This is a genomic window from Glaciimonas sp. GG7 (assembly GCF_052976905.1).
Genome location: NZ_JBRIIQ010000018.1, coordinates 1 through 57,095, shown reverse-complemented (window position 1 = coordinate 57,095; position 57,095 = coordinate 1). Strand labels below are relative to the sequence as shown.

At 52.4% G+C, this 57,095-nt stretch carries 54 protein-coding genes and 2 pseudogenes (1 of these 56 running past the window's edge); 42 read left to right on the top strand and 14 right to left on the bottom strand.

The window, feature by feature from the left end; all coding sequences use genetic code 11:
• A protein-coding gene (locus ACVBEF_RS06860; protein WP_447123186.1) for a sensor histidine kinase crosses the window boundary here: on the bottom strand, nt 1-1,964 show its 5' portion. It extends 37 nt beyond the left edge of the window; 1,964 of the gene's 2,001 nt are visible here — the first part of the coding sequence; its start codon is at nt 1,962-1,964; the stop codon falls past the left edge of the window.
• Nucleotides 1,965-2,197: 233 nt separating this feature from the next.
• On the opposite strand from ACVBEF_RS06860, the gene ACVBEF_RS06855 reads away from it, so the two are divergent.
• The 10 genes from ACVBEF_RS06855 to ACVBEF_RS06810 all read left to right on the top strand — a co-directional run bounded on the left by ACVBEF_RS06855 (nt 2,198) and on the right by ACVBEF_RS06810 (nt 13,547).
• Nucleotides 2,198-3,193 (top strand): TRAP transporter substrate-binding protein, encoded by a 996-nt coding sequence (locus ACVBEF_RS06855; protein ID WP_447123198.1) that lies wholly within the window; start codon nt 2,198-2,200, stop codon nt 3,191-3,193.
• Between the two features lie 595 nt (nt 3,194-3,788).
• The gene (locus ACVBEF_RS06850) at nt 3,789-4,310 is read left to right on the top strand and encodes a methylated-DNA--[protein]-cysteine S-methyltransferase (RefSeq protein WP_447123185.1); all 522 of its coding nucleotides are present in this window, start codon (nt 3,789-3,791) and stop codon (nt 4,308-4,310) included.
• Between the two features lie 164 nt (nt 4,311-4,474).
• The gene (locus ACVBEF_RS06845; protein WP_447123184.1) at nt 4,475-4,684 is read left to right on the top strand and encodes a hypothetical protein; all 210 of its coding nucleotides are present in this window, start codon (nt 4,475-4,477) and stop codon (nt 4,682-4,684) included.
• Between the two features lie 91 nt (nt 4,685-4,775).
• Nucleotides 4,776-5,306: an aminoacyl-tRNA deacylase gene (locus tag ACVBEF_RS06840; protein WP_447123183.1), complete on the top strand. Its 531-nt coding sequence runs from the start codon at nt 4,776-4,778 to the stop codon at nt 5,304-5,306.
• Nucleotides 5,303-5,929, top strand: coding sequence for a glycerol-3-phosphate 1-O-acyltransferase PlsY (gene plsY / locus ACVBEF_RS06835; RefSeq protein WP_447123182.1), 627 nt, complete (start codon nt 5,303-5,305; stop codon nt 5,927-5,929). The genes ACVBEF_RS06840 and plsY overlap by 4 nt, the downstream gene beginning before the upstream one ends.
• 369 nt (nt 5,930-6,298) lie before the next feature.
• Complete coding sequence (gene aceE / locus ACVBEF_RS06830) at nt 6,299-8,995, top strand: pyruvate dehydrogenase (acetyl-transferring), homodimeric type (protein WP_447123181.1); 2,697 nt, start codon at nt 6,299-6,301, stop codon at nt 8,993-8,995.
• 182 nt (nt 8,996-9,177) lie between these two features.
• Entirely contained in the window at nt 9,178-10,824 is a 1,647-nt protein-coding gene (gene aceF / locus ACVBEF_RS06825) for a dihydrolipoyllysine-residue acetyltransferase (protein ID WP_447123180.1), read from the top strand.
• Between the two features lie 149 nt (nt 10,825-10,973).
• Nucleotides 10,974-12,740 (top strand): dihydrolipoyl dehydrogenase, encoded by a 1,767-nt coding sequence (gene lpdA / locus ACVBEF_RS06820; protein WP_447123179.1) that lies wholly within the window; start codon nt 10,974-10,976, stop codon nt 12,738-12,740.
• Between the two features lie 103 nt (nt 12,741-12,843).
• Nucleotides 12,844-13,146 carry an antitoxin gene (locus tag ACVBEF_RS06815; RefSeq protein ID WP_447123178.1) on the top strand — a complete coding sequence of 101 codons (303 nt, stop codon included), beginning with the start codon at nt 12,844-12,846 and terminating at the stop codon, nt 13,144-13,146.
• Entirely contained in the window at nt 13,146-13,547 is a 402-nt protein-coding gene (locus ACVBEF_RS06810) for a type II toxin-antitoxin system VapC family toxin (RefSeq protein ID WP_447123177.1), read from the top strand. Before ACVBEF_RS06815 ends, ACVBEF_RS06810 begins: the two co-directional genes overlap by 1 nt.
• 44 nt (nt 13,548-13,591) lie before the next feature.
• Here the strand turns inward: ACVBEF_RS06810 and ACVBEF_RS06805 are convergent, their stop codons facing one another.
• The 3 genes from ACVBEF_RS06805 to ACVBEF_RS06795 all read right to left on the bottom strand — a co-directional run bounded on the left by ACVBEF_RS06805 (nt 13,592) and on the right by ACVBEF_RS06795 (nt 16,576).
• Nucleotides 13,592-14,092 carry a C40 family peptidase gene (locus tag ACVBEF_RS06805; protein ID WP_447123176.1) on the bottom strand — a complete coding sequence of 167 codons (501 nt, stop codon included), beginning with the start codon at nt 14,090-14,092 and terminating at the stop codon, nt 13,592-13,594.
• Nucleotides 14,093-14,109: 17 nt separating this feature from the next.
• Complete coding sequence (locus tag ACVBEF_RS06800; RefSeq protein WP_447123175.1) at nt 14,110-15,324, bottom strand: acetylornithine transaminase; 1,215 nt, start codon at nt 15,322-15,324, stop codon at nt 14,110-14,112.
• Between the two features lie 226 nt (nt 15,325-15,550).
• Nucleotides 15,551-16,576 (bottom strand): CDP-6-deoxy-delta-3,4-glucoseen reductase, encoded by a 1,026-nt coding sequence (locus ACVBEF_RS06795; protein ID WP_447123174.1) that lies wholly within the window; start codon nt 16,574-16,576, stop codon nt 15,551-15,553.
• Nucleotides 16,577-16,588: 12 nt separating this feature from the next.
• Between ACVBEF_RS06795 and ACVBEF_RS06790 the strand changes: the two genes are divergently transcribed.
• The 5 genes from ACVBEF_RS06790 (at nt 16,589) to ACVBEF_RS06770 (ending at nt 21,178) form a co-directional block, all read left to right on the top strand.
• Nucleotides 16,589-17,488, top strand: coding sequence for an SDR family oxidoreductase (locus ACVBEF_RS06790; protein WP_447123173.1), 900 nt, complete (start codon nt 16,589-16,591; stop codon nt 17,486-17,488).
• Between the two features lie 186 nt (nt 17,489-17,674).
• Nucleotides 17,675-18,448, top strand: a complete 774-nt coding sequence (locus ACVBEF_RS06785; RefSeq protein WP_447123172.1) for an ABC transporter ATP-binding protein — start codon at nt 17,675-17,677, stop codon at nt 18,446-18,448.
• 2 nt (nt 18,449-18,450) lie between these two features.
• A complete protein-coding gene (locus tag ACVBEF_RS06780; RefSeq protein ID WP_447123197.1) occupies nt 18,451-19,455 on the top strand; it encodes an ABC transporter substrate-binding protein in 1,005 nt (334 codons plus the stop codon).
• Nucleotides 19,456-19,573: 118 nt separating this feature from the next.
• On the top strand, nt 19,574-20,347 hold the full coding sequence (locus tag ACVBEF_RS06775; RefSeq protein ID WP_447123171.1) for an ABC transporter permease: 774 nt from the start codon (nt 19,574-19,576) through the stop codon (nt 20,345-20,347).
• Between the two features lie 15 nt (nt 20,348-20,362).
• A complete protein-coding gene (locus ACVBEF_RS06770; protein ID WP_447123196.1) occupies nt 20,363-21,178 on the top strand; it encodes an ABC transporter substrate-binding protein in 816 nt (271 codons plus the stop codon).
• A 5-nt stretch (nt 21,179-21,183) separates the two neighbouring features.
• Here the strand turns inward: ACVBEF_RS06770 and ACVBEF_RS06765 are convergent, their stop codons facing one another.
• Nucleotides 21,184-21,444, bottom strand: a complete 261-nt coding sequence (locus ACVBEF_RS06765; protein ID WP_447123170.1) for a hypothetical protein — start codon at nt 21,442-21,444, stop codon at nt 21,184-21,186.
• Here ACVBEF_RS06765 and ACVBEF_RS06760 point away from each other — a divergent pair.
• From ACVBEF_RS06760 to ACVBEF_RS06750, 3 genes are all read left to right on the top strand, one after another.
• Nucleotides 21,443-22,573, top strand: coding sequence for a branched-chain amino acid ABC transporter substrate-binding protein (locus tag ACVBEF_RS06760; RefSeq protein ID WP_447123169.1), 1,131 nt, complete (start codon nt 21,443-21,445; stop codon nt 22,571-22,573). The genes ACVBEF_RS06765 and ACVBEF_RS06760 overlap by 2 nt on opposite strands.
• Nucleotides 22,574-22,732: 159 nt before the next feature.
• Nucleotides 22,733-23,743, top strand: coding sequence for a trans-3-hydroxy-L-proline dehydratase (gene lhpH / locus ACVBEF_RS06755; protein WP_447123168.1), 1,011 nt, complete (start codon nt 22,733-22,735; stop codon nt 23,741-23,743).
• Between the two features lie 54 nt (nt 23,744-23,797).
• Nucleotides 23,798-24,721 carry a delta(1)-pyrroline-2-carboxylate reductase family protein gene (locus tag ACVBEF_RS06750; protein WP_447123167.1) on the top strand — a complete coding sequence of 308 codons (924 nt, stop codon included), beginning with the start codon at nt 23,798-23,800 and terminating at the stop codon, nt 24,719-24,721.
• A 290-nt stretch (nt 24,722-25,011) separates the two neighbouring features.
• Here the strand turns inward: ACVBEF_RS06750 and ACVBEF_RS06745 are convergent, their stop codons facing one another.
• Nucleotides 25,012-25,476, bottom strand: coding sequence for a rhodanese-like domain-containing protein (locus ACVBEF_RS06745; protein ID WP_447123166.1), 465 nt, complete (start codon nt 25,474-25,476; stop codon nt 25,012-25,014).
• Nucleotides 25,477-25,740: 264 nt separating this feature from the next.
• Here ACVBEF_RS06745 and ACVBEF_RS06740 point away from each other — a divergent pair, with 264 nt between their 5' ends.
• The 10 genes from ACVBEF_RS06740 (at nt 25,741) to ACVBEF_RS06695 (ending at nt 34,657) form a co-directional block, all read left to right on the top strand.
• A complete protein-coding gene (locus ACVBEF_RS06740; protein WP_447123165.1) occupies nt 25,741-26,604 on the top strand; it encodes a hypothetical protein in 864 nt (287 codons plus the stop codon).
• Nucleotides 26,601-27,443: a formylglycine-generating enzyme family protein gene (locus ACVBEF_RS06735; protein WP_447123164.1), complete on the top strand. Its 843-nt coding sequence runs from the start codon at nt 26,601-26,603 to the stop codon at nt 27,441-27,443. The genes ACVBEF_RS06740 and ACVBEF_RS06735 overlap by 4 nt, the downstream gene beginning before the upstream one ends.
• Nucleotides 27,444-27,860: 417 nt before the next feature.
• The gene (glnA, locus tag ACVBEF_RS06730; RefSeq protein WP_447123163.1) at nt 27,861-29,276 is read left to right on the top strand and encodes a type I glutamate--ammonia ligase; all 1,416 of its coding nucleotides are present in this window, start codon (nt 27,861-27,863) and stop codon (nt 29,274-29,276) included.
• A 130-nt stretch (nt 29,277-29,406) separates the two neighbouring features.
• Nucleotides 29,407-29,895, top strand: a complete 489-nt coding sequence (locus tag ACVBEF_RS06725; RefSeq protein WP_447123162.1) for a DUF4124 domain-containing protein — start codon at nt 29,407-29,409, stop codon at nt 29,893-29,895.
• A gap of 182 nt (nt 29,896-30,077) precedes the next feature.
• Nucleotides 30,078-31,160, top strand: coding sequence for a nitrogen regulation protein NR(II) (gene glnL / locus ACVBEF_RS06720; protein WP_447123161.1), 1,083 nt, complete (start codon nt 30,078-30,080; stop codon nt 31,158-31,160).
• 65 nt (nt 31,161-31,225) lie between these two features.
• A complete protein-coding gene (ntrC, locus tag ACVBEF_RS06715; RefSeq protein ID WP_447123160.1) occupies nt 31,226-32,734 on the top strand; it encodes a nitrogen regulation protein NR(I) in 1,509 nt (502 codons plus the stop codon).
• Nucleotides 32,735-32,803: 69 nt separating this feature from the next.
• Nucleotides 32,804-33,421, top strand: coding sequence for a glutathione S-transferase (locus tag ACVBEF_RS06710; protein WP_447123159.1), 618 nt, complete (start codon nt 32,804-32,806; stop codon nt 33,419-33,421).
• Nucleotides 33,418-33,771 (top strand): YkgJ family cysteine cluster protein, encoded by a 354-nt coding sequence (locus ACVBEF_RS06705; RefSeq protein ID WP_447123158.1) that lies wholly within the window; start codon nt 33,418-33,420, stop codon nt 33,769-33,771. Before ACVBEF_RS06710 ends, ACVBEF_RS06705 begins: the two co-directional genes overlap by 4 nt.
• A 140-nt stretch (nt 33,772-33,911) precedes the next feature.
• Nucleotides 33,912-34,271 carry a nucleotidyltransferase domain-containing protein gene (locus tag ACVBEF_RS06700; protein WP_447123157.1) on the top strand — a complete coding sequence of 120 codons (360 nt, stop codon included), beginning with the start codon at nt 33,912-33,914 and terminating at the stop codon, nt 34,269-34,271.
• Nucleotides 34,268-34,657 carry a HEPN domain-containing protein gene (locus tag ACVBEF_RS06695; protein WP_447123156.1) on the top strand — a complete coding sequence of 130 codons (390 nt, stop codon included), beginning with the start codon at nt 34,268-34,270 and terminating at the stop codon, nt 34,655-34,657. Before ACVBEF_RS06700 ends, ACVBEF_RS06695 begins: the two co-directional genes overlap by 4 nt.
• Nucleotides 34,658-34,686: 29 nt before the next feature.
• Here ACVBEF_RS06695 and prpR read toward each other — a convergent pair whose 3' ends face one another.
• Nucleotides 34,687-36,357, bottom strand: a complete 1,671-nt coding sequence (gene prpR, locus ACVBEF_RS06690) for a propionate catabolism operon regulatory protein PrpR (RefSeq protein WP_447123155.1) — start codon at nt 36,355-36,357, stop codon at nt 34,687-34,689.
• A gap of 267 nt (nt 36,358-36,624) precedes the next feature.
• On the opposite strand from prpR, the gene prpB reads away from it, so the two are divergent.
• The 11 genes from prpB to ACVBEF_RS06635 all read left to right on the top strand — a co-directional run bounded on the left by prpB (nt 36,625) and on the right by ACVBEF_RS06635 (nt 48,270).
• On the top strand, nt 36,625-37,515 hold the full coding sequence (gene prpB, locus ACVBEF_RS06685) for a methylisocitrate lyase (protein WP_447123154.1): 891 nt from the start codon (nt 36,625-36,627) through the stop codon (nt 37,513-37,515).
• Nucleotides 37,516-37,704: 189 nt separating this feature from the next.
• Entirely contained in the window at nt 37,705-38,874 is a 1,170-nt protein-coding gene (gene prpC, locus ACVBEF_RS06680) for a bifunctional 2-methylcitrate synthase/citrate synthase (RefSeq protein WP_447123153.1), read from the top strand.
• 79 nt (nt 38,875-38,953) lie between these two features.
• On the top strand, nt 38,954-39,382 hold the full coding sequence (locus tag ACVBEF_RS06675) for a hypothetical protein (RefSeq protein WP_447123152.1): 429 nt from the start codon (nt 38,954-38,956) through the stop codon (nt 39,380-39,382).
• A gap of 110 nt (nt 39,383-39,492) precedes the next feature.
• Nucleotides 39,493-40,944 carry a bifunctional 2-methylcitrate dehydratase/aconitate hydratase gene (locus tag ACVBEF_RS06670; RefSeq protein ID WP_447123151.1) on the top strand — a complete coding sequence of 484 codons (1,452 nt, stop codon included), beginning with the start codon at nt 39,493-39,495 and terminating at the stop codon, nt 40,942-40,944.
• Nucleotides 40,945-41,055: 111 nt separating this feature from the next.
• Nucleotides 41,056-43,038: a propionate--CoA ligase gene (locus ACVBEF_RS06665; protein WP_447123195.1), complete on the top strand. Its 1,983-nt coding sequence runs from the start codon at nt 41,056-41,058 to the stop codon at nt 43,036-43,038.
• An 83-nt stretch (nt 43,039-43,121) separates the two neighbouring features.
• Nucleotides 43,122-44,531, top strand: a complete 1,410-nt coding sequence (locus ACVBEF_RS06660) for an ATP-binding protein (protein WP_447123150.1) — start codon at nt 43,122-43,124, stop codon at nt 44,529-44,531.
• Between the two features lie 403 nt (nt 44,532-44,934).
• Entirely contained in the window at nt 44,935-45,564 is a 630-nt protein-coding gene (locus tag ACVBEF_RS06655; RefSeq protein ID WP_447123149.1) for an arsinothricin resistance N-acetyltransferase ArsN1 family B, read from the top strand.
• Nucleotides 45,561-46,496, top strand: a complete 936-nt coding sequence (locus ACVBEF_RS06650) for a pseudouridine synthase (protein WP_447123148.1) — start codon at nt 45,561-45,563, stop codon at nt 46,494-46,496. The genes ACVBEF_RS06655 and ACVBEF_RS06650 overlap by 4 nt, the downstream gene beginning before the upstream one ends.
• A gap of 10 nt (nt 46,497-46,506) precedes the next feature.
• Nucleotides 46,507-46,767, top strand: a complete 261-nt coding sequence (locus tag ACVBEF_RS06645) for a hypothetical protein (RefSeq protein WP_447123147.1) — start codon at nt 46,507-46,509, stop codon at nt 46,765-46,767.
• Nucleotides 46,768-46,801: 34 nt separating this feature from the next.
• Nucleotides 46,802-47,470, top strand: a complete 669-nt coding sequence (locus ACVBEF_RS06640; RefSeq protein WP_447123146.1) for an esterase/lipase family protein — start codon at nt 46,802-46,804, stop codon at nt 47,468-47,470.
• Entirely contained in the window at nt 47,467-48,270 is an 804-nt protein-coding gene (locus tag ACVBEF_RS06635; protein WP_447123145.1) for a 5'-methylthioadenosine/adenosylhomocysteine nucleosidase, read from the top strand. The genes ACVBEF_RS06640 and ACVBEF_RS06635 overlap by 4 nt, the downstream gene beginning before the upstream one ends.
• Before the next feature lie 89 nt (nt 48,271-48,359).
• On the opposite strand, the gene ACVBEF_RS06630 is transcribed toward ACVBEF_RS06635, so the two are convergent.
• The 7 genes and pseudogenes from ACVBEF_RS06630 to ACVBEF_RS06600 all read right to left on the bottom strand — a co-directional run bounded on the left by ACVBEF_RS06630 (nt 48,360) and on the right by ACVBEF_RS06600 (nt 53,207).
• A complete protein-coding gene (locus ACVBEF_RS06630) occupies nt 48,360-48,686 on the bottom strand; it encodes an NIPSNAP family protein (protein WP_447123144.1) in 327 nt (108 codons plus the stop codon).
• A 114-nt stretch (nt 48,687-48,800) separates the two neighbouring features.
• Nucleotides 48,801-48,896 (bottom strand): annotated as a pseudogene (locus ACVBEF_RS06625) (Csu type fimbrial protein); the annotation flags it as partial.
• 41 nt (nt 48,897-48,937) lie between these two features.
• Nucleotides 48,938-49,024, bottom strand: a pseudogene (locus ACVBEF_RS06620) (Csu type fimbrial protein); the annotation flags it as partial.
• A 191-nt stretch (nt 49,025-49,215) separates the two neighbouring features.
• Nucleotides 49,216-49,701, bottom strand: a complete 486-nt coding sequence (locus tag ACVBEF_RS06615) for a Csu type fimbrial protein (protein WP_447123143.1) — start codon at nt 49,699-49,701, stop codon at nt 49,216-49,218.
• Entirely contained in the window at nt 49,698-52,016 is a 2,319-nt protein-coding gene (locus tag ACVBEF_RS06610) for a fimbria/pilus outer membrane usher protein (RefSeq protein ID WP_447123142.1), read from the bottom strand. The genes ACVBEF_RS06615 and ACVBEF_RS06610 overlap by 4 nt, the downstream gene beginning before the upstream one ends.
• Nucleotides 51,973-52,662, bottom strand: coding sequence for a fimbrial biogenesis chaperone (locus ACVBEF_RS06605; RefSeq protein WP_447123141.1), 690 nt, complete (start codon nt 52,660-52,662; stop codon nt 51,973-51,975). Before ACVBEF_RS06605 ends, ACVBEF_RS06610 begins: the two co-directional genes overlap by 44 nt.
• 65 nt (nt 52,663-52,727) lie before the next feature.
• The gene (locus ACVBEF_RS06600; RefSeq protein ID WP_447123140.1) at nt 52,728-53,207 is read right to left on the bottom strand and encodes a Csu type fimbrial protein; all 480 of its coding nucleotides are present in this window, start codon (nt 53,205-53,207) and stop codon (nt 52,728-52,730) included.
• 648 nt (nt 53,208-53,855) lie between these two features.
• Here ACVBEF_RS06600 and xth point away from each other — a divergent pair.
• From xth to betB, 3 genes are all read left to right on the top strand, one after another.
• Nucleotides 53,856-54,623 (top strand): exodeoxyribonuclease III, encoded by a 768-nt coding sequence (gene xth / locus ACVBEF_RS06595; RefSeq protein ID WP_447123194.1) that lies wholly within the window; start codon nt 53,856-53,858, stop codon nt 54,621-54,623.
• Nucleotides 54,624-54,798: 175 nt separating this feature from the next.
• On the top strand, nt 54,799-55,380 hold the full coding sequence (gene betI, locus ACVBEF_RS06590) for a transcriptional regulator BetI (RefSeq protein WP_447123193.1): 582 nt from the start codon (nt 54,799-54,801) through the stop codon (nt 55,378-55,380).
• A 36-nt stretch (nt 55,381-55,416) separates the two neighbouring features.
• A complete protein-coding gene (gene betB, locus ACVBEF_RS06585; RefSeq protein WP_447123139.1) occupies nt 55,417-56,889 on the top strand; it encodes a betaine-aldehyde dehydrogenase in 1,473 nt (490 codons plus the stop codon).
• Nucleotides 56,890-57,095: the final 206 nt, after the last annotated feature.

Here is a 57,095-nt window from a genome sequence, read left to right as displayed (position 1 = left end):
AACTGAAAGATTGTACCGCCGCCTTCATTGTCGGTGTGGCTGAGTGTGCCGCCGTGGAATTCGATGGCGGTGCGGCAAATCTTGAGGCCCATGCCCATGCCATCGGCTTTGGTGGAGTAGAACGGTGAAAACAGGCGTTCGGCGACATCTGCCGGGATGCCGTGGCCCTGATCGATGACTGAGACTATGATGCGCGGCGATTCGGTATCGAGATCAGCTGAGGCGGCCGTGATGCGCAGAGTGCGGCGGGTCGGGATGTTGTCGGCCATGGCCTCGATGGCATTGCGGGTCAGGTTGAGCAGGACTTGTTCGAGCATCGTGCGGTCGGCGGATATCCACGGGAGGGCAGTGGCGATCTCGATCTGAACATTGACGTAGAACGCCTGCGCCTGCAGCTCGACTAGGGGCATGATGTTTTCGACCAGCGTGCTGACGGCCACGGGCTCGCGGGTTGGGTCACGTTTTTTGACGAACTCGTGCACGCTGCGAATGATTTGCCCGGCGCGTTGGGCTTGGGTATTGACTTTTCCGAGTGCCAGTTTGAGTTGTTGGGCGTTGATGCTGCCGTCTTGCAGCATGTTGATGGCACCGGTGGTGTAGCTGGAAATGGCGGCCAGCGGCTGGTTCAGTTCATGCGCTAAGGTGGAGGCAATTTCGCCCATGCTGGCTAAGCGGGCGCTGGATTGGAGTTTTTCCTGCTGCCTGCGGCTGAGCTCTTCGGCCCGGCGCGGCTCGGAAATGTCCAGTATTGATCCCATCCAGCCGGTTTGCTCACCGTTGGCGTCAACCAAGGCGGACTCGAACACCAATACCGGAAAGCGCTCGCCGTCAGCGCGCCGAAAAATGGTTTCGAATTGTGGCGTGGCCTCGCCTTCTAATACTTTGGTGAAGCGATCCTGAAACTCTTCCAACGCCTCGGGCGCCCAATAGGGCATGGGCGGTACGGTGCCAACCAGCTGCTCGGGATTGAACCCGACCATCCTGCAGAAAGCCGGATTGACATAGGTGACGCGACCTTCCAAATCGCGCGCGCGTAAGCCGGTAACGAGCGAGTTTTCCATCGCCGTGCGAAAGGCAACTTGCTGGCGCAGCGCATCTTCGGTTGCCAAACGGCGGTGAATATCGCGCCACAAAGCCAGCAGGCTCCATAGCAGGCCCAGCGATAAGGCGATGACGGAGCCGACCAGCAAATTGGGCAGGAATTGGGGGGCGCTTTTGGTGCTGTTGGTGCGCAATATCAGTGATAGCCCGGGCAAGTCGAGTGCGCGACGGTGGGTGTAGACGTCGCGCCCGGGACCGCCTGCTGCGCGTTTGGCGATGACGACTTCGTCGCTATCGGTGAGGGAGATTTCGTTATCTTGCGCAAACCACCATGGGACCAACTCATCGAGAATATTGCTCACGGTGTATGTGCCCACCAGGCTGCCTAGATATTGGTGCTCTGCAAACAGCGGTACGGCGTAATCGATGTAGATGGAATTGGCCGAATTAGCCAGTTTGTATGGCTGTGTGTATTGCGCTGTTTTAGCTACTTGCACCTGTTGTGCCGATCGTTTAGCCCGTTCTGCATAGTCTGGATTGATGCCAGGCAGGGCGTCGGTTGCGGCGACAATCTGATTGTCGGCATCGAGCCACACCACGCTGCGCAGTTCGCGACTATTTTTTAATAATGGCTTGAGACGATCAGGAAACTGGGGAGCGAGCAGACGATGGTTGGTAATCTCGGTGGCGATCAGACGCACGCTTTCCTCATCCCTGCTGAGTTGAAAGCTGATGGCTTGCTCGACCCAGAGCGTATCGGCGATTAATTGATTCTGGCGATCATTGGTTTCCATTTGCCGAGATTGCCATGGCAACCAAAACAGAATGGCTAAAAATAACAGCACCAATAAAATTGGAATCAGCCAGCGCCAGGTGCGCTGGGGTTTGGCTGCGGTCAATTTGGAAAACGTTGCGTCTGGCATATATAAGTGAGTGATGGCGCAATGCGGTTGCCCAGTGTAGCTGAGGTGCTGCGTTGAGACAGCGCGATTGCGGTTATCCACACTTGTGAGCTTGACCGGGCTTGGTCACACTGCCGCCAGACGTAGTCAATGCGCACGATTGATCATCAGGGGCAAGCATGAAGCGAATACAGCGAATAGGGATGTTGTCAGGGGCGATGGTGCTTTTGGTGCTGTCGATCCTCTCGGTGTGGATGCTATTTTCAAGGACCGCGCCAGTGGGTGAAAATACTCTCGCGCACATGCCGATTGTCATCAAATTTAGCCATGTAGTGGCAAACGACACGCCCAAAGGCAAAGCGGCGCAGCGCTTCAAAGAACTGGCGGAAAAAGCGACCAAAGGCCGCGTCAGAGTCGAGTTATATCCCAACAGCAGCTTATATAAAGACAAAGAAGAACTCGAGGCATTGCAGTTGGGAGCGGTACAAATGCTAGCTCCTTCTCTGGCAAAATTTGCGCCCTTGGGTGTAAAGGAGTTTGAAGTATTCGATTTGCCGTATATTTTTCCGAATCTGGCGGTGGTGCATCGGGTCACGCAGGGACCGATCGGGAAAGAACTATTTGGCAAGCTGGAGTCGAAAGGGATCACCGGCCTGGCGTATTGGGATAACGGGTTTAAGGTGATGTCAGCCAATAAGCCGTTGCACGTCCCGGCTGACTTCATTGGCTTGAGAATGCGCATCCAGTCATCAAAGGTACTGGATATGCAAATGCGTGCGCTAGGAGCTAATCCGCAAGTGCTGGCGTTTTCGGAGGCTTATCAGGCGCTACAAAGCGGCGTCGTAGATGGGACTGAAAATCCGCCTTCAAACTTGTATACACAGAGAATGTTCGAGGTACAGAAAGACATAACGGTTTCCAATCATGGCTATCTTGGTTACGCTGTGATCGTCAACAAGAAGTTTTGGGACGGCTTGCCGTGGGATATCCGTGCTGCGCTAACACAGGCGATGAAAGAGGCAACAGACTACGGAAATACCATCGCGCAGCAGGAAAACGATGCAGCCTTGTTGGCAATGAAAAAGACCGGAAAGACGACTATTTATTATTTAAATGATATTGAAAATATGGAATGGCGCAACGCTTTACTGCCGGTATGGGCGCAGGTGGAAGTGCGGATTGGAAAGAGTTTGATTGATGCGGTGCACCATGAGGCGGCGCTGGAGTCGGCAGACTTGGGTAATAAATGAGATGAAATGATCTGGTTTATTTGTTGCTACAAATATAATTATGTCAAATCAAAATTAAGCCTTGATTTAGGATAAAACTATCTGTGGTTTATAAATCGATTCATTAAAATTATTTGTAAATTTAAGTTAACACCTGTTAGAGTTCGTCACCTATTGAATATTGCGCTTAAGCCCCCAAAAGGGTGCGGGACGACAAGATAAAGTTTTGGATTTTTAATACGTTTTAAGTGGTTTGCAAAACAGAATAATGATCACTGGTTTGATCAGGTGTGACGAGATTTACAGGTGGTGGTGCATAAAAAACGGTATTGATACCGGGGATACTGAGGAGACAGTGCGTTTCAAATGAAGCTGTTTAAACGGCCGGGAACACACAGAGAAGTATTTGGGGCGCATCCTTAAAGATGCGCCTTTTTTATTTTCAGGGCTTACGCAAAATCGCCCCAGCGGCGTTATCCCTCCTAACCGTACTAGCGTACTGGCATCAAAGGTCTGCCTTGCCAGGACGGTTTTACGTAAGTCCTGAAATTTGATGTCGTTGCCCAAACTCCAAACTCCAAACCCGCTTCATCTGCATTGGTTGTCAGGCAAGTTTATGAAAAAAATTTCCGATCATCAACGCACAAGCACATCGATACCGACTACCTTTTCGGCCATCGTTACTGCACCATTTGGCGCTGTAGGTATTCGTACAGCGTCTGGCGTTGTCTTTGAATTGGTGTATTTGCCGGCATCCTTTGCGCAACAAGAGCCCACGGATGCTATGGCAGAGCGTGCCGTGCGGCAAATAAACGATTATTTTCAGACTCCCGATTGTTGTTTTGACTTGCCGCTGGCAGACGTTGGGACGTTGTTCCAGCGTAAAGTCTGGGCGCAGATTGCCGCTATTCCACGCGGTGATGTGTTGACGTATGGCGAGGTGGCGCGGCTGGTGCATTCAGCGCCGCGCGCGGTCGGACAGGCTTGCGGCGCTAATTCGTTTCCGTTGGTCATTCCCTGTCATCGTGTGACTGCTGCTGGGGGACTTGGGGGATTTTCGCATCATGATGCGGTTGATGGCTTTCATGTGGGCGTAAAGCGGTGGTTGTTGGCGCACGAAGGTGTGACTAATTTATAACGCGGATTGGCTTGCGCACTTGCTTAGTGCTGGATCAAAATACATCGGAAATATCTTATATTCAAGCCGAATCCATAGACTGAATCTACTTCATCACATTTGTTTCTACTGTATCCTGTAGTCCATCATTTCTATTAAAAGCATTTACACATCAGGGGGCCAAATTGGCAAAAACGAATTTTCAATACGAAAAGCGTCAAAAAGAGCTTGAAAAGAAAAAGAAAAAAGAAGAAAAGCTGAAACGCAAATCTGAAAAAGGTTCTGCCGAGGATGACGTAACAGAGGCTACAGAGGATGGCGCGGATGGCGAAACGTCAGGCGAGGCCGATGCAGCAGAAACACCGGTTGCGCCAACAACGCCAGAATCAACCTGATTGGCGTACTGATCCAATCTGAGGACGCGCTTAGTCCTTGAATATTTAAAACGATGGTCCGAATGCTGTTGGTTCGGGCCATTTTTTCGCTATGGCAAAAAAAGAACACATTTCAGAAACCCCGGCAACGCAGTTCTTGCGCCAGCACGGTCTGGTTTTTTCAGAGCATCCCTATGCGTATGAAGAGCATGGCGGTACCGCCGTATCGTCGCGCGCCTTGGGTGTTGAAGAATTTCAGGTAGTCAAAACGCTGGTGATGCAGGATGACATGGCGCGGCCTCTGATTGTGCTCATGCACGGAGACTGCAAAGTCTCTACCAAAAATCTGGCGCGGCAAATGGGATGCAAGTCAGTCGAACCTTGCAAGCCGGAGGTTGCCCAGCGTCATTCCGGTTACATGATCGGCGGCACCTCGCCATTTGGGACGCGCAAGGTGATGCCTATTTATATAGAGCAGAGTATTTTGCAATTGCCTCTGGTGTACATAAACGGCGGTCGTCGGGGCTTTCTGATTGGCATTGCGCCGCAGATGATCGTCGATGTGTTGCATGCACGAGCAGTCAATTGCGCTTTGAAAGATGAAGTCAGCTTCAACCGAATTCATAAGAAAGAAATTGCATGAACATAGTTTTATTTACCATTGCCGCATATTTAATCGGATCGGTTTCCTTCGCCGTAGTGGTAAGCCGGTTGTTCGGACTAGGCGATCCGCGTACCTACGGCTCAAAAAATCCGGGCGCAACTAACGTATTGCGCAGCGGAAATAAAGCGGCGGCGGTGCTGACCTTGCTGGGCGATGGTTTCAAGGGCTGGCTGGCGGTATGGTTGACGCAAAAGTTCGGACCGCAATACGGTTTGGAGGACGGTGGTATTGCTTTGGTTGCAATCGCGGTCTTTTTAGGACATTTGTGGCCAGTATTCTTTCGCTTTGTCGGCGGCAAAGGTGTCGCCACAATGTTCGGTGTCTTAATTGGGATTGAGCCGATATTGGGACTTGGCGCGCTGGCGACCTGGACGATTATTGCGTACGCGTTTCGTTATTCCTCGCTCGCTGCGTTGGTGACGTGTTTGTTTGCACCGTTCTTTTATGCGTTCATGAAAGGCCCGGACATTATTCTGCTCGCCATTGTCGTCATGAGCGCCTTGTTGATTTATCGGCATGCCAAAAATATTGGTAATTTGCTGGCCGGCAAGGAAAGCCGTCTCGGCGCGAAAAAAGATGGCGGCAAGCCTAAATCGCATTAATTTTTGTTGTTTTTTATATATAGGTATTTCTGTTCTGAAATGCCGCTGAAATGGGGCATTGCAACGGGATTGTTGCAATGCGTCACGACCCTCCTGCAAGCTTTTCACTCTCATGCAATGTAGTAAACAACATAGCGAACAGGCTAGTGCTTGCTTGTGAGCATCGTTATGTTGCTGTGCCGCATAATTTCATATTGTGAAAACTAATATCGCCATTTGAAAAACAAAAAAGTCTCTGTTAGAATTCGCGGCATCGCCTATATTGATCGTCCGTAGGTGTGTATTTTCCGAATTGATGTCCGTCCGTTTTGCTGCCCGATGTCAAAAAAATCGGTGTAAAACGCTTAAATAACTCAGGAGACTCCGCATATGTCAGCCCAGCTCGAACAGGTTTTGGCGCAAGCCACCAATGATCCAGATGTCATCGAAACGAAAGAATGGCTAGACGCGCTTGAAGCCGTCATCGAAACTGAAGGGCCTGAACGGGCGCATTATCTTATGGAGCGTATGACTGATCTGGCGCGCCGTCGCGGTGCACAGATTCCTTTCTCCAGCAACACGGCTTACGTCAATACCATACCCGCCCACATGGGCGAACCTTGCCCTGGAAATCTGGAAATCGAAGAGCGTCTGCGCTCGTGGATGCGTTGGAACGCGATGGCGATGGTGGTCAAGGCCAATCGTCTGGACGGCGACCTGGGTGGCCATTTGTCGAGCTTTGCCTCGCTGGCAAACATGCTGGGGATCGGCTTTAACCATTTTTGGCACGCGCCTTCTGAAGATCATGGCGGCGATCTGCTTTACATTCAGGGCCATTCCTCGCCCGGCGTCTACGCCCGTGCCTTCCTGGAAGGCCGTCTGACCGAAGAGCAAATGCTGCATTTCCGGCGCGAAGTCGATGGCAAGGGTTTGTCCTCGTATCCGCATCCAAAACTGATGCCGACTTTCTGGCAATTCCCGACCGTCTCGATGGGCCTGGGACCGCTGATGGCGATCTATCAGGCGCGCTTCCTCAAATACCTGCACGCACGCAGCATTGCTGATACCGCTAACCGCAAAGTCTGGGCATTCTGCGGCGATGGTGAGATGGACGAGCCAGAATCGATGGGTGCTATCGGTATGGCCGGTCGTGAAAAACTCGACAATCTGGTCATCGTTGTTAACTGTAACTTGCAACGTCTGGATGGCCCGGTACGCGGCAACGGTAAGATCATCCAGGAGCTGGAGTCGGACTTCCGCGGCGCTGGCTGGAATGTCGTCAAAGTCATCTGGGGCGCAGGTTGGGACGATCTGCTGGCACGCGACAAAGAAGGTATTTTGCAGCAAGTCATGATGGATACGGTCGATGGTGAATATCAGAACTACAAAGCCAAAGACGGTGCCTTCGTGCGCAAAAACTTCTTCGGTAAGCATCCAAAATTGCTGGAATTAGTCAGCAAAATGTCGGATGACGATATCTGGCATCTGACCCGTGGCGGTCACGATCCACACAAGATTTACGCAGCGTTTAAAGTCGCACAAGAACACAAAGGTCAGCCGACCGTCTTGCTGGTCAAGAGTATCAAAGGCTACGGTTTCGGCAAATCCGGCGAAGCGCGCAACACTGCGCACAACACCAAAAAACTCGACGACGAAGCGATCAAAGCTATGCGTGATCGTTTCCAGTTGCCGATTCCCGATGATCAGTTGGCAGCAGTACCGTTCTTCAAGCCAGCCGACGACACCCCGGAAATGATTTATCTGCACGAGCGCCGCAAAGCCCTCGGCGGTTTCCTGCCGCAACGCCGCATGAAAGCCGATGAAGAGTTGATCGTGCCGCCGCTGGAGTCGTTCAAAGCCGTGCTGGAACCCACCGCCGAAGGCCGTGAAATCTCCACGACCCAAGCCTACGTGCGCATCTTGACCACCTTGCTGCGCGACCCTAGTCTGGGTCAGCGCATCGTACCGATCATGGTCGATGAATCGCGCACTTTCGGGATGGAAGGCCTGTTCCGTCAAATCGGTATTTTCAGTCAAGTCGGTCAGCTCTACGAACCGGTCGATAAAGATCAGGTCATGTATTACCGCGAAGATAAAGCCGGTCAGATTTTGCAAGAAGGTATTAACGAAGCGGGCGGTATGAGTTCATGGATCGCTGCGGCGACGTCGTACTCGACCAATAACCGCGTCATGATTCCGTTCTATACCTACTACTCGATGTTCGGTTTCCAGCGTATTGGCGACCTGGCATGGGCGGCAGGCGATATGCGTGCACGCGGTTTCCTGATCGGTGGTACAGCAGGACGGACTACGTTGAACGGCGAAGGCTTGCAACACGAAGATGGTCACAGCCATGTGATTGCTTCGACGATTCCGAACTGCGTGCCTTACGATCCAACCTTCTCGCACGAAGTCGCAGTCATCATGCATGACGGTCTGCGTCGCATGGTCACCAATCAGGAAGACGTGTTTTATTACCTGACTTTGATGAATGAGAACTACAGCCACCCGGGCCTCAAGCCGGGTAGTGAAGAAGGCATCATCAAAGGTCTGTATCTGTTGCAAGAAGGCGGCAAAGAAAACAAACTGCGTGTACAACTAATGGGTTCGGGCACGATTCTGCGCGAAGTCATCGAAGGCGCGGCCTTGCTGGAACAAGACTGGGGTATCAATGCCGACGTCTGGTCAGCACCGTCGTTCACACTGCTGGCCCGCGATGGTCAGGACGTTGAGCGCTGGAACATGCTGCATCCGACTGATGCGCCGCGCGTGGCGCACATTACTGCGTGCCTGACTGACACCAGCGGCCCGATCATTGTTTCCACCGACTACATGCGTACCTACGCCGAGCAAGTACGTGCGTTTGTGCCGAATGGCCGGACTTACAAAGTATTGGGAACCGATGGTTTCGGTCGTTCCGATACGCGTGCCAAGTTGCGTGAGTTCTTTGAAGTGAACCGCTATTTTGTGGTGATCTCGGCGCTGAAAGCACTGGCAGACGAAGGCAAGATTAAGGCTACAGTGGTTGCGGAAGCGATTACCAAGTACGGCATTAATCCTGAAAAGCTTAATCCAGTCACACAATAAGCACTTCCCATGCGCCTTTGAGCTGCACGGTGGCAAGGTCTGATACTTTCTATAACCTTGACCACCGGGCTGTATTTTGAGGCGAGTCGGAAATACGGCAAAACTAAAAATCATCTTGCATGCAGCCCGCCGCTGTTTTTACATCGGCGAATGCGCTGCGAGAGAACAAATGGAGCTAAGCGATGAGTATGGTGGAAGTTAAAGTCCCGGATATTGGCGACGTTAAAGACGTTGAAGTCATTGAAGTTATGGTCAAAGTCGGCGATACGATCAAGATTGATCAATCGCTGGCAACGCTGGAAACCGACAAGGCCAGCATGGAGATTCCTTCGACGCAGGCCGGCGTCGTCAAAGAATTAAAAATCAAAGTCGGCGACAAAGTCAGTGAAGGCTCGCTGATTCTGATCGTCGAAGCAGCGGCTTCTGCTGCTGCACCGACTGCTGCGCCAGTTTCTCCGGCGGCTCCTGCCCCGGCAGCGCCAGTTGCACCAGTGGGGCCAGTGGCAGCACCCTTAGCACCAGCCGGTCTGGTCGAGGTAAAAGTACCCGATATCGGTGATGTCAAAGACGTTGAAGTCATTGAAGTGATGGTCAAGGTCGGCGATACGATCAAGGTCGATCAGTCACTGGCCACACTGGAAACCGACAAGGCCAGCATGGAAATTCCGTCGACCCAGGCCGGTGTCGTCAAAGAAATGAGAATCAAAGTCGGCGATAAAGTCAGCGAAGGCTCGCTGATTCTGATCGTCGAAGCTGTTGGCAACGCAGCGGCAGCAACGCCCTCAGCGCCAGTAGCTGCACCAGCGGCGATCGCAGCGACAACTACATCTGTGCCTGCTGCGGCTCCTGTACCTGCTCCAGTGGCTCCGGCGCCAGTCGTCAACACCAATGGCGCAGTCCCCCACGCATCGCCATCCGTCCGTAAATTCGCACGCGAACTCGGTGTTGACTTGGGTCGTACTGCTGGCACGGGACCAAAGGGACGCATTCTGCAAGAAGACGTACAAAACTACGTTAAAGGGATCGTCGCCGGTGCCATCGCTCAGCCAGCCGCAAGCACAGCAAGCAAGGGCAGTAGCGTTGGATTGGATCTATTGCCGTGGCCATCGCTAGACTTCGCCAAATTCGGGACAACCGAATTATTGCCGTTGTCCCGCATCAAAAAAATCAGCGGCCCGAATTTGCACCGCAACTGGGTCATGATTCCGCATGTCACACAGTTCGATGAAGCGGATGTCACTGACCTGGAAGAATTCCGCAAAGACGCGAATGCCGCCTACGCTAAATCCAAATCCAGCGTCAAACTGACCATGCTGGCGTTTGTGATCAAGGCCAGTATCGCAGCGCTGAAGAAATTCCCCGCGTTCAATGCATCGCTGGACGCTGCCGGTGAAAACCTGATTCTTAAGCAGTATTACAACATCGGTTTCGCCGCAGATACGCCGAACGGCTTGGTCGTCCCGGTCATCAAAAATGCCGATCAAAAAGGCATCGCACAGATCGCGCAAGAAATGGGCGATCTGTCGGCGCTGGCACGCGACGGAAAATTGAAGGGGCCGGATATGCAAGGCGCCAGCTTCACTATTTCTTCGCTGGGCGGGATCGGCGGTACAGCATTTACGCCGATTATCAATGCGCCTGAAGTGGCGATTCTGGGCTTGTCGAAAGCGGCGATCAAACCGGTCTGGGACGGCAAGCAATTTGTGCCGCGCCTGATGATGCCGATGTCGCTGTCTTACGATCACCGTGTGGTTGACGGTGCGATGGGCGCGCGTTTTAGCGTCTATCTGGGCGAAGTGCTGGCTGATATGCGTAAAACGTTGCTGTAATAATGGCTTTTGGCGGCTCTGAAAAGTGAAACGAATCGGACGATAAGAGATCCCTCTTTTCGTCCGATGTGCCACTAAGAATGCGTCAGCCGCCAAGCGACTACCAATACCACTCCCCGTGCGGGAAAATAAAAATGGAGCAGAACCCTATGAGTATGGTTGACACGGTCGAAGTCAAGGTCCCCGATATCGGCGACTTCAAGGAAGTTGAAATCATTGAATTGCTGGTTAAAGTGGGCGATACCGTTAAAGTCGATCAGTCGCTGATCACGGTGGAGTCTGACAAGGCCAGCATGGAAATCCCCTCCAGCCATGCCGGTGTGGTCAAAGAAATCAAAGTCAAAGTGGGCGAAAAAATCGCCGAAGGTTCGGTCATTCTGACAGTCGAAGCTGCTGGCGTGAGTGCTGCTCCTGCCGCTCCTGCTGCGCCTGTGTCGGCCCCTGCACCGGTGACGGCACCAGCCGCCGCCAGTTTCTCCGGCAGCGCCGATATCGAATGCGATACCGTGGTCCTGGGCGCAGGGCCGGGCGGTTACACCGCGGCTTTCCGTGCCGCTGATCTGGGACAAAAAGTCGTCCTGATCGAGCGCTATGCCGACCTCGGTGGCGTTTGTCTCAACGTCGGCTGCATCCCGTCGAAGGCTTTGCTGCACGCGGCTAAAGTCATTACCGAAGCCGAAGAAATGGCGCATTTCGGCGTCAAGATGTCGGCCCCTGAGATCGATATCAACGCCTTGCGCGGCTGGAAAGAAAGCATCATCAAAAAGCTGACCGGTGGCCTCACCGGTTTGTCTAAAGCCCGCAAAGTGCAAATCGTCACCGGCAAGGCCGAGTTTGGTTCGGCCAACACCATCGTTGTCCAAACAGCAGACGGCCCGAAAGTCGTTGGCTTTAAAAATGCGATTATTGCCGCCGGTTCATCGGTCGCCAAAATTCCAGGATTTCCCTACGACGATCCACGCCTGATTGACTCCACCGGCGCGTTGGAATTACGCCAGATTCCGAAAACTTTACTCGTCATCGGTGGCGGCATTATCGGTCTGGAAATGGCCTGTGTATATGACGCTCTGGGTTCCAAAGTAACGGTGGTGGAATTTGCCGATGGCCTGATTCCTGCCGCAGACCGTGACATCGTCAAGCCACTGCAAAAGCGTATCGAAAAACGTTACACCGCGATTTACCTGAAAACCAAAGTCACCAAGCTCGAAGCATTGCCAGAAGGCTTACGCGCAACATTTGAAGGTGCCGACGGCAATACCAATTTCCCCGCTGAGCCGCAATTATTCGACATGGTCCTGGTTGCTGTTGGCCGTCGTCCTAACGGTAAAGAAATCGCCGCTGAAAAAGCGGGCGTGATCGTCAATGATCGTGGTTTTATTCCGGCCGACAAACAGCAACGTACCAACGTCACCCATATCTTCGCCATTGGCGACGTCTGCGGCGATCCCATGCTGGCGCACAAGGCAACCAACGAAGCCAAAGTTGCTGCCGAAGTCATCGGTGGTCACAAGGTCGCGTTCGATGCGATGACGATTCCGTCAGTGGCCTACACTGACCCCGAAATCGCGTGGATGGGTTTGACCGAAACCGAAGCCAAGGCCAAAGGCATTCCGTACGAGAAAGCCAATTTCCCATGGGCAGCCAGTGGCCGTGCATTGGCAATGGGCCGCGACGATGGCATGACCAAGTTGTTGTGGGATCCAACCACTAAACGCATCATCGGTGCGGGTATCGTCGGCGTGAATGCCGGTGAATTATTGGCAGAAACCGTGTTGGCGATGGAAATGGGCGCGGATCTGGAAGACCTGGCGTTGACTATTCATGCGCATCCGACCTTGTCTGAGACGCCGATGTTTGCGGCTGAAATGGGTTTGGGGACGATTACGGATTTGTTTATTCCTGCGAAGAAGAAGTAATTATTTGCAGCAAGGCTGGCTTTGAACGGCGATGTTTTGACTGGTTCGACTTTGGTAAGAATTAAGTATATACTCGGGCATATACTTTAAGCCGGACTGGAGCATGATCATGATAGAAACACGTACTGCCAAATTGTTCAAGAACGGGGCCAGCCAAGCCGTTCGTCTTCCGATGGAATTTCGTTTCGAGGGTGATGAGGTCTATGTCACACGTGACGATGCAACCGGCGATGTGGTCTTATCGACACGCCCGGGTGCCAAAATCTGGAACGCGTTTTTTGAGTTATTGCACGACATTCCTGTACCAGCCAATTTCATGGCAGAGCGTCCTTTAAATGTATTGGCGCAAGAAAGAGGCATCTTTGATGAAGAGCTTCCTTTGTCCGGTATTGAAGGGAAGCCCTGATGCTACACATGCTCGATACCGACACAACAAGTTATCTTATCAAGGGAAAATCGGCGGCAATAGAAGCTCAACTTGCGGCACTGGTCCCGGCGATGGTGTGCATTTCAGTGATGACACGGGCTGAATTGTTATACGGATTAAAGCGATTACCCGACGAACATCGGTTGCACTTAGCGGTACGCCAGTTTCTTAAGATCGTCCGCGTGTTGCCCTGGGATGTCGAAGCGACTGATTGGTACGCTGAAATTCGTCATCAACTTGTTAGTACCGGGCAACCTATCGGCGAACTGGACATGATGATTGCGGCGCATTCATTGTCAGCGGGGGCGGTGCTGGTGACAAATAACCGTCGTCACTACGAGCGAATCGCAGCGCCGCTGGTTCTGGAAAACTGGGTGTAGTATTTTTGGATCAGGCCTTTTTGGGTCCGGTCCATTTTTACGCCCTAATCAAAATACCGCCGCACAGACTCAAACCGCTGTGCGTAATATTTAGCCTCAAGCCGGTCAATTCTGACCTTGCCATTGGTCGATGGCGCATTGATAAAACGCCCATCCCCGATATAAATCCCGACATGTGAAAACGCCCGGTTCATGGTGTTGAAAAACACCAGATCGCCAGGGCGTATTTGACTGACCGGTATTTCCCGACCTTGCCGGGCGATCATGGCGGCGCTGCCTATAACGTTTAATCCGGCAGCCTGTTTGAAAACATAGGTCACCATTCCGCTGCAATCCAAACCTGCCTCAGGATTTTTACCGCCGAAGCGGTAATCGGTATCGATTAGTCCGAGAGAATAAATGACGATTTCATTGCCAATATCGCTCGGTGCAACGCTGGAGTTGAGGTAAGCGTCAGCGCTCGGCGTTTGTCGGATATTGCTGCCGCCACCACACGCGGCAAGCAGCAACGCGCAGCAACAGAGCAACAGGGTCCGTATTTTCATCGGCTGGCCGAAAAGCATCACTGAGTAGCGTTCTTGCTAATCTGATCCAGCACTTCCGACAACATACTGATCATCTGATCAATTTCTGCGATGGTGACATTGAGCGCAGGCATGAAGCGCAGCAAATTAGGGCGCGGTGAGTTCAGCAGTAAACCGACCGGTCCCATATCGCGGGCGATATCGACGATTTGCGGGCCGATATCTTTGCCGAGTTTGAGTGCGCGTAGCAAGCCTTCGCCACGTTCGCCTTCCATGCCGTATTTTTCAGAGAGCTTGCACAATGCGGCGCTCAGATAGGTGCTTTTATCGTTTACCGATTGCATGAAGCCGGGCGCTAGCAATGTTTTCAGGACCGCAGTGCCCACGGCTGTCATCAACGGATTACCGTTGTAAGTGCCGCCTTGGTCGCCCGGTTCAAAGCAGGCAATTTCCTCACGCGCCAACAAGGCCGCCAGTGGCACGCCGCCGCCGATACCTTTGCCCAAGGTCATGATGTCTGGCTCAATGCCTGCAAGCTGATAGGCGAACAAAGCACCAGTACGGCCCATGCCAGCTTGTACTTCATCAACGATCAGCAGCAGGCCGTGTTTTTTGGTTAAAGCGCGCAGGCCTTGCATAAATTCACGGGTTGCCGGGATCACGCCACCTTCGCCTTGGACTGGTTCTAGCATGACGGCCACGGTGTTGTCGGTGATCAGACTTTCGACGCTGGCGAGATCATTGAAATCGGCTTTTGGAAAGCCCGGTACTTGCGGCGCGAAGATAGTATCCCAGCCCGGTTTGCCGCTGGCCGACATCGTTGCCAGCGTGCGGCCGTGGAAGCTGTGATCGAACGTGATGATTTCAAAGCGATTGTGGCCTGCTTTATTGGGATTTTTTTTGCCCCATTTACGCGCCAGTTTGATCGCGCCTTCGTTGGCTTCTGCGCCGCTATTGGCAAAAAATACGCGATCGAAACAGGAGTTGGCAGTCAACAACGAGGCCAACTCAATCGACGGCGCGTTGTAAAAGGCTGGCGATGGATTGAGGATTTTTTTCGATTGTGCAACTAGCGCATCCTGGATGCACTGCGGTGCGTGTCCCAGCGCGTTGACCGCCCAGCCTTGCAGGAAGTCCAGATAGCGTTTACCAGCATGATCGGTCATCCACATGCCACTGCCTTCAGTGAATACCAGCGGCGGGCGGTTGGTGATGTACATCAAATCGTTGGTGGCAAACTGGCTGAATTCCATGATGGGGCTCCGGGTAAACATTACTTTTAAATTAAGTCATGACAAAAAAAAACCACAGGCATGGCCTGTGGCTTCGTGATCAAAAAACGCTCACGCGCACGGGATACCGGGCTGGGGTAGCTGGCTTCGGCGTCGCAAGAGTTTATTGATAGTATTCATGAGGCTCATGGTAGGGCCTTTTATGAAACGCGTCAAAAAGTTTTTCAGCTCTGGCCGATATGACGCATTACTGCGACAAATCAGCTTCCGATGTGAACGCATCGGCATAAAACTCTTCAGCCGGCAATTTGCACAAGCCGATAAAGTCACGCTGGGCCGACTCCACCACGATAGGCGCGCCGCAGGCATAGACTTGATAGCCAGATAAATCAGCAAAATCGGTCATGACTGCCTGATGCACAAAGCCCGTGCGACCGGTCCATTGATCCTCTGCCTGCGCGTTTGATATCACTGGTGCGTAGGTAAAGTGGGGAAGGGTGCGTGCCCACTCTTCGCACAGCGCGTGCATGTAAAGATCCTGCGGTCGGCGACCGCCCCAATACAGCGTCATCGGGCGGGTCGATTCGTTATGAATCATTTGCTCGATGATGGCCTTGATGGGCGCAAAGCCGGTGCCGGAGGCGAGCAAAATCATCGGTTTTTCTGAGTCCTCGCGCAGGAAGAACGTCCCCAACGGCCCTTCAAAACGCAAAATATCGCGCTCTTTCAGAGTGCTAAATACCTGATCGGTAAACAAGCCGCCGGGCATGTGGCGAATATGCAGCGTGACGTGCGCGTTGTTGTGTGGCGCGTTCGCCATGCTGTAACTGCGGCGTTTGCCATCGCGCAGCATAAATTCGATATATTGCCCGGCCAGATACTGAAACGGCTCAGCGGCTGGCAATTGCAGCGACAGCACGACGACATCGTCGGCTACTTTTTCAATGCTGGCGACTCGGCTCGGCATTTTGCGAATCGGAAATTCGCCTGCGCCTGCGACTTCGCGCGCTTCGATGGTCACGTCGGAGTGCGGCGTGGCGCAGCAAAATAAGGAAAATCCCAGCGCTTCTTCGCTCACCGGCAGTGCTTTTTCCTGATGCGCGCTATGGGTGACGCTACCGGCAATGAGCTTGCCCTTGCAAGAACTACACGCACCATTTTTGCAACCGTAAGGCAAGCCCACCCCAGCGCGTATCGCTGCGCTTAAAATGGTTTCGCTCTCGTCGCAAGTGAATTGTCGACCACTAGGCTGAACCGTTACCTGAAAACTCATACAATCCTGACTATGAAAAAATTAATACAAAATACAACTATGTTTGGTAAGCCGCGCTTGCTGATATTGGGGTGCGGTGACGTTGGCATGCGTTTGTTGCCGCTATTGCAACGACGCTTCAGGGTGTTTGCCGTCACCAGTCAGGCTGCCCGTTTTGCCGAATTGCGTGCCGCTGGTGCGCATCCGATACTTGCCAATCTGGATCAACCGCATACCTTGGCGCGTTTGAGTCGGTTAGCGCGTATTGTTGTACATCTGGCACCGCCGCAATCGAGCGGTACTAAAGATCAACGCACCCGCAATCTGGCCGCTATTTTACCCGACCAAACGACGCTTGTTTATATCAGTACCAGCGGTGTGTACGGCGATTGCGATGGCCGCGTGATCGATGAGACGCAACCGGTCAATCCACATAATCCCCGTGCGTTACGTCGTGTTGATGCTGAGCAAGTTTTGCGGGCATGGGCTAAGCGGCGCTCCGGGCGTTTGTCGATTCTGCGCGTGCCGGGAATCTATGCGTCCAATCGCCTGCCCATCGAGCGCCTGCAAAAAGGTACACCGGCCTTGCGTTCTGAGGATGACGTCTATACCAACCATATTCATGCCGACGATCTGGCGCAGATTATTGTCGCGGCGATTTTTAAGGCCGCACCTTCCCGGGTGTATCACGCGGTGGATGATTCCGAGATGAAAATGGCTGCCTATTTCGATGCCGTGGCCGAGGCTTACGGCTTGCCGCTTGCCCCACGCTTGCCACGGGCAGAGCTGGCGCAGCAGGTTTCGCCGATGCTGTTATCCTTTATGTCGGAGTCGCGCCGCCTGCAAAATCAGCGCATCAAAGCGGAGCTGGGCGTGCGCTTGCGTTACCCGGATGTGCGTCAGGCGTTGGCGCAGATGGCTGCTGAGGCTTAATGCTTTGATTTCATCGATCAAAAAACATGCTTAAGACTTATCTGATGCGCGTTTCTCGCATAAGTATAAAACCTAAAAATTCTTGTGAGGTTAGCAAAATACCCATAAAGTGCGGTACGTAAAGCATTCTTGCCTGTCTGCCCGCCTTCGAATCCCATCAAGAAATCAAACCATCGCTGATCGCCAATGAAATTATCTTTTAATCACGTTCATAAACAGTATTCAGGTTTGCCTGTCGTTGATGATTTCAACTGCGAGATCGAAGATGGCGAACTGGTTGCCTTAGTCGGCCCCTCTGGCTGCGGAAAATCAACCTTGTTACATTTGGCAGCAGGCTTGGCCGAGTCCAGCAGCGGCAGCGTCCTGGCTGACGGCAAACAAATAACCGGCCCACATCCCGAGCGGATGCTGATGTTTCAGGAAAATGCCTTATATCCGTGGCTGACCTTGGAGGCCAATGTGGCCCTGGCGCTGGAATTACAAAAAATCAGCAAAACCGAAGCCCGTACCCAAGCGCGTGCATGGCTGGAGAAAGTCAATTTGCAAGGTTTTGAGGCGTATTACCCGCATCAGGTTTCCGGCGGCATGCGTCAACGTGCAGCGCTGGCGCGGGCCTTTATTACCAAGCCGCAAGCGCTGTTGCTCGATGAACCTTTCGGTGCGCTCGATGCATTAACCCGCATGACCTTACAAGATGCGCTGCGCCAGTTGATCCGTGCTGAGCGTCCTACCGTCTTGCTGGTCACGCACGATGTGGATGAGGCGCTGTTTCTGGCCGACCGGATTCTGGTGTTTAGTCCACGTCCGGCCAAGGTGCTGCGTGAATTCAATCTGACCCATCACGAAAAGACCCACGATCTGTCTGCGTTTTCGACAATTCGCCGGGAAATATTATGTTTGCTTGGCATTCATGCCGAGCAAGACGCACTAGCTAAAACCCTTGAAGGAGTAGGCGTATGAAGATGATGTTGAAAAAACTGTTACTGGTCCCAGCGTTATTGGTATTGACGATGGCGCTGACCACACAGGCCTCTGCTGCCGAAAAATTCAAGATCGGTTATCTGCGCGTAATGGACGATGCGCAAGCAATCGCTGCATTTGAAGGCGGACTGTACAAAAAGTATGGCCTTGATGTTGAGCTTGTTGAATTCAAATCCGGTACTGATCTGATCAAGGCAATCCTTGGCGGACAAATGGATACCGGCGTATTGGGCTTTACCAATGCGGTTGCTTGGGCCTCCAAAGGCGCAGACCTGAAAGTCGTCGCCGGTGCGCAGCACGGTTACCACGCCTTGGTCGTGCGCGACGACAGCGGCATCAAAGACGTGGCCGGTCTGAAAGGTAAGACGCTGGCCTCTCAGGCTGAGGGCAGTACTGCTGACACCGTCCTGAAGGGCGTCACCCTCAAAGGCGTGGGTCTGAAAGCGGACGATGTCAATATCGTCGGCGTCAGTCCGCAAGTAGCTGTGCAGTCGCTGGTTGGCAAGCGTGTGGATGCAGCATTTTTGTTCGAGCCGCAAGCCAGCATCGCCAAACTGGTCGCACCGGTCACGCAGATTTATGAAGTTGGCGCAGTCTGGCCATTCCCTTGCATGGTGGTCATTACCTCGGGCGCTACGCTAGCTAAGCGCCGCGATGCTGTCTGGAAATCGCTGGACGCGCAGGAAGAGGCGATTCAGTTGCTGACCAAAGACCCGGTTGCTGCATCGAAACTCATCTCCAGTTACTTTATTGCCGAGCCAACGCTCAAAACCTTGAAGCATGGTGACTTGGCGCGGGACGTCGTCATTACCGACGCGATTAAAACCCAAACCTTTAATGCGGCGTTGAAACCTAAAGAATTAGCCCGGATGCAGGAGTTGGCAAATATTTTGCAAGATCAGGGTTCACTCAAAACCCGCGATGGAAAACCGTTTGATGTGAATCAAATTGTTGATCTGGATTGGCAGAAAGCGCGCAAGCTGTAGCCGTGTCGCGATTTTTCCGTATTGTCTCCGAGGGAGTCCGATCGGCTCCTGATATTCATTCATCAAGGTGGCCGGCCAATTGCCGGCCATCGTACTTTTAAGCGGTTTTACATTCACTATGAGTGCTCCGATTCGTGTTGCCGGTTATCGTAAAAAGTTGGCGATGTTGCTGGCGATCGTCTTTATTCTGTTCGGTTGGCAGTGCGCCGCCTGGTCGCTGCCGGATTACTTGATGCCGGGGGTCGTTACCGTGCTGCATCGGTTGTGGGAAGAAATTCAAACGCCCGGTTTTCAAGCCGCGTTATCGGGCAGTCTGACTCGTTTGGGAGCCGGTTACGCCGCAGCGCTAGTGCTCGGGATTGGCTTTGGCCTCATTGGTGCGGTGCTGTTTTTCTTCCGTGAAGTATTGAAGTCCGCGATCATCATTTTGCAATCGATTCCGTCGATTGCCTGGGTCCCGTTATTCTTGATTTTGATGGGATTCGGTAATTTGCCGATTATCGTGGTGGTCGCCATCGCGGCCTTTTTTCCGGCGGCCTTAAGCGTGATGAATGCCACCGAAAGCGTGCAGCAAGTGCACGTCTCGGCAGCCCGGGTAATGGGCGCAAATCGTTGGGATATGCTTAAGCGCGTGTATCTGCCGGCGGTCATGCCGGAGTTGATTACCGGCGCGCAACTGGCGTTCGGCAACGCCTGGCGGGCCCTGATCTCGGCTGAAATGCTCATTGGATTCGGCAAGGGACTGGGACGCACGCTGGCCTATTCAGGTGAAACCGCCGACATGGTTGGCGTGATGACCAATATTCTGGTCATCGCCATGTTGGCCGCACTGATCGATCAATTTGTTCTTGAAAATCTCAAGCATCGGCTGTTGCGTTATCAGTACGTCTGACGCCATTCCTTGACCATGAAAATCCTGCTGCGTACTTTGCTGACGTTATTGAGCACATGCGTTCTGACGCAACCGGCCCATGCCAGCGACAGTGTTGCGCGCATCAAACCACGCAGTCAATTGGTCGTTGGTGTGGCCTACGTTGCCCCACTTTATCGTGCCGGGCAAAAGTACCGTACGCCTGAAAACGTCAATGAAGAGGCGACGCAAGCAATGGCGAAGCAACTTGATTTAAGCGTGTCGACTATCGTGGTGACGTCACAAAATCGTCTTTCATTACTCACATCAGGTAATGTCGATGCGTTGTTGATACGGGTGTCTGACCTTGCGCTTGCGCGCTTGCGGCGCACGTTCAAAGTGGAGCCGACCGGCTATCAGGACCAACCCAAATTAATCATGCGCAGCGACACCGATATCAAACAATGGTCGCAGCTCAAAGGTCGCAGCGTTTGTATATCCGAAGGCAGCTCTTATGTCGGCAGCCTGCATGCGCGTTACGGCGCGCGTGAGCAAGTCATGAAAGCACCCGCCGACACTCTATTGGCGCTGCGGGTCGGTAACTGCGACGCCACCGTGCACGACGCTGGCATGTTGGATCAGATGCTCAAGCTGCCTGAGTGGAAAAAGTTTTCTGCGAGCTTGCCGTTGGCAGGAACTATGACCCGTCTGGTATGGGTACTGCGCCCGGAGGACGACGCGTTGCATCGTGTTGTTGTGGATTTGATGGACGAGTGGCGTTTGAATGACTATTGGGCGATTGCGCGCAAGAGATGGGTCAATGATGTTGCTTTTGAGGTCTATCTGGATCAGAACGTCCCCGATTGTCATTAATACTCTTACAAAAATAGCCTATTTCTCAGGCGATTAATCACCAGCTTTTTTTGCTCGGTAGCGACATTTTTTCCTGTGGAAAACACTACAATCTCTCCTTTTTCACCATTGAATCTATGGGGAAGTTGTATTACAAAAAAATTAAATCTGGTGGCTACCCTGCTAGGATTGCGAACTGCAAATGGAACTATGAGAGCCGCACTCTCACCGGTTGCACGCCCATCATAAGAATTAATCATATAAATACAGACGAAAGGAAAAGCCATGTACGCACGGACTAAATTGTTGACGGTGTTATTAGCAGCCCTCCCGGCAATCGCTATGGCGCAGGAGACGCAAATAGTGCAGATCGGTTTCAGCGGTCCGCTGACAGGTCCCCAGGCACAAGCAGGTACGGATAATCAAGGCGGGTTGCAAATGGCAATCGACAAATTGAATACCGAAGGTTTGGTGATCGGCGGTAAAAAAATTCAGTTTAAAGTTCAGATGGAAGACGATCAGGCAGATCCACGCCAAGGCGTCAATGTTGCGCAAAAACTTGCCGATGCGCACGTCAAGGCCATCATCGGACCTTATAACTCCGGTGTGACTATCCCTGCATCAAAAGTCTATAACGACAGCGGTATCGTGATGGCAACGGTGGCCTCGAATCCGAAAATCACCCTGCAAGGCTTCAACAACGTCTTCCGCGTCGCAGCCAGCGATAGCCAGCTAGGCGGCAAGATGGCGTTGTATGCAGCAAAGGAACTCAAACTCAAGCAAGTCGCTATCATTGATGACCGTACAGCCTACGGCCAAGGTGTGGCAGAAGAGTTTAAAAAAGTTGCTTTGGCGAACGGTATGAAAGTCGTCAGTAATGATTTTACAAACGATAAAGCGACTGATTTCACCGCTATCCTGACCTCAATCAAATCGAAAAAACCTGATGCGATCTTCTATGGCGGCTATTCGCCACAAGGCGGTCCAATGATCCGTCAGATGAAGCAACTGGGTCTGAGTAACATCAAGTTTCTGGGCGGTGACGGTATTTGCGCACCACAAATGGGAGAACTTGGTGGTGACGCCATTACTGATCAGGTCTATTGCACCCAAGGCGGCGCGATGCTAGACAAACTCGCCAGCGGCAAGGTATTTGCGGATGAATATCAGAAGCGCTTCAATCGTCCTGCTCAAACCTATGCTGCATCGTTTTATGACGGCATGATGGTCGTGGCGCAGGCCATGAAAGAGGCTAATTCAGTTGAGCCGAAACAATACGTTGCCGCATTGTCGAAGATTAAATACAAAGGCGTCACCGGGATGTATGAATTTGATGCCAATCATGATCTGAAGCAATCGCCGGTGACCGTGTTCCACTTCAAGGATGGTTTGCCGATTGCGTTGACCAGCTATTAATCAACTATTAATTAGCTTTTATATGGCGGCACCGCAATGGTCGTTATAGCTGGCTAGTAATTAAAAATGTCGTCCCCGGATTTCGGGGACGACATTTTCATTTGTGATGTTGATGTGCGGATTCATTCAGTCTTACCGATTAATTAAGAGGACAGCATTATGTTGAACACGATACGGACCATCCACACAGTCGATGCGCACACCGGTGGCGAACCTTTGCGCATAGTGACGTCCGGCCTGCCGCCAGTGCCGGGAGAGACGATACTGGAACGACGCGCATGGCTAGAAAAAAACCGTGACGATGTCAGGCAATTTCTCATGAATGAACCACGCGGCCATGCCGATATGTATGGCGCCTATTTATTACCAGCGGTGACAAAGGAAGCTGACTTTGGGGTGGTATTTATACACAACGAAGGTTATAGCGATATGTGCGGACACGGCATCATTGCGTTGGGGAAAGTGCTGGTCGAGCTGCACCATGTTGAGCGCACAATCCCGTTGACCCGGATAGGCTTCGATACGCCAGCCGGTTTTATTGAAGCGCAAGTTGAGTGGGATGGCGTACGCGTAGGCAACGTTACTTTCCGCAATGTTCCAGCCTTTATTTATCAGCGTGATGTCGAAGTCGATACAACCAGTTTCGGAAAAATTACCGGTGATATCGTATTCGGCGGTGCTTTCTATTACTACATCAACGCCGATCAGGCCAACGTGCAAGTCAAGCCAGAGCAAGTGCGCACGCTGATTCAACTCGGCGCAGAAACGAAAGCAGCAGTAAAAGCCAAAGTCAAGATTCAGCATCCGACCGAGTCCGGTCTCAATACGCTGTACGGCACGATTATCGATGGCGCACCGAATCATCCGAGCGCTGATCAAGCTAACGTCTGTATTTTTGCCGACCGTGAAGTCGATCGTTCGCCAACCGGCACCGGCACCTCGGGCCGCGCTGCGCAATTATTTTTAAGAGGCCGCTTAGCGCTCAATACGCCGCTGGTCAATGAAAGCATCGTCGGCAGTTGCTTTAGCGTGCGCGTTATCGGCACCACCAAGGTCGGCGATGTTGATGCCGTATTGACCGAAGTGACCGGCAATGCCCATATCATGGGTTTCAATCAATGGGTATTGGAGGAGAGTGATCCGTTTCCATTAGGATTCTTTTTACGCTAATCCAGTCCCGCTATCTACGCTATACGTTATTTAAAGCTGAAAGGTCGAGTCAATATGCATATCCTCAATGCGCAACAAACCGAAGCCGCCTTACCGTATTGCGCCCTGGTCCCGGCCATCGCGCTTGCCGCACAGCAGTTGCGCGACGGCCACATTAACGCACCGGAGCGGATGGTGGTTGAGATCGATGCAGCCAGCGTGCTGTTATGCATGCCCGCTATCGGCGCTGAGTTAAGCGTAACCAAACTGATCACCGTTCACGCTAATAATGCCGGTCACCAACTCCCCGCCATTCAGGGCGAATTGATCGTGTTTGAAACCGGCACAGGTAGGCGTCTGGCGTTGCTCGACGGCCCGGTGGTGTCCGCGCGTCGCACGGCGGCAGTGACCTTGCTGGGCATACAAACGTTGCTGCCACGCAAGCCGACATCGGCGTTGCTGATCGGTACTGGCGTCCAGGCGGCGGCCCATGCCCAGGCGCTGGTGGACTATTTTGGCGTCAACACGTTTTGGATTGCTGCGCGTGATCTGGCTAAAACAAAGACATTTTGTGCGACGTTGCAGCAGCATTATCCGCACCTGACGATCCATCCGATTGCCGCTGACACACTCGAGACAGCCTTGCCAGCGACCGATGTTGTCATTGCTCTGACGACCTCGACAGCGGCCGTTATCCCGGCCCATATCAGTGCAGATACTCTGGCCATTGGCGTCGGGGCATTCAAGCCCGATATGGTTGAGTTTCCTGTCGAACTATTGCACACACGCACTATTGTTGTGGACTATCTGGCCGGTGCCAGGCTCGAAGCAGGGGATTTGTTGCAAGCGAAAGTGGATTGGTCAGCGGTGCGCGCGTTGCCCGAAGTATTGATGCAAGCATTGCCTCGCATGGAAACGTTGCCGGTATTTAAAACGGTCGGTCATGCCGCCTGGGATTTGGCCGCAGCACGCGTGGCGATTGCGTCATTGGGAGGCTAAAAGTTACTGCCATTGGGTTGTATGTGTGATGGGCGTCCACTGGTGCAAGGCGGGTAGCTAAAAGTGCAGGAAAATCTCCCGCAGAGTATAAAAAAATGCACCCCATGCCATCAGTCGATGACAAGCTTAAAGATCATTCATGTATATGCCAGTGCGATGCCAGTGTGATGCCGGTGCGACTGCAATAACAATACAGAAATGATCGTCAATAGCCACATCGCCCACTCAGACATCAGTGAGACGTCAGTGGGCGATGTTGTTTTACATGTTGCAGTACCACTTAAATACCGCTAAGCCCCCATCCACGGCAAACCAGCCTTGCACCATCCGCCGACAGTTTTGCGATGTCCGGCAGCATCTTTATCCCCTTCGAAGCCCTCCAAAATATTAAAGCAATTGGTATAGCCATGTTCCGTTGCCAGTGTCGCAGCGTAACGCGAACGCACGCCCGAACGACACAGGAAGAGCAGCGTCGTCCCTTTTTCTGCCACCTGGGCTAATTGGCTTAAAAAATCCGGGTTTTGCACGCCACCCGGATATTGCGTCCATTGGATGGCCGCATGCTGTTTGTCAGGGATGGCAACGCGACCGACCCAGTCGCGTTCAGCATTGGTGCGCACATCGACCAATAGCGCCCCCGGGCTTTCCTCCAGTAGTGCGTATGTTTCTGCGGCAGTGAGCGCCCCGGCATAGGTCAATTTTTCTTCTTGACCGCGTTTGCGGCCCATTTCCAGCAAGTTGGCGACGGTAGGCATGGTTTGTCTCCTTAAAAAATGATTTAAACGATGAAACTATTATTCATCAAAAAGAGCATCGCGGTTTTTCGCGCAGCGCATTTCCCTGCTTTTTCACGTAACGCAATCGCTACCGTAACCGTAACGACACTTACATCCGGACGCTAAGTTTCTTACATTGCTTATCACTTGTCGCGCAAAGCCATTCATCAATGGCCTTGCGAAGACAAATCGATCTGCCGCTACGGCAGGACAGGCAAGCTCCCACTTTATGAGAACTGCATCATGCGAAAAATACTTCTTTTGGCGCTCGTGATCCTCTTGAACACCAGTATCCTTCCGCCGGTTTTTGCCAGCGATTTTATTATGTATTCTCAGAATCTCTTGCGTTTTGGTCACGGCGATAAGACGGCTGACAAATGCAAGGAGTTAAACATCAAAATGGCGACCGTAGATATCACCGTGTTGCAAGAAGTCATGAAAGAAGTCATGGTCGCCGATAGCAGCGGCGCGCCACCATGCAGTGTCCTTCCGGGGAGCGTCGGCTGGGTGTCTATGGGGCCCTATGGCAAGAATGCTTATAAGGAGTATTACCTCACCCTGTACCGAACCACGCCGCGTGTCGGCGGCCCTACTGTGGCCTATGCCAATCACGCGATGCAAGCAACGCCGCCTGATGACTATATGCGCCCACCCGTTGCGCTACTGTTTAACATCACGCCGGACGGCTCCAGCATAGTCAAGCAGGTTCTGATCGGGAATTTCCATGCCGTATGGGGCAAGACGGTCAGTGGACGCCGTGCTGAAGTAGAAAATGTCGCCAGGTTTTATACCAACCTGAAAACCGCCACTTTCGGTAATACGCCTCCTCCGGACGCGGGCCATAACATCATTATCGGCGGTGACTGGAATATGTCAGCCAGTGACCCCGGTTTCGATCATCTGAAAGTAGCCGGCGCTGTCATCGAACCTAATCTGCTCAGTAGTCTGACCCGGGCAGGCGCATTGAGCCAGCCCTACGATCATTTTGTGCATACGCCCTCGGTCACTTTGGCGAACGCTCAGGTGTACCCGGCCACAGAATGGGTTGCCTGGCGCAATCATGTATCGGACCATTTGGGGATTACCGCTGAAGTTACTTTGCCATGAGCGCCAGGCCAGCGCACGCCGTGTTACTGCTTTTGTTATTGGCAATATCGGTCACCGGCTTTGCAGAAGTTAACCGCGAATTGTCATTATTTCGCGATACCTTCAATGACGGCCAACGTGTTGGCCCCGTCATGATCGCCTTGCCCGGCGGCGCTACATCCATCGGCGATATTCCGCATGAGGTGCATTTAACGCCGTTTGCTATCGCTAAAGATGCGGCCAGCAATAACGAGTTCGTCGCGTTTCTCAACGCGGTTGGAGATACAGACGCCAGCGGTATTGGATTCCTGGTGCCGCGCGCGCACGGCTGTGCCGACATTGAACGTCAACATCATCATTTTCAAGTCATTGCAGGCAAGGAACAGTTACCGGTAACCGGCATATCGTGGAGCGCAGCGCTGGCCTATGCAGCGTGGCTGAGCACGCAAACCGGCAAATATTACTTCTTGCCCACGGAAGCCCAGTGGGAATACGCTGCACGTGCTGGCAGCAACACCACCTGGCCATGGGGTAATGACTTCGACAGCACACTGGCACTGTGCAATGCATCAGGTGAGTTCGCAGCTCCTGGCCCGGTCGGCAGCTACCCGCCCAATGCTTACGGCCTCAACGATATGGTGGGTAATGTCTGGCAATGGACGGCAGATTGCTTCCCGCCGGATCTGCGTGCGCTGGGTGTAGAAAACCCGAGTGACTTTCATGCCGATTGCAAAACGCCGGGCATTCGCGGCGGTGCAGCGGGCAATCCCTTGTTGCAGTGTCGTCCGGGATTTCGCGTTAATTACTGGTGGCGCGGTTCACCGACGAACCTGGGGTTTCGGGTCGTTCGCCTTGAATAGGAATAGGTTCAGAGAAGACATCTATTTGTCAGGTTAGATGCGCACCAAAATGGATCAAATATGATTAATTGAAATTTTAATGCACTTATTAAGTGCATTAATTTTTTGTCGCCCCAACATGGGTCGATAACTGTGTCCCTATCATTGCCGAATACTATTTTTATTGTTGATATAGACAGTAAAACAAGCAAATACAGGGCCAGACAGACCCCGTGCATAAGGTTGTGTATAGCGCCGGATGGTGGCATAGATTCTGCTATCATCCTCGGTTGAATTCAGTTGTATCGTTTTCATGTTTATATCGGTGTTCGAATGTCTCGCTCTTGCTTGCCTGAGAGATCGACGGTGCACCGCAGCCCAATTTTTGCATCATATTTGACAACATTAGCAGTTACTTTCTGACACTAGGAGTTTTACATGGCAATGACGGCCGCAGAAGTCTTGAAGATGGTAAAAGACAACGAAGTGAAGTTCGTTGATTTTCGTTTTGCCGATACCAGAGGCAAGGAACAGCACGTAACGGTTCCTGTTTCCCATTTTGATATGGACAAGTTTGAGTCCGGTCATGCATTTGATGGTTCTTCAATCGCCGGCTGGAAAGGTATCGAAGCATCAGACATGATTCTGATCCCGGACCCAAACACCGCCAATATCGATCCGTTCATGGAAGAAACCACATTGTTTATGCAATGTGACGTGATCGAGCCGTCCGACGGCAAAGGTTACGACCGTGACCCACGCTCGATCGCCAAGCGCGCAGAAGCGTATCTGAAATCATCCGGCTTAGGCGACACCGCTTATTTCGGTCCGGAGCCAGAATTCTTCATTTTCGACAGCGTCCGTTGGGATGCCGATATGTCGGGCTCGTTCGTCAAGATCGGTTCCGAAGAAGCATCGTGGAGCACTGGTGCCAAGCTGCCAAATGGCAACACTGGTCATCGTCCAACGGTTAAAGGCGGTTATTTCCCAGTGCCACCGGTCGACAGCTTCCAAGACATGCGCTCGGAAATGTGTCTGATTCTGGAATCCCTCGGGATCCCGGTTGAAGTCCATCACCACGAAGTTGCCGGCGCTGGTCAAAACGAAATCGGTACCCGCTTCTCAACCTTGGTTGAGCGCGCTGACTGGACTCAAAACCTGAAATACGTGGTCTGGAATGTTGCCCACACTTACGGCAAAACGGCAACGTTCATGCCTAAGCCTATCGTTGGCGACAACGGCTCTGGTATGCACGTGCACCAATCGGTCTGGAAAGATGGCAAAAACCTGTTCGCAGGCGACGGCTATGCAGGTTTGTCGGAATTCGCCCTGTTCTACATCGGCGGCATCATCAAGCATGCAAAAGCGCTCAACGCGATTACTAATCCAGGTACTAACTCTTACAAGCGTTTGGTCCCAGGCTATGAAGCCCCGGTCAAGCTGGCTTATTCGGCCCGTAACCGTTCGGCTTCGATCCGTATCCCGCACGTGCCGAATCCAAAAGGTCGTCGCATTGAAACCCGTTTCCCAGATCCACTGGCGAATCCGTACCTGTGCTTCTCAGCATTGCTGATGGCTGGTTTGGATGGCGTTCAGAACAAGATCCATCCGGGCGAAGCAGCATCGAAAGATCTGTACCATTTGCCGCCAGAAGAAGACAAGTTGATCCCAACTGTCTGCGCATCACTGGAAGAAGCATTGGAAGCGCTGGACAACGATCGCGAGTTCCTGACCCGCGGTGGTGTATTTAGCGACAGCATGATCGACGCTTATCTGGAACTGAAAATGCAAGAAGTCACACGTTTCCGTATGGCGACGCATCCGGTTGAGTTTGATATGTACTACTCGCTGTAAATTACAGACTTTAATTTGCATTAAGGTAGTGTAAAAAGGACGGGAAAAGGATACTTTTCCCGTCCTTTTGTTTTCGTCGGTGCAGTGTTTGACATAAACTATCGGCTTCATTGAATTGTGAAGAGAACCTATGAAACACCTTATTTCAGGCATGCTCATTGTTGCAGCCTTCAGTGCCATCAGCGCCGCGCAAGCCGATAATATCTATCTTTGTATCAATTCGAATGGCACCAAAGAGTACACAAATACCGGTGACACCAAAGGCTGCAAAAAAGTTGATTTACCGCCATTGACGATCGCCGCCCCGGTTCGCCCGCCAGCTGCCGCTGCGGTCAATAAACCGGCAACAGCGACGCCTGCGGATTTTCCTAAAGTAGATGGCGGCACGCAAAAGGCACGCGATAACGATCGGCGCCAGATTTTGCAAGACGAACTCAAGACCGAGCAGCAGAAATTGTCTGGCTTGGAAAAAGACTACAACAACGGTGTTCCCGAACGTCAAGGTAATGAGCGTAACTATGCCAAATATCAAGAACGCGTTGCCGCCATGAAAGATGACCTGACGCGCACCCAAAGCAATATTGACGCTCTCAACAGAGAACTGTCCAATCTCAAGTAATTCAAGCAAACGCATGTAATGATGCTCAATGTTGTTACTTAGATAGTGGTATCAACTTTGCTTACCTAAAAGCCGCATTTGCGGCTTTTGTTTTTTTAACTACGATGGCCGAAAGCGCGCAGCCGCCTGCACCAAATTGCATCACCGTTGCCCCCATCGTTTTACGCTAAAGAGATTTTTCTATGCAAATCAAAGTGACTGTACCGACTGCGACCGACGGACTGGAGTTACTGGCCTCGGCAGTCTTGTTGTTAGATCGGGAAGGGCGCATCGTCTATGCCAATCCGGCGGCAGAAAATTTGTTGGAAAGCTCCATCAAAGCGCTCAGACAGCAAAAGCTGACCGAATTGTTTTTAAATGGCGCGCAGCTCGCCGCCGTGTTTGAGCGCGCACTCGCGCACCAGTTTGATGATTTGCGCCAGGATTTGATATTGGATCGTCTCGGGCGTGATCCTCTATGGGTCGATACCATTGCCACCGCGCTCGATAATCCTGCCACCCCCGTTCTCATCGAATTGCGCGAAAACGTTCAGCAACTCAAGCTCGAGCGAGAAGAGCGCTTGCTCGATCAGAGTCAGGTCAACAAGGAGTTGATCCGCAATCTCGCCCATGAAATTAAGAATCCCCTTGGTGGTATTCGCGGCGCGGCGCAGTTGCTCGAACTGGAATTGCCCGAGCGGCATTTGAAAGAATTGCGCGAATACACGCAAGTCATCATCAAAGAGGCCGATCGCCTGCAAACTCTGGTAGACCGTTTGCTAGCCCCGCATCGCTTGGCCCACATCGTCGATGACGTCGATATTCACGAAGTCTGCGAACGCGTGCGCAGTCTGATCGTGGCTGAGTTTCCGCACGGCCTGACTATCAAGCGCGATTACGATCTGTCGATACCGCAATTTCGCGGCGACAAAGAACAACTCATCCAGGCCATACTCAACATTGCCCACAATGCCGCACTAGCCTTGGCCGATCGCATCCACAGCGGCGACGCCGATCTGACTTTTCAGACCAGAATCGTGCGTCAGGTCACCTTGGCCAAGGTCCGTTATCGGCTGGCATTAGACTTGCATATCATCGACAACGGACCGGGCATCCCAGTCGACATTCAAGAACGTATTTTTTATCCGCTAGTATCAGGGCGTGATGGGGGCAGCGGTTTGGGGCTGACACTGGCACAAACCTTTGTACAACAACACATGGGGGTGATCGAATGCGAAAGTCGGCCGGGATATACCGATTTCAGGGTATTGATACCGCTGCCTTAATTGGCCGCAGCCTGCAGTGCTGTACCTCAGAATGTCAACTGCAAGATTAAAGCCGAGAATATTAAATGAAACCAATCTGGATTGTTGACGACGACGAATCGATACGATGGGTGCTTGAAAAAGCGCTGGCGCGTGAGAATCTGGTCACCAAGAGTTTTTCTAATGCACGCGATGCAATCGAAGCGTTGCAATCGAGCACCCCGCAAGTACTAGTCTCCGACATTCGCATGCCCGGCGCATCCGGATTAGAGTTGTTGCAAGTCATTAAAGCCAAGCATCCCGGCGTGCCGGTCATCATCATCACCGCATTCTCGGACCTTGATTCTGCTGTGGCCGCGTTTCAGGGTGGGGCCTTTGAGTATCTGGCCAAGCCCTTCGATCTGGAAAAAGCGGTCGAGCTGATTCGTCGTGCGTTGACCGAAAGCTTGCGTGAAATCAATATCGAACAAGCCAGCGCCGAAACTCCCGAAATACTGGGGCAAGCCCCGGCGATGCAAGATGTTTTTCGCGCCATCGGGCGGCTCTCGCAATCGCATGTCACCGTCCTCATCACCGGTGAATCTGGTACTGGCAAAGAACTTGTCGCCCGCGCTTTGCACAAGCACAGCCCACGCGCATCGCAACCTTTTATTGCCCTCAATACCGCGGCGATCCCCAAGGATTTGCTCGAATCCGAATTGTTCGGTCACGAGCGCGGAGCCTTCACCGGCGCACAAGCATCCCGTCGCGGTCGCTTCGAACAAGCCGAAGGCGGCACGCTGTTTCTCGATGAAATCGGCGACATGCCATTCGATTTACAAACGCGCTTGTTACGGGTGCTGTCGGACGGGCATTTCTACCGCGTCGGCGGCCATCAATCGCTCAAAGCCAACGTGCGCGTGATTGCCGCCACGCATCAGAATCTGGAAACCCGCGTCCGTGAAGGTCTGTTCCGCGAAGATTTATATCACCGTCTCAATGTGATCCGTCTACGCTTGCCTAGCCTGCGCGAGCGGCGTGAAGATATCTCGATTCTGACGCGCCATTTTCTCGGACAAAGCGCCAAGCAACTCGGCGTCGAAAGCAAACGCGTCTCCGAAGGGGCGATGCGGTTTATCAGCGCGCTCGATTTGCCCGGCAACGTGCGACAGCTAGAAAATCTCTGCAATTGGATCACCGTCATGGCCCCGGGCCAAACGGTCGAAATCAAAGATTTACCGCAAGAACTGATCGCCGCAAATGAAAAGCCGATCATTCTTGACGCAGCTGCCAACGCCATCTCATCAGTATCGATAGCGCCCGATCAGCATGCCGCATCCCATGCAAGCTCGGCGATTGAATCTGAGGCCATATCCTCACCTCCTGACCGCAGCTGGATTAACCTGCTGGAAGCCGAAGCGGCGAGCATGCTCGCCAATGGCGACACCGATGTCATGGATGTGTTGGGCCGTCAGTTTGAATCAGCGCTCATCAAAATCGCCCTGAAACATACGCATGGCCGTAAAAACGACGCTGCGATTCGATTGGGTATTGGCCGCAATACGATTACCCGCAAGATTCAGGAGTTGGGAATTGCAGGGGCCAAAGACGACTAAACCTGGGTTAAATCGCACCAAACTGGCTGGCATCAGTAAAATGACAAGCTCATTGAGACCGAGTAAATCATGCCAGCCCTCCCCACGCTCTACACCTTTCGCCGTTGTCCCTACGCCATCCGCGCGCGTCTCGCCGTGAAAATGAGCGGGGTTGCGGTCAACATGGTCGAGGTCAGCCTGCGCAATAAACCGCAGGCAATGCTGGATTGCTCAACCAAAGGCACGGTGCCGGTCTTGCAATTGCAAGACGGCACCGTGATTGCCGAAAGTCTCGACATCATGCAATGGGCGCTGGCGATCAACGATCCGCAGCAATGGCTGGACGGTCGCGCCGCTCTGTCGCCAGAGGCGGCTGCCTTGATTGCGCAAAACGACGGCCCTTTCAAACAGCATCTTGATCGCTATAAATATGCGGAGCGCTTTCCCGAGTTTCCGGCGCACTATTATCGCGAGCAGGGCGGCGTATTTCTGGCGGTCTTAAATGATCGTCTCGCATCGCAAGCGTTTTTGATGGGCGAGACGATCAGCTTTGCCGACATCGCCATAGTCCCGTTTATCCGACAATTTGCGCACGTCGACAAAGCATGGTTTTACGCCAGCCCCAGTCCTCACCCGCACGTCATACGCTGGCTCGATGGCTTGCTGGGATCGTCGCTGTTTCTTTCTGTAATGGAGAAAACGGCATGACAAAAAACAGCCAAAAAATCCGATTTTTCCGCTCCCGTATTCCCACCTTTGCATGCGTCCCCGGCTGCCACGATTGCTGCGGACCGGTTAAGGCTTCGTCCGAAGAAATGGCGGACTTACCCTTCAAAACGGAGGCCGCGCATGATACCGCGCTGGCCGATTTAACCTGTGTGCATCTTGGCGAAAACGGCTGTCAGGTCTACGATGATAGACCACTGATCTGCCGCCTCTTTGGTACTACGCCGCGCCTTGTTTGTCCCAATGGGATGCATCCTGATGAGATGATTGATGTGCGTATTGAGGCTAAGATCAATCAGTTTTTTCGTGAAGTTCGGCATGTATTGGTTTGATTTTTGCAAACATAATCAAGCCTTTTTCTTCTGTAATACATGTCAAGAGAGCTTTATCAGGTTTGCAGGAGTGGTTTACACTCAGCATCTATATGATTTTTGAATCTCAACCGCAGCTAGCCAATGCAAGGAAAATAATCGTGGGTACATCATTGCTAAAAAATGCTGAAATGGACCCCGATACGGCGCGCGTGGTGAATGTATTTGCGACCATGGTGGCGCGTCAATACCCAGTAACGGGCATCATTTTGTTTGGTAGCCGGGCGCGGCATCACTACCGCCCTGATAGTGATGCCGATGTTGCGGTTCTGTTGCGTGGTCAGCGCGGACAGTTCCTCGATACAGTGCTCTCAATGGCCGATATTGCTTACGACGTTTTATTGGAAACAGGTGTATTGATTGAAGCTCTGCCGGTATGGGAAGACGAGTGGGATCATCCGGAAAACTATAACAACCCCGTTTTACTACGCAATATTGCTCGTGAAGGGATACGACTTTGACGCCGCATGATCTAATCAATAAAGCACTACGTGCGATCACATCGGCGCAATTGTTACTCACCGATGGCGATGCGGAGGGTGCCTGTAATCGTGCTTATTACAGTATGTTTGATGCCGCCCGATTCGCTTTGCATGTGATTGGTGAGACAGACGAAACGACGGTAACAAAAACGCATAGTGGCCTTATTTCAGCCTTTAGCCTGCATTTGGTTAAAACAGGTCGATTACCAGTAGAGTTCGGAAAAGCATTGAATCAGGTACATAGGCTGCGTTTAATCGCCGATTACACTGGTGATGAAGTCACCGCCGAGAAAACTAAATGGGCAATCGAGCAGGCGGTAACGTTCATCGACGCGATTCAACAATTTGCACGCAACGTTGAATAACGGTTTTCTTCAGTATTGCTTCCATCCAATTACTTCAACTTACGCCACAAAGTAGTCCGGCTAATACCCAGATATTTTGCCGTCGCTTCACGATTTCCCGCAAAGCGTTCCAGTACTTTTTCGATCGATTCGGTCGGCGCTTCTGGTGGTAACGTCGCGCCCGGATTGCGGTAGTTTTCGGGTGCACCATGCTTGGTCGCACCCAGCTCCGGTGCCAGTCGCAGAATGAACGCGGGTGTCAGCGCTTGCAGCGGTTCGGCCGCCAGATACAACGCCAGCCGTTCTGTCAGATTGCGCAATTCACGTACATTCCCAGGCCATGCATACGCCGCCAACAGCGGTGCGCAGGCCACCAGTTCGGCGTGCAGATTCGGATGCGGCCCGACGCCCAGCGACGCTAATGCATGCTTTAAGCGCCATTCTGCCAGGGTGATCAGATCCTCGGGATGGTCGCGCAGAGGCGGCAGATTCAAGCGCAGCACGGTCAGGCGATAAAACAGATCGGCGCGAAAACGGCCTTCGCGCACGCGTTCGTCAAGGTCGCAATGGGTGGCGCTGATGATGCGCACATCAACGGCAATCGGACGCGTGCCACCCACGCGCACCACCTGGCGTTCTTCCAATACGCGTAGCAAGCGGGTTTGCAACGGCAACGGCATTTCGCCGATCTCATCTAAAAATAAAGTACCGCGATTGGCCGCTTCAAATAAGCCTGCCCGGCCACCCCGGCGTGAGCCGGTAAATGCGCCTTCTTCATGACCGAAGAGTTCCGATTCGAGCAGCGATTCGGCCAGTGCGCCGCAATTGACGGCGACGAAGGGGCGGTTGGTTTTGGCGGCGATTTTGCCGCCGTGTTCGTGCGGATGTTCGCGGTGGATCGCTTGCGCCGCCAACTCCTTGCCGGTGCCGGTTTCGCCGTGGATCAGCACGGTCGCTGGCGAGCGGGCATACAGCACGATGGTCTGGCGAATATCTTCCATGACCGCAGAGTTGCCGCGCAAATCGTTGATTCCGTGTCTGGTGCGCAAGGTGTCGGTGACCTGGTCGCCGCGTCCGCGTGAGGATTCGAGTTGCGTCATGTGCGCCATTTCCAGCGCATCGTCAAAGGCCTGCCGGATCGAGCTGGCGGAGTAGACGAAGATCCCCGCCAGACCGGCTTCTTCGGCCAGATCGGTAATCAGCCCGGCCCCCACGATGGCCTTCACACCTAAGGTTTTGAGTTCGCTGATCTGGGCGCGTGCGTCTTCGGCGGTGGCGTAAGTGCGTTGAGCGATATTGAGCCCGAACATGGTTTGAAATTCGCGCAATGCCGGCAGCGTTTCCTGATACGTAATGACGCCCAGATGCGGGGAGATTTTGCGTGCCCGCGCCAGGGCTTGCATGAAATCGAAACCGCTGGCTTTGGCGATAATGACGGGAACCGACAACCGGCTTTTGAGATACGCGCCGTTGGACCCGGCGGCAATCACGGCGTCGCACCGCTCGGTGGTGAGCCGTTCGCGGATGTGTTGCACCGCGTCTTCAAAGCCGAGATTGATAGGAATGATGTTGGCTTGATGATCGAACTCCAGCGTAATGTCGCGGAACAGATCGAACAGGCGCGAGACTGAGACGGTCCAGATGACGGGTTTGTCGTTGTTGTCGGGATTGCCGGATGGCTGACGGTACGGTTGACGATACGGCAGGGATGGTCGTGACATGGCGGCCTTGTTTCATTGAGTGTTGCAATTTGTTTCAATAAACGTTTCAGATCTCGATTGTAACCCTATTTGGAACATGGTCGCCTGATTTGAAAACAGAGAAAAATAGAGGATAGATAGTTTAAGTTATTGATTTTTAACAATAATATTAGTTTTTGTGGCTGCTTTGCTCTGTCTGGCACGGTGATTGCAATGGAATGCAAATCAAACGTAGACCGCACGTAGACCGATTAACTGAAACAGTTTCAACAAACACAAGGTAAATTCATGACCCACTATTCCGCAGGCGCAGCATTTCGCCAGGCCGTGCAAGACGAGTCGCCATTGCAAGTCATCGGTGCCATCAACGCCAATCATGCGCTGCTGGCTAAGCGCGCTGGATTTAAGGCAATTTATTTGTCCGGTGGCGGTGTCGCTGCTGGCTCGCTTGGTTTGCCTGATCTGGGTATTTCGAGTCTGGACGACGTGCTCACCGACGTGCGCCGGATTACCGATGTCTGCGACGTGCCGCTGCTGGTGGACGCCGATACCGGCTTCGGCGCATCAGCCTTCAATGTCGCGCGCACGGTCAAATCGTTGATTAAGTTCGGCGCGGCGGCGATGCATATCGAAGATCAGGTAGGTGCCAAGCGTTGCGGTCATCGTCCTAATAAAGAGATCGTCAGCAAACAAGAAATGGTCGATCGTATCCGCGCCGCTGTAGACGCCCGTACCGATGAGAATTTCGTGATCATGGCGCGTACCGATGCGCTGGCGGTCGAAGGTTTGGATGCAGCATTGGATCGCGCAATGGCCTACGTCGAAGCGGGCGCGGACATGGTGTTTCCTGAGGCGATTACGCAGTTGGAGATGTATAAAACCTTTGCCACTGCACTCAAAGTGCCGGTATTGGCCAATATTACCGAGTTTGGTGCGACGCCGTTGTTCACGGTTGAAGAGTTGAAGACCGTCGATGTCGGTCTGGTACTGTATCCGTTGTCGGCATTTCGGGCGATGAATAAAGCGGCTGAGAATGTCTACACGGCAGTGCGTCGCGATGGCACGCAACAGAATGTGGTGGAGACGATGCAGACCCGGGTTGAATTGTACGAACGGATTAATTATTACGATTTTGAACAAAAGCTCGATGCGTTATTTGCACAGCAAAAAGCGAAGTAATTGTGACGCATTTTATTGCCATAAAAATTTCATCAAGCCGTTCGGACTGAGTAGGCACGAAGTGCCGTATCGAAGAATCACCCACGCAGGTGTGTACTTCGATAGGCCCTTTGGGCTACTCAGTAAGAACGGGTTTCTTAAATTGATATGTCAACGCACCCTAGTACATCCACCATCAGGAGAAATTGCATGAGTGAGCAAAACACTGTCGATACAGCACCGACACCATTCAAACCCAAAAAATCGGTCGCCCTCTCAGGCGTTACCGCCGGCAACACCGCCTTGTGCACCGTCGGTAAAACCGGCAACGATTTGCACTATCGCGGCTATGACATTCTGGACATCGCCGATACCTGCCAATTTGAAGAAATCGCGCATTTGCTGATCCACGGCAAACTGCCAACCAGCGCCGAATTGAAGGCCTACAAAGCCAAGCTCAAATCCTTACGCGGTTTGCCAGCGGGTGTGAAAGCCGCTCTGGAAACACTGCCAGCATCATCGAACGCCATGGATGTCATGCGCACCGGCGCTTCGGTGCTGGGTTGCGTCTTGCCGGAAAAAGACGATCACAACACCCCGGGCGCGCGCGATATCGCGGACCGTTTGATGGCGTCGCTGGGATCGATGCTGCTGTATTGGTATCACTACAGCCAGAACGGCAAGCGCATTGATGTTGAAACCGATGACGAATCGATAGGCGCGCATTTTCTGCATTTGCTGCACGGTAAAAAACCATCGGCGCAGTGGGAACAAGCGATGCACACCTCGCTCATTTTGTACGCCGAACATGAATTTAACGCCTCCACGTTTGCGGCCCGCGTTATCGCCGGGACCGGTGCCGATATCCATTCTGCGATTGTCGGCGGCATCGGCGCATTGCGCGGGCCTAAGCATGGCGGTGCCAACGAAGTTGCGTTCGAAACACAAAAGCGTTACGACAATCCTGATGAAGCTGAGGCCGATATCAAGAAACGTGTAGAGAGCAAGGAAGTCGTGATCGGTTTCGGCCATCCGGTCTATACCATCTCCGACCCGCGTAACAAGGTGATCAAGGAAGTGGCGCGCAATTTGTCGCAAGCAGCCGGTACGACCAAGATGTTTGATATCGCCGAACGTCTTGAGACGGTGATGTGGGATATCAAAAAGATGTTCCCTAATCTGGATTGGTTCTCCGCCGTGTCGTATCACATGATGGATGTGCCAACCGCAATGTTCACGCCCTTGTTTGTAATTGCGCGCACCTCAGGCTGGGCTGCGCACGTGATCGAGCAACGCATCGATAACAAAATTATTCGTCCGTCGGCGAATTATGTGGGTCCGGAAGATTTAAAATTTGTACCAATTGGCGAGCGAAAATAAACGTCCTGACATTCTGAATAGAGGTGGACGTATCGGTAGCCAATTGCCGTCCGCCCTCATACTTTTTCAGGAGATGTATATGAACGCGCCAAAGATTGGAGTCAATCCGAGTATGCATTCAGCAGCCAGAATGATTACCGCCACCGCAGCGCTAGCGATGACCGCTTTGCTGGCGGCATGTGGATCATCGGTGCCGCTGTCTGAGACGCGGGAACCGGCAGAAGCAATGCCGACAGCCGCAGCACGGATTGCGCCAGCGACGCTGGTGACAGGCGCATTTAATTGCGCGCAGGGGAATAAAGTTGAGATTGTCTCCGATAGCAAAGACGATGTCAGCCTGACCTGGAGAGGCACTAAATACGCGATGTTGCCGGTCTCGACCACTACCGGTGCGGTACGTTTCGAAAATCAGGCCAGCGGTCTGGTCTGGATACAGATTCCCGCCAAGTCGATGTTGCTCAATACCCGGCAGGGGGCACAATTAGCAAATGAATGCAACGTGCGCTGAGCCTAAATAGTGATCATCAGTAAAAGTAATGTACTAATGCGTTTCGGTAACAAGTAAGTGTTAAATACTAGCAAAATACCAGCATCAATCATTCAACAACAAGGAAAACAATGTCTGCTCATATCTCCAACGTCCGCCCAAAATACGACAAGGTACTAGTCGATATCGTCGATTACGTCACCAAGTACAAAATTGTCTCGAAAGTTGCCTACGACACTGCGCGTAACTGTTTAATCGATACGCTGGGTTGTGGTTTGGAAGCGTTGGAATATCCAGCTTGCAAAAAATTGATGGGCCCCATCGTACCGGGCACGATCGTGCCCAACGGTGCCAAAGTACCGGGTACGCAATTTCAATTGGACCCAATTCAGGCTGCCTTCAATATCGGCATGATGATCCGCTGGCTCGATTTTAACGACACCTGGTTGGCTGCTGAATGGGGCCATCCGTCGGACAATCTGGGCGGCATTCTGGCGACTGCCGACTGGCTCTCACGCAATGCAGTGGCCGCTGGCAAAAAGCCGTTAACCATGAAAGACGTGTTGACCGGCATGATCAAGGCGCATGAAATTCAAGGCTGTATCGCGCTGGAAAATTCGTTCAATAAAGTCGGTCTGGATCACGTTGTTCTGGTCAAAGTTGCCTCGACCGCTGTTGTGTCCGAAATGCTGGGCTTAACCCGTGAAGAAACACTCAACGCCGTCTCACTGGCGTGGGTGGATGGTCAATCGTTGCGCACCTATCGTCATTCACCAAACACTGGCTCACGCAAGTCGTGGGCGGCGGGCGATGCTACTTCGCGTGCGGTGCGTCTGGCCTTGATGGCGAAGACCGGCGAGATGGGTTATCCATCGGTGCTAACCGCTAAAACCTGGGGTTTTTATGACGTCTTATTTAAAGGCCAGCCGTTTAAATTCCAACGTAAATACGAATCGTATGTGATGGAAAACGTACTCTTTAAGATCTCGTTCCCAGCCGAATTCCACTCGCAAACAGCGGTTGAAGCGGCGATGACATTGAACCAGCAATTAGCAAAAGCCGGTAAATCAGTGGACGACATCAAGAAGATTACGATCCGCACGCACGAAGCCTGCATCCGCATCATCGACAAAAAAGGCCCGCTCAACAATCCAGCCGATCGCGATCATTGCATCCAGTACATGGTTGCCGTACCGCTCATTCACGGTCGTCTGACCGCCGGTGATTATGAAGATCACATCGCCGCCGACAAACGCATCGACGTGCTGCGCGACAAGATTGTCTGTGTGGAAGATCCAGCCTTCACCAAGGATTATCACGATCCTAAGAAGCGTTCGATTGCCAATGCATTGACGGTCGAATTCAAAGACGGTAAGAAACTCAAAGAAGTCGTCGTTGAATATCCGGTCGGTCACGCACGTCGCCGCAAAGAAGGCATTCCATTACTGGAAGAGAAGTTCAAAATTAATCTGGCGCGTCAGTTCCCGGTCAAGCAACAGCAAAAAATTCTGGAAGTATCGCTGGATCAGAAAAAGCTTGAAGCAATGGCCGTCAATGAATACATGGATCTGTACGTCATTTAAATCTAGGTATTAACTGTATTAACCGGGGCGCTATAAAGTAATTTTTACCGTATAGCGCTCTTTTTGTATCCGTATCGATTTTTGCTGTCACTAAAATAAAAATAGCAGCATCTGTGCAATCGATTTTCTAATAAGGACAACGCTACAAGCGCTGCGTTCGCAAGTGCTTTCAGGCCTCGTCCACATACGCAAGGAGACAGCATGACTTACGCTAGCCTGTACCAACGTTCAATCAACGATCCAGACACTTTCTGGGCCGAGCAAGCCAGAAGAATCGATTGGCATCATCCCTTTAGCCAGGTGCTCGATTACAGCAATCCCCCTTTCACTAAATGGTTTGTCGGCGGCACGACGAATGTGTGCCACAACGCCGTCGATCGCTGGGTCGCTACCCGTGGCGAGCAATCGGCACTGATCGCCATTTCGACTGAAACCAATACTGAGCGCGTCTATACCTATGGCGAACTCCAGACCGAGGTCATCCGCACCGCAGCGATTCTGCAAGCGCTGGGCGTCGGCCTGGGCGACCGCGTGTTGATTTACATGCCGATGATCGCCGAAGCGATATTCACGATGCTGGCCTGCGCCCGGATAGGCGCGGTGCATTCTGTGGTATTCGGTGGCTTTGCCGCGCATAGTCTGGTGACGCGGATTGAGGATGTGAAGCCAGTCTTAATCGTCTCGGCAGACGCCGGGTCGCGGGGCGGCAAAGTGATGCCCTACAAAGGTTTGCTGGACGACGCCATCGCGCAGTCATCGCACAAACCGAACCACGTTTTAATGGTCAATCGCGGCTTGGCTGATATGCCGATGACCGCTGGCCGGGATCTCGATTACGCCGGGCAACGCGCACTGCATCTGGAGGCGCACGTGCCATGCGTCTGGTTGGAATCAAATGCGCTGTCGTATGTGCTTTATACCTCCGGTACCACCGGCAAACCCAAAGGCGTGCAGCGCGATGTGGGCGGTCATGCGGTCGCGTTGGCGACTTCGATGGATTATATTTTTTGCGGCAAAGCAGGCGGTACTTTTTTCTGTACTGCTGATATCGGTTGGGCAGTCGGTCATTCTTATCTGGTCTACGGACCGTTGATTGCCGGTATGACGACGATTCTGTACGAGGGATTGCCGATTGTTCCCGATGGTGGCGTCTGGTGGAGCATCGTCGAAAAATACAAAGTCACGCACATGTTCTCGGCCCCGACGGCGATTCGGGTCTTAAAAAAGCAGCCGCCGGAATTACTCAAAAAATACGATGTCTCGTCGCTGCAAGCCTTGTTTCTGGCCGGTGAACCGCTAGACGAAACGACTTCAAACTGGATTGCTGAGGGGCTCGGCGTGCCAGTTATCGACAATTACTGGCAAACCGAATCCGGCTGGCCGATGATGACGATTGCCAAAAATATCGAAGACAAACCTACTCGTCTGGGCAGCCCCGGCGTGCCGATGTACGGCTATAACATCCAACTGGTCAACGAAAGCACCGGCGCACTATGCGCCGCCAACGAGAAAGGCGTGCTGGTGGTCGAAGGGCCGTTGCCGCCCGGTTGTCTGCAAACTATTTATGGAGACGATGCGCGTTACATCAGCACATATTGGTCCGGGTCCGGGTCTGAACGTCGGCTCTATTCCACCTTTGACTGGGGCGTGCGCGATGAAGATGGCTATTATTTTATTTTGGGACGTACCGACGATGTCATCAACGTCGCCGGTCACAGGTTAGGCACGCGGGAAATTGAAGAGAGTATTTCCAGCCACTCCAATGTCTCCGAGGTGGCGGTGGTCGGCGTGGAGGATCAGTTGAAAGGGCAGGTTGCAGTGGCGTTTGTGATCCTCAAGGATGCCAGTGGATTGATCGATGACGCAGCTCGACACAAGATGGAAAAAGACATCATGGGCACAGTTGACAAGCAAATCGGCGCGGTCGGCCGGCCTGCGCGGGTGTATTTCGTGAGCTTGTTGCCGAAGACCCGCTCTGGAAAATTGCTGCGCCGTTTGATACAGGCAATTTGCGAAGGCCGCGATCCGGGTGACTTGACGACGATTGAAGACCCGGGCGCGTTGCAGCAGATTCGTGAGGCGCTAGCCCTCTAGGAGTGAGTCAGGGCTGGCGGCAATACTTACTATTTAGCCCCTGCCATGATCGAAGACATCAAAAAATCACTTTGTGCCACCGCATGATCGCTCTCGACCAACTCCAGCGCTGGCTCGATGGCGTGCCGGAAACCGAACATCTCGAATTCAAGGAAGCCAAGCAGCATTACGAGATAGTCAAGCTCTTCAAGTATTGCGTGGCGCTTGCGAACGAGGGTGGCGGTTATCTGGTGCTGGGGGTCAGCGACAAATTACCGCACCAGGTAGTTAATACCAAAGCGTTTTTGAACATTGGCGACACAAAATCCACAATGCTGAAAGCGCTGAATTTTCGTGTAGATATTCAAGAATTACAACATCCGGATGGCAGGGTGCTGGTGTTTCAGATCCCGTCGCGCCCGACAGGTCAGCTGTTGAATTTTGAGGGCGCGTATTTGATGCGAGTTGGCGAGCAGTTGTCGCCAATGACGCCTGATCAGCTACGGCGTATTTTTGATGAGGGTGCACCGGACTGGTTTTCCCTTGCAGCCAAAGTGGATGCCGGGCCGGATGATGTTGTGGCGTTACTGGATACGCAGGCGTTGTTTGATCTGATGGGCTTGCCTTATCCTACTAGCCGTGATGGCGTGCTGGAGCGCTTGGCTAGTGAGGGGTTGATTTATGCAAAAGATGGCGGCTGGATAATTACTAATCTTGCCGCCGTTTTGATTGCCAAGCGTCTTGATGCATTTTCCCCGGAGTTGGCGCGCAAGGCACCGCGAGTAGTTATTTACGAAGGCGTGAATAAACTAGAGACGCGTAATGAGAGGACCGGCCTGCAGGGTTATGCCATTGGATTTGAGGGTTTGCTCGGTTTTGTGCACTCATCGGCGTCAAAAAATCACTTCGTTGAACAGGTCGTGCGCGAAGAAGTAAAGATGTTTCCCCGGCAGGCGCTGCGAGAGTTAATTGCTAACGCACTGGTACATCAGGATTTCAGCATTACTGGGGCTTCGGTGATGATCGAAATGTATTCAGACCGGGTTGAAATATCGAATCCTGGAATACCTACCATCAAGATAGATCGATTTATTGATGAATTTCGTTCGCGTAACGAACGGCTGGCAGACTTTATGCGACGACTAGGGATTTGCGAAGAAAAAGGCAGTGGCATCGATAAGGTAGTGCAAGCAGCAGAAAGATATCTGTTGCCTGCACCGGATTTTCGGGTGGGAGAAACGCGTACCGCTGCTATTTTATTTGCGCATAAGGATTTTTCCGATATGAGCAAGACAGACCGTATTCGGGCCTGTTATCAACATTGCTGTTTGTTGTATGTGAGCAACCAGAGCATGTCGAATCAGACCCTGCGTGAACGATTTAAGGTCACAGAATCAAAGGCTGCTTCGGTTTCTCTTGTCATTAGCGCTACCAGAGAGGCCGGGTTCATCAAACAGGACGATTCGGATTCGAATTCAACTCGCTATGCGCGCTACGTTCCGTATTGGGCTTGAGTGCTTTAATACAAATCTAAAATATGATTCAATAATTAAAAATAGCCTTTTAAATCAAGCAATTAAGTGCTTTAACGCTAAACGGTGAATATTTGGTTATAGCCATTTTGACTATTTTTCAAGAGTCAGATAATCAGTCTTGCCTTAATAATCGAATAAAAATAATTTTCTATTCGACACAAAACTCACTATGGTTCTGGCTCGCCGGTCACAGGCGAGGAGCCTGTCGGACTTAGGGGAGTCGGCTGCAAAATGACCTGAGTAATCCATATTTCACCGACTTCTTGACTAATAGTCAGCTATTATTCGATCAATTTGAAGATACAGTATCGTCTTTTCTTCATAAATCCTGTGTCGACTGGTTAAATTTTGCTGCGTTGACCAGCGGACCATAGCTTGGTGCATGATTGATTGCATAGCGCTTGATTCGTTGGGCAACAATAGCGCACTATTATTGCGCCATCTTGCTGGTTCGATCCCTGATGCAGCCAGATCGCCAGTTGATATATCTCTTTCATTGACTACCATGTTCCATATCATCCGCACAGCAACGCCTGGCGATGCCGCAGCTATCTGCCGCATCTACAACCCCTACGTATTGCACAGCAATATCAGCTTTGAGACCGAGATCGTTACGCCCTCAGACATGGCGCAGCGGATCACGGATATCACGGCGACGTTTCCATGGCTGGTATGCGTTAAAGACTGCGCTGAAGGCGAGCAGATTCACGGCTATGCTTACGCCACCAAATGGCGGGCGCGGGCGGCGTATGCGCATGCGGTGGAGAGTTCGGTGTATTTGTCTGATGCTGCCGCTGGCAAAGGATTGGGGATGATGTTGTATCGCGCCTTGTTGGCAGAATTGCGTAAGTCGTCGGTGCATACCGTCATTGGCGGGATCGCGTTGCCGAACCCGGCAAGCGTGGCGTTGCATGAAAAAATGGGGTTTGAAAAGGTCGGCGTTTTTCGTGAGGTCGGCAGAAAATCGGCAACCTGGCTCGATGTTGGTTACTGGCAATTGGTGCTGCGATGACGAATGCTGGATTGATGCCTTTCGTTGTCAGCGATAACGCTGGACATCCGCCGCCGCCATTACCCGTCGTTGATGGCGTCGCCCCCAGTTATGTCTGGCTGCCGGTTGGGGATTGGCCGGATATGCTGACATTTTTGGTGCAGCGTTTTCCTGCGATTGCCAGTGCTGTCTGGATGGCGCGCATGGATAAGGGTGAGGTGATGGACGATCGCGGCGTGCGGCTGACGGCGACTGCGTCGTATCGGCATGGATGTCGTCTTTATTATTATCGTGAGTTAGAAGCCGAAACCCCGATCCCGTTTGAAGAAGTGATTCTGTATCAGGATGCGCGTTTGCTGGTGGTCGATAAGCCGCATTTTTTGCCCGTCATTCCGGCGGGCCGGTTTTTGCATGAGACTTTGCTGGTGCGACTGAAAAAGAAAACCGGTCTGGCTGAGCTCACGCCAATACACCGACTCGATCGCGAAACCGCCGGGGTGATGATTTTTTCTTGCGATGTGGCTAGCCGTGGGGCGTATCAATCGCTATTTCAGCAGCGTTTGGTGGATAAGGTGTATGAGGCGCTGGCCCCGACTATGCCGCAGTTGCATTTTCCGTTGGTGCATCGGAGCCGGATGGTGGAGGGCACGCCTTTTTTTCGGATGCAGGAGGTCGACGGTGAGGCTAATTCCGAGACGCAGATTGATCTCATCGAACAGCGCGGGGAAAATAGTCTGTATCGATTGCATCCGCTGACCGGCAAGAAACATCAGTTGCGCGTGCACATGGCCGCGCTGGGGATGCCGATTGTTAACGATATTTTTTACCCGAATAACCAGCCGTGCAAAGGCGATGACTATTCGTCGCCGCTGAAATTACTGGCGAAATCGATTGCGTTTCAAGATCCGATTACCAGCCAGCGCGTGCGCTTTCAGAGTCTTCGCACTATCTAAGGAGCAATCAATGCGATCAACCCGTGCCACTTACGCCGTCGAGCGTCTCAATGCACGTAGTCCCGAACACCGCTATTCGATGATTCGAACGGCAAGCGAATATTTTATTCTTGCGCAAAACGCAGGCGAAGCCGATCCCATTCGGGTCAGCGAGCCGTTGGAGCTCGATGCCTTTGTCAAGTTCGTTAATGCGTATGGACCGCAAACCCCTAAGCGGATCAGTAAGCTGGATGTTGCGTTTGAAAAACAATTGCAGAAACGTGATAGATAAGCTTTACACATAAGCGGAGTAAATAAGCGCCATCATGAACACCGATGCTGTCACCACAAATGACGCCAATCCAACCGACCAACCCATCTGCGCCATTCTGATTCACGGCATGGGGCGCACGCCGTTGTCGATGTTGATTCTTGCCGGGCGTTTGCGTGCCGCAGGTTTGCGCCCGACAGTGTTTGGTTATTCAGCAGCCTTCGAGCGCTGGCATCCGTGTGTGGCGCGTCTGCATCAATTTATCGCTCGTAACAGCAAAGGACAGCGCATTATTTTGATCGGTCATTCGCTGGGTTGCGTGTTGATTCGGGCGGTGTTGCCAGGACTGGCGCAGCAGCCGGAAGCCTGTTTTTTTCTGGCTCCGCCGATGCAGGCTAGTCGGATAGCGCGCACCTTTTCGCGTTGGCGTTTGTTTCAGTTGATGACGGGAGAGATGGGCCAGCTTTTGACGCAGCGCGAGTGGATCGCGCAGTTGCCCATGCCCACCGTCCCCACGACCATTTATGCCGGAAGCGCTGGCCCGCGTGGGCGCTGGTCGCCCTTTGGCGATGAACTCAATGATGGCATTCTGACCGTTGCGGAAACCCAATTAGGCAGCATTCCTTTGATTGTCGTGCCGTCGATACACACCACGATCATGAACTCGCGCCGCATCAGTGACGATATTGTTGCGACGGTCAACAGAAAACAGGAAAGAAAATGACGATTGGAATAGTAGCGGCGATGCACGATGAAGTCGCCGCATTGATTCGCGCCATGACCGAAGAGAGTGGTAATCACGTCCAACGTATCGGTATGCGCGATTATCACGTCGGCACCTTTGATGGGCAACAGTGCGTGGTCGTGCTTGCCAGAATCGGCAAGGTCGCAGCGGCGGCGACGACGGTGACATTGATTCGGGAGTTTGGTGTTACCGAAATTGTGTTTACCGGTCTTGCCGGTGGCATCGGGGCGCAGGTGAAGGTCGGCGATATCGTTGTCGGCGATTGTTTGGTGCAACACGATCTGGACGCGCGTCCGTTGTTTGCGCAGCACGAGGTGCCGCTATTGGGGATGTCTGCATTTGACGCACATAGTGCACTTGGCATCGAGCTTACAGCTGCTGCTGCAGTCTTTCTCCGAGAAGATTTGCAGCATGCTGTGTTGCCCGAAGTGCGTAAGAGTTTTGGTATAGCGCAGCCAGCGTTGCATGTCGGGATGATTGTCAGTGGTGATCAATTTGTCGCCGATAGCATCAAGGCTGACTGTATTTTATCGGCCTTGCCGCATGCTTTGGCTGTGGAGATGGAGGGGGCTGCTGTGGCGCAAATATGTTTTGAGTATGGCGTGCCTTACGCCGTCTTGCGGACTATTTCGGATCGCGCCGATGCCAGTGCACATACTGATTTCGGCGCATTTTTGGCGGGTGTGGCGAGTCACTATTCGACTGGAATTTTGCGCCGTTTTTTTGCTGCGCGCGGTTTGAAAAATACGCTTGATGTAGTTGTTGACGGTGATCGTTAGCGGTCAAAAAAATGGATCAACGTCGTTGTTGATCCATTGTCGATCCATCATTGTGCTGATACCGCTTTGAATAAAATGTGTTTCCAGGTTCAACGCATGGCGGAGTAAGACGTCGGTGTCAGAAACTGATTCTCAATTCTTTCTACGATGATCGCCGACGCTTCGGTTGCTGCGCGTTTAGCCAGCCACTCAGGATCACTCGCAAACGCGTTCCATTTTGTTTCGCGCTCCGCCAAACTTTCCCACGCCAACATGTAAGTCAGCGTCTGGTTACTCGCCCCGACCAACGTAGTCCAAAACCCGACTTGCCGTATCCCGTATTTCTCCCAGAACTGAAGTGTGATCGTCGCAAAGCGATCATTGAGTGCGGGCAGTCGTCCTGGTGCGCAGTAGTAGGTTCGCATTTCATAGATCATTCATATTCTCCAATGGGTTGTAGATGGTGGGTTAAAACGAAGGCCGATAAAACGCAAGCACCGATCATAGCGCAGCGGCCCAATTGATGCAGGCCGCACTGAGCTCAGTAAGTCTCAGTAAGTGACAGTGACGATGACCGTATCGGTACACGTCCCGGCGGCTTGATTCTGATCTCCCGGGATGCGGCCAAAGATAGTGAAGGGGGTTGTCCCCGAAGTGAGACCAAGCGTGTAGGCATGGTGACCGTGGAGGTGCCTGCGCTACCGTCGCCCCAGATCTGAAGGCGAGTGGGATCGAGATACATGTTGTAGCGAAGAAAATTGGTGCCGGATAGCAATTTGCAGTTGGCGTAACTGCCGCCTCCGGTTCACAAGATGATGGTGTAAATGACGAGTAGTCCGACCCCGTTACAGGTGACGCCCGCCTTGCCGTACGGCGTACTGGCATCAAAAGTCTGCCTTGCCGGAACGATTTTGCGTAAGTCCTGATGACGTCTTTTGATTCACGATCAAAGCAGATCGCCAGTATTCAGTAAGTAACGGTGACGATAACGGAGTCGGTATAGGTACCGGCTGGTTTGCTCTGGCTGCCGGGTATGCGGCCATAGACGGTGTAATTGTTGGTCACCGGACCAAAGCCAATCAGATAGCTGTTACCTAAGGCGTAGGTGCCTGCGTTGCCATTGCCCCAGACTTGCAGGCGGGTGGCATCGACATACATGTTGTAGTTGAGGAAGTTGGCGCCGGATTTTAGTGTGCGGTTGGCGTAGCTGCCGCTACCGGTCCCCAGAGTAACGGTGTAACTGACAAATAGTCCGACGCCATTACAGGTGATGCGCACTGTGCCGGTACTGTCGCTATTGGCGCTGCCGGGCGAAGCATAAGACCCAAATGCGATCCCTGCGCCGACGAGGGAGGCCGTACAACTAGCCAGTAGCGCGTGCGCACTCAGCGGGAGCATCAGTGCGCCTGTCGATACGCTAATCAATAGCAGAGACTTGAATCGATATTTCATTTGCTCTCCTCGCTACAAACAAATGGCCCTAATACCGGGAATGCCTCCGTCTGTGTTTCAGCAATCTTCATGCGGCAATGGTAGTTGTCACTGTCAACGACGATGGTGGCCGGATAGGCGATGTCGGGTATGAAAACCTGTCCGTTTAATGCGACCTCAGCGGTACTATTTTCATTAACATGCACCAGCGTGCCTGTGGCGAGCGGTGTGCCATTTTTATCCGTCAGGGTCAAGGTCGCGCTTTGATGATGTTGTGCGCTGAATGTCAAAAGACTGGCCGATCTGGGACCGGGGACGATCGATTTATGTGCCAGATCCAAGGTCATGGATAGTGGAATACCGGCATCGTCGAGGCGCACATCGTTGACCTCGTAAGGGATCAGGCGGGAAATAAAGCCGACCCCATTTTGATCCGTCTGACCGACCTTGATATTGTTGGCATAAATATCGATGGCTTGCTTGACCGGTACTTCAACGATGGCAAAACTTTGGTCCAACCAGCGCGTAGCACGGACATGGCCGTCGAGCATGGCGATGCCGCCGCGTGCCTCCAGTTGCACGTTACTGAGCCCATTGGCACGATTGGCATTGAGCATGTATTCGCCATTGGGGGTGATGTAATTAGTGCCAATATCTTCACTACTATTGTCGTAGACACCCTTGCGTGCGCGGAAGCCCCAACCGCCTTCTGACGACGCGGACTGCTGATATTCGCTACTCAGAGATTTGCTGCCTTTTTGACCGCTGAGCGCCACCTGAAGCATGCTCTGATGTCCCAGTGGAATGACCCAGACCACATTGGCCGAAAGCGTGCGATCTTGCGTGAGCGACTTGAGAAAACCGACGCTGATACTGCCACTGTTGTGCAGATTGAAGTTAATACCGGCATTGACGGCGCGAACATTATCCGTGCCCCGATTGGCCTGGCTGAGGTAACCGATAGAGAAATTGTAGTGGTCGTTTGGCGACACACTGGCCTGAGCCTGAATCTGTTGCGCCGGGGCTTGTATGTTATCGCCCATACCAAGCTGCCAGAAGCGCGCACCAGCAGTCTGGGCGCGTGCTGACAACGCATAATCTTTGCCTTGATGGTCGAATTGCAAATATTGCAGGGTGCCGTTGCCGCCTGCGTGATTACTGGCGGCCAGGCCCGCGCTAAGCAGGCCGATATTGCCGAGCGCAACAGCGCTGCCGACCCCAAGCGATTGCCCATCTAGCGTGAGTTCGCCATGCGTTTCAAGTGTCAGGTCATTGCGCATACCGTAGCGGATGGTGCCAGAGCTGAAGGCCTGACCGTAGCGACTATTCTGGTTGCCGAAATTGTTGCGTAGTACGCCGAGTTCGTAGGACACGTTCTGCGTGCCTTCCTTTAATAGCAGCGCGCTAGCCAGATAATTTTGGGTGTAAACCTGCTGGCGACCAAGCACGTCATGGACCACCATCCTCACATTGCCTTCACCTGCATTGACCGGCACATTGTTAATCGAAAACGGGCCGGTATCGACCGCCTGGCGAAGTTTCAAGATGTTATCTACGTAGATATCGACGGTTGATGGCGCAGCTGCCGTACCGCTGAAAGTGGGTAGGGGAATCGACTCAAAACCGGGGCTTGCTGAAAAGTTTGTCTTCCATTGCACGCCCCCGAAGTACACCTGACGCGAAAATGCACTGGCACCGGAAATACTATCGCCGATGACCATCGTTGCTTGTCGTTCCGGAAAATCGCGGCTGTATTGGCTGTCTAACCTGAATGTGGTGCGTTCGCCGTTCACACCCGTGCTAATGAAGCGACTGGTATAGGTACCGCCGGCGCTGAATATACCCAGCTCAACAAGGCCGGAAAGATTGTCCTGGCTTTGGCCCTGGACTTTGGCGTAATTGATATCGTAGTTTAAAAAAGCACCGGTTTCCGATGCCTGCGCGACCAGGCGCTGATGATCGGCGGCATTGAACGCCGAGCTGATGAAGGCAGTTGGCGCGGCCGCAATCTTGAGCGTTTGGGTTGCCGTGTCGATCTCGGCATGTAGACCGGATACCGCATCGAGCGGGTAATAATTTTCGTGATTGTGATCGATGGCTGGTACGTCAGGCAGACGCAATCTGGCATCGGTCAATAACTGTGACGGGACAATGATGCCGTGCGCGGTTGAATCCAGAATAAGCGTTGTATCGGTTATTTTTTTGTCGTTGACGGTAACGGCCAACAATATCTCTTGTTCCGCCGTAGTCGTGTCGGCCGCCGCCCCAATCGGGGGCTGGCATACGATCAGGCTAGCGACCAGGTAGTTGGTCAGCCTCCAACGTGAGGTATTCATCCGTCTCTGCCTCGTCTGTCTGAATGTGGAGCTTGACCTTGCCTGCATGGAGTTTTCCACTATCCAACGACCATTCCTTGTGTTGGCCAGATAAAACGTACGAAGGCGTAATCTTTATGCCGTCATTAGTGTTTGGGTTGTCGGTGTTGTTGATCTGGATCTGGAGAATTTTGCTATGGACGTTGCTGTCATTATTGTCGTCTAGCACCAAGCCGTTTTTGCCTTGCTTTAACTCCCATGAAATTTTTCCCTGCAGCGTCTTTGGTGCCACAAATATCGGAATGCTGATGTGCAGGACAGTCTTTAAGCCATTTGCTTTTGGATCGTTATCAGGGACTTCGTCCACTAATAGCCGATACGTTTTTTCAGTATCGGCCCGATCTGGATGGCGTATACCGAAGCGCATAAATTGGACTTTCCCGGGTTCTAACGAAAAAATCGGCGGGTTCAATAACAAGGCATCCGTTGGTATTAACACTTCCTCATGACCATCGGTTTTCCATTCAACCGGGCTCACTTGTATGCGTATCGGATCATCGCCTGTATTACTGATTTGCAGCACTCCTGATGGACGTTCTGCGCTCAGGTTGAAGCCGATCGGATTGGCGTTAAACGACGATCCCATACTATTGTTTTGTAAGCCCATGCAAAGTCCTATGGCAAGCACAACTTGCCATTTTTTAAGATTGCCCGCCATAGTTCGATGCACTATTAAAACGTCAGAGTGACGGCGACGTTATCCGTATAAGTTCCAGCTTTGTCTTCCTGACCGAATGGAATTTGGGCATAAACATTAATTGACGTGGAGACTCCCAGAGAGACGATGGGAAGAGGTGCGGTGGCCTGAGTGTTACCCCAATTTATAGTGTGGGGCAGGTCTTGATAAAGGCCATAGTTAAGATAGGTCGTTCCGTTAGCCAGGCGACGTATGGGGGCTGCATCAACCGAACCGGTAGCTGGATTGGTACCTTGTCCAAGTGTGACGACGGGAGATGAACCGATGGTACAAAGGTAGGTGACGGTACCGGTGGCCGACTGACTAACTGTGGCATTGACCAGGACCGGATCATAGCTAGTATTGATACCGTTGGCGCTAACGGTACAGTTGTTGGTAATGTTGACCGTATTGGTCATCGTCGCGCTACTGGTCCCGGCAAAGGCGCCGCTGTAGCAAGCGACTGAAGCCACCATAAACATGGCCTTGAGTGTGGTTTTTTTCATGATGAATACTCCCTGATTGGCATTTTTAATATATGAATTTCAGCCTCTGGCTGAGCATTCACCGTAAATATATTTCTTGGTTTTTATGGATTGTTACCTGGGTTTTTCTAAGAAATATCTGACTTTCATAATAATTAATACGTTGAATAAACGTCAATGCTGATTTGGTCTTTAGAATGAGAACTCAAGGTCAGAAGTGAATGAAGTATCGTCAACTCCTGGCAATTGAAATGTAATTATTTTTTGCGATAAAACTGCATTTTGACGCGACCAATTCAACCCAATGGAAGGCAGTTTTTCGAACGATTGCGCGGCATGATTGTATTGAGCGTTGTTTCTGAGCGCATCCTGTCAGAGTTGCCGAGATATCTCGGTTAACTATTTATTGCGGTGGTCATGTGGGATGGGCTGCATGGTGATGTTATGACAACAATTTGGTAGTGTTGGTGGTGGCGCAGCGCAGCAACGACATGTGGAGCCTAAACTGCCTTAGCGCGTGTGCACATGTGCAAGGTTTGGTTACATTAATGCGGTAACATCAACGCCTCTGAAAATAAACGTCATACCGCTGTACGATTGCCGCTATACGATTGCATTAAATAAGGCTTTAAAAAAATGATAAAACTAGCAACCTGGAATGTGAATTCCCTCAAGGTACGATTGCCACAAGTATTGCAATGGCTGACAGATAATCCAGTCGACATTCTGGCCGTTCAGGAAACCAAAATGACGGACGATAAATTTCCCCGGGCAGAGATAGAAGCCGCCGGTTATCACGTCGTCTTTAGCGGCCAGAAAACCTATAACGGCGTCGCCATTGTGTCGCGTCATCCGATCACCGACGTCATCAAAAATATTCCGATATTCGAAGACGAACAGCAACGCTTGCTCACCGCCACCATCGCTGGCATACGCATCGTCTGCGCTTATATTCCGAATGGACAGTCGCCGGAGTCCGATAAATATCAATACAAGTTGAAATGGCTTGACGCCTTGCATGATTTTCTCGATAGCGAGCGCAAACAGCATCCGCATCTGGCCTTGATGGGTGATTACAATATCGCACCCGAAGATCGCGATGTCTACGATCCAGCCGCGTGGGTAGGCGAGAATCTGGTTTCGCCACCAGAGCGTGCAGCTTTTGTCCGCTTGCAAAATCTGGAGTTGACGGACGCGTTTCGCTTGTTTGATCAAGCCGAAAAACTCTTTAGTTGGTGGGATTACCGCCGCATGGGATTCCGCCTCAACCGTGGCATGCGCATCGATCATATTTTATTGTCGCCGCCATTGGTCGCACGATGCACCGCTTGCGTGATAGACAAAGTCCCGCGCAAGTGGGAGCAACCTTCGGATCATGCGCCAGTGATTGCTACCTTGAGTGATTAGTATCGATCAGTCTCTAGCCTGGTAAAAAAAACCAATCTTTCCCGGATTGGTTTTTTTATACCCAATAAATTGATTGAACGTCCAATCAATCTAAACTATACTCACCCATCGCTTGCTCAGTACCATCAATAAGCGCAGCTAGTCAGACGGAGAAAAAGTGCGGAAAAGAAACGAAATGCAGCCATTGCGGCGTCAACAGTTAATCGAGGCCACTCTTGCCGTGATTGACAGGGTCGGTCTGGCCGACGCCACGATCGTCCTCATTGCCCGTCAGGCCGGGCTATCGACCGGCATCATCAGCCATTATTTCGGGGACAAAAGCGGTTTGCTGGAAGCCACGATGCGGCATATTTTGCGTGACCTCAGTGACGATGCGCTTCGCCGTCGGCAAGTATTAACCGGCAGCGCCGACACCGCCCGTGCGCAACTCATGGCGCTTATCGATACCAACTTTAACGACAATCAAATTAGCGCACCGGTGATGAAAACGTGGTTCGCTTTTTGGTCCTCAAGCATGCATCAACCCGCCTTGAGACGTCTGCAACGCGTCAATGATCAACGTCTTTATTCCAATTTATGCGCGCAGTTCAGGCGCGTAATATCGCTACCGGAAGCACGTCACGCCGCACGCGGTTTAGCCGCCATGATCGACGGCTTATGGTTGCGCGGCTCGCTATCGGGCGAACAATTTGATGTCGCCGCAGCACGGCATATCGCCTACGAATATCTGGATTTGCAGCTTGCTGGCAAACGTTGATCAACGGTTTTACTACATCAATTAAAGGAGCTTTATATGGCAGTTTTTCCACTACAGAAACTCTATATCGGCGGCCGCCGGATCAATGCAACCAGCGGCGCGACCTTCCAGAGTATCAATCCAGCCAACGGTGAAGTATTAGCCGAAGTCCAGCGCGCATCCAAGGCCGACGTAGACCTCGCCGTGGCAAGCGCCAAAAAAGGCCAGCGCATCTGGGCCGCCATGACCGCCATGCAACGCTCACGTATTCTGCGCCGGGCTGTAGACATTCTGCGTGAACGTAACGATGAACTAGCCGCCATCGAAACACTAGACACCGGCAAAGCACTCTCAGAAACCCGCTATGTCGACATCGTTACCGGTGCCGATGTACTTGAGTATTACGCCGGACTGGTCCCCTCCATCGAAGGCCAGCAAATTCCCCTGCGTGAATCGGCATTCGTCTATACAAGACGCGAACCGCTAGGCGTCGTAGCCGGTATCGGCGCATGGAATTACCCCATCCAAATTGCGCTATGGAAATCCGCCCCCGCACTAGCTGCAGGCAACGCCATGATTTTCAAACCAAGCGAAGTTACGTCGCTAACAACCCTCAAACTGGCAGAAATTTACACCGAAGCAGGTTTACCCGACGGCGTCTTCAATGTCTTAACCGGCAGCGGCCGTGAAGTCGGAACGTGGCTCACCGAACACCCCGGCATAGAAAAAATATCCTTCACCGGCGGCACCACCACCGGCAAAAAAGTCATGGCCAGCGCATCAAGCTCCACGCTCAAAGAAGTCACCATGGAACTAGGCGGAAAATCTCCCTTAATCGTTTTCGCCGACGCCAATCTGGACCGTGCCGCCGACGTCGCCGTCATGGCCAACTTCTACAGCTCAGGCCAAGTCTGTACCAACGGCACGCGCGTGTTTGTCCACAGATCATTGAAAACTGCATTCGAAGCAAAAGTACTAGAACGCGTCACCCGCATCCGTCTGGGCAACCCGCAAGACATCAACACCAACTTCGGTCCACTAGTGAGCTTCGCGCACATGGAAAGCGTACTAGGCTACATCGACTCCGGCATCACAGAAGGCGCCAGATTACTCACAGGCGGCAAGCGCGAAACAAGCGGCGACTACGCCCAAGGCGCGTATGTACAGCCGACGGTATTCACCGACTGCACCGACGAAATGAAAATCGTCAAAGAAGAAATCTTCGGCCCCGTCATGAGCATCCTCATCTTCGACGAAGAAGAAGAAGTCATCCGCCGCGCCAACGACACCGAATACGGTCTGGCCGCAGGCCTGATAACAGAAAATCTCAGCCGCGCCCATCGCGTGATACATCAATTAGAAGCTGGAATTTGCTGGATCAATACCTGGGGCGAATCCGCTGCAGAAATGCCAGTCGGCGGCTACAAACAATCCGGCGTAGGTCGTGAAAATGGATTGACGACGCTAGAGCATTACACCCGCATAAAGTCGATTCAAGTAGAGCTAGGCGCGTACACGTCAGTGTTTTAAAACAGATGCACCAACCGCATACAGATACTTCGATACGCCCTGACGGGCTACTCAGTACGAACGGTTTTTTTGAATGTGAATGTCAACGGCTTAACTAATAACAGTAGTTGTTGAAGTTGCAGGCGCAGCCACAGTTGACGTTGCTTTTGATCTTGCAGGCGCAGCCACAGTTGACGTTGCTTTTGACCTTGCAGGCGCAGCCACAG

What these genes read in the sequence shown, in the direction of transcription:
- prpC (WP_447123153.1), top strand. Translation starts at nt 37,705, where the DNA reads ATGAGTGAGCAAAACACTGTCGATACAGCACCGACACCATTCAAACCC.
- ACVBEF_RS06740 (WP_447123165.1), top strand. Translation starts at nt 25,741, where the DNA reads ATGCGAAAAATACTTCTTTTGGCGCTCGTGATCCTCTTGAACACCAGT.
- prpB (WP_447123154.1), top strand. Translation starts at nt 36,625, where the DNA reads ATGACCCACTATTCCGCAGGCGCAGCATTTCGCCAGGCCGTGCAAGAC.
- glnA (WP_447123163.1), top strand. Translation starts at nt 27,861, where the DNA reads ATGGCAATGACGGCCGCAGAAGTCTTGAAGATGGTAAAAGACAACGAA.
- lhpH (WP_447123168.1), top strand. Translation starts at nt 22,733, where the DNA reads ATGTTGAACACGATACGGACCATCCACACAGTCGATGCGCACACCGGT.
- ACVBEF_RS06745 (WP_447123166.1), bottom strand. Translation starts at nt 25,476, where the DNA reads ATGCCTACCGTCGCCAACTTGCTGGAAATGGGCCGCAAACGCGGTCAA.
- ACVBEF_RS06780 (WP_447123197.1), top strand. Translation starts at nt 18,451, where the DNA reads ATGATGTTGAAAAAACTGTTACTGGTCCCAGCGTTATTGGTATTGACG.
- plsY (WP_447123182.1), top strand. Translation starts at nt 5,303, where the DNA reads ATGAACATAGTTTTATTTACCATTGCCGCATATTTAATCGGATCGGTT.
- ACVBEF_RS06785 (WP_447123172.1), top strand. Translation starts at nt 17,675, where the DNA reads ATGAAATTATCTTTTAATCACGTTCATAAACAGTATTCAGGTTTGCCT.
- ACVBEF_RS06765 (WP_447123170.1), bottom strand. Translation starts at nt 21,444, where the DNA reads ATGGCTTTTCCTTTCGTCTGTATTTATATGATTAATTCTTATGATGGG.
- ACVBEF_RS06630 (WP_447123144.1), bottom strand. Translation starts at nt 48,686, where the DNA reads ATGATCTATGAAATGCGAACCTACTACTGCGCACCAGGACGACTGCCC.
- ACVBEF_RS06615 (WP_447123143.1), bottom strand. Translation starts at nt 49,701, where the DNA reads ATGAAATATCGATTCAAGTCTCTGCTATTGATTAGCGTATCGACAGGC.
- ACVBEF_RS06790 (WP_447123173.1), top strand. Translation starts at nt 16,589, where the DNA reads ATGAAAAAATTAATACAAAATACAACTATGTTTGGTAAGCCGCGCTTG.
- ACVBEF_RS06855 (WP_447123198.1), top strand. Translation starts at nt 2,198, where the DNA reads ATGCTATTTTCAAGGACCGCGCCAGTGGGTGAAAATACTCTCGCGCAC.
- ACVBEF_RS06750 (WP_447123167.1), top strand. Translation starts at nt 23,798, where the DNA reads ATGCATATCCTCAATGCGCAACAAACCGAAGCCGCCTTACCGTATTGC.
- ACVBEF_RS06735 (WP_447123164.1), top strand. Translation starts at nt 26,601, where the DNA reads ATGAGCGCCAGGCCAGCGCACGCCGTGTTACTGCTTTTGTTATTGGCA.
- ACVBEF_RS06710 (WP_447123159.1), top strand. Translation starts at nt 32,804, where the DNA reads ATGCCAGCCCTCCCCACGCTCTACACCTTTCGCCGTTGTCCCTACGCC.
- ACVBEF_RS06800 (WP_447123175.1), bottom strand. Translation starts at nt 15,324, where the DNA reads ATGGAATTCAGCCAGTTTGCCACCAACGATTTGATGTACATCACCAAC.
- aceF (WP_447123180.1), top strand. Translation starts at nt 9,178, where the DNA reads ATGAGTATGGTGGAAGTTAAAGTCCCGGATATTGGCGACGTTAAAGAC.
- ACVBEF_RS06645 (WP_447123147.1), top strand. Translation starts at nt 46,507, where the DNA reads ATGCGATCAACCCGTGCCACTTACGCCGTCGAGCGTCTCAATGCACGT.
- ACVBEF_RS06725 (WP_447123162.1), top strand. Translation starts at nt 29,407, where the DNA reads ATGAAACACCTTATTTCAGGCATGCTCATTGTTGCAGCCTTCAGTGCC.
- ACVBEF_RS06850 (WP_447123185.1), top strand. Translation starts at nt 3,789, where the DNA reads ATGAAAAAAATTTCCGATCATCAACGCACAAGCACATCGATACCGACT.
- ACVBEF_RS06810 (WP_447123177.1), top strand. Translation starts at nt 13,146, where the DNA reads ATGCTACACATGCTCGATACCGACACAACAAGTTATCTTATCAAGGGA.
- ACVBEF_RS06795 (WP_447123174.1), bottom strand. Translation starts at nt 16,576, where the DNA reads ATGAGTTTTCAGGTAACGGTTCAGCCTAGTGGTCGACAATTCACTTGC.
- betB (WP_447123139.1), top strand. Translation starts at nt 55,417, where the DNA reads ATGGCAGTTTTTCCACTACAGAAACTCTATATCGGCGGCCGCCGGATC.
- ntrC (WP_447123160.1), top strand. Translation starts at nt 31,226, where the DNA reads ATGAAACCAATCTGGATTGTTGACGACGACGAATCGATACGATGGGTG.
- ACVBEF_RS06640 (WP_447123146.1), top strand. Translation starts at nt 46,802, where the DNA reads ATGAACACCGATGCTGTCACCACAAATGACGCCAATCCAACCGACCAA.
- ACVBEF_RS06775 (WP_447123171.1), top strand. Translation starts at nt 19,574, where the DNA reads ATGAGTGCTCCGATTCGTGTTGCCGGTTATCGTAAAAAGTTGGCGATG.
- ACVBEF_RS06805 (WP_447123176.1), bottom strand. Translation starts at nt 14,092, where the DNA reads ATGAAAATACGGACCCTGTTGCTCTGTTGCTGCGCGTTGCTGCTTGCC.
- aceE (WP_447123181.1), top strand. Translation starts at nt 6,299, where the DNA reads ATGTCAGCCCAGCTCGAACAGGTTTTGGCGCAAGCCACCAATGATCCA.
- ACVBEF_RS06660 (WP_447123150.1), top strand. Translation starts at nt 43,122, where the DNA reads ATGATCGCTCTCGACCAACTCCAGCGCTGGCTCGATGGCGTGCCGGAA.
- lpdA (WP_447123179.1), top strand. Translation starts at nt 10,974, where the DNA reads ATGAGTATGGTTGACACGGTCGAAGTCAAGGTCCCCGATATCGGCGAC.
- ACVBEF_RS06770 (WP_447123196.1), top strand. Translation starts at nt 20,363, where the DNA reads ATGAAAATCCTGCTGCGTACTTTGCTGACGTTATTGAGCACATGCGTT.
- ACVBEF_RS06840 (WP_447123183.1), top strand. Translation starts at nt 4,776, where the DNA reads ATGGCAAAAAAAGAACACATTTCAGAAACCCCGGCAACGCAGTTCTTG.
- ACVBEF_RS06670 (WP_447123151.1), top strand. Translation starts at nt 39,493, where the DNA reads ATGTCTGCTCATATCTCCAACGTCCGCCCAAAATACGACAAGGTACTA.
- glnL (WP_447123161.1), top strand. Translation starts at nt 30,078, where the DNA reads ATGCAAATCAAAGTGACTGTACCGACTGCGACCGACGGACTGGAGTTA.
- ACVBEF_RS06635 (WP_447123145.1), top strand. Translation starts at nt 47,467, where the DNA reads ATGACGATTGGAATAGTAGCGGCGATGCACGATGAAGTCGCCGCATTG.
- ACVBEF_RS06650 (WP_447123148.1), top strand. Translation starts at nt 45,561, where the DNA reads ATGACGAATGCTGGATTGATGCCTTTCGTTGTCAGCGATAACGCTGGA.
- ACVBEF_RS06705 (WP_447123158.1), top strand. Translation starts at nt 33,418, where the DNA reads ATGACAAAAAACAGCCAAAAAATCCGATTTTTCCGCTCCCGTATTCCC.
- ACVBEF_RS06655 (WP_447123149.1), top strand. Translation starts at nt 44,935, where the DNA reads ATGATTGATTGCATAGCGCTTGATTCGTTGGGCAACAATAGCGCACTA.
- prpR (WP_447123155.1), bottom strand. Translation starts at nt 36,357, where the DNA reads ATGTCACGACCATCCCTGCCGTATCGTCAACCGTACCGTCAGCCATCC.
- ACVBEF_RS06675 (WP_447123152.1), top strand. Translation starts at nt 38,954, where the DNA reads ATGAACGCGCCAAAGATTGGAGTCAATCCGAGTATGCATTCAGCAGCC.
- ACVBEF_RS06605 (WP_447123141.1), bottom strand. Translation starts at nt 52,662, where the DNA reads ATGGGCTTACAAAACAATAGTATGGGATCGTCGTTTAACGCCAATCCG.
- ACVBEF_RS06760 (WP_447123169.1), top strand. Translation starts at nt 21,443, where the DNA reads ATGTACGCACGGACTAAATTGTTGACGGTGTTATTAGCAGCCCTCCCG.
- ACVBEF_RS06600 (WP_447123140.1), bottom strand. Translation starts at nt 53,207, where the DNA reads ATGGTGGCTTCAGTCGCTTGCTACAGCGGCGCCTTTGCCGGGACCAGT.
- ACVBEF_RS06815 (WP_447123178.1), top strand. Translation starts at nt 12,844, where the DNA reads ATGATCATGATAGAAACACGTACTGCCAAATTGTTCAAGAACGGGGCC.
- ACVBEF_RS06610 (WP_447123142.1), bottom strand. Translation starts at nt 52,016, where the DNA reads ATGAATACCTCACGTTGGAGGCTGACCAACTACCTGGTCGCTAGCCTG.
- betI (WP_447123193.1), top strand. Translation starts at nt 54,799, where the DNA reads ATGCAGCCATTGCGGCGTCAACAGTTAATCGAGGCCACTCTTGCCGTG.